This window comes from Streptomyces spinoverrucosus, from assembly GCF_006539505.1.
GTDB classification, from domain to species: Bacteria; Actinomycetota; Actinomycetes; order Streptomycetales; family Streptomycetaceae; genus Streptomyces; species Streptomyces spinoverrucosus.
In genome coordinates this window covers 1-47,759 of sequence record NZ_BJND01000069.1, presented here as the reverse complement: position 1 = coordinate 47,759, position 47,759 = coordinate 1, and the positions used below count along the sequence as shown (strand labels likewise).

43 protein-coding genes and 1 pseudogene are annotated in these 47,759 nt (G+C 70.3%); 18 read left to right on the top strand and 26 right to left on the bottom strand.

Going from position 1 to position 47,759, the window contains the following annotated elements; translation table 11 throughout:
* Positions 1-51 precede the first annotated feature (51 nt).
* The 7 genes from SSP24_RS34995 to SSP24_RS34960 form a co-directional block, all read right to left on the bottom strand.
* Positions 52-2,037: an ATP-dependent DNA helicase gene (locus SSP24_RS34995; protein WP_141314012.1), complete on the bottom strand. Its 1,986-nt coding sequence runs from the start codon at positions 2,035-2,037 to the stop codon at positions 52-54.
* Positions 2,038-2,436: 399 nt separating this feature from the next.
* Positions 2,437-3,234, bottom strand: a complete 798-nt coding sequence (locus SSP24_RS34990; protein WP_141314011.1) for a GNAT family N-acetyltransferase — start codon at positions 3,232-3,234, stop codon at positions 2,437-2,439.
* Between the two features lie 146 nt (positions 3,235-3,380).
* Complete coding sequence (locus tag SSP24_RS34985; RefSeq protein WP_141314010.1) at positions 3,381-5,309, bottom strand: IucA/IucC family protein; 1,929 nt, start codon at positions 5,307-5,309, stop codon at positions 3,381-3,383.
* The gene (locus tag SSP24_RS34980) at positions 5,306-6,658 is read right to left on the bottom strand and encodes an aminotransferase class III-fold pyridoxal phosphate-dependent enzyme (protein WP_373306772.1); all 1,353 of its coding nucleotides are present in this window, start codon (positions 6,656-6,658) and stop codon (positions 5,306-5,308) included. Before SSP24_RS34980 ends, SSP24_RS34985 begins: the two co-directional genes overlap by 4 nt.
* A gap of 1,203 nt (positions 6,659-7,861) precedes the next feature.
* Complete coding sequence (locus tag SSP24_RS34970) at positions 7,862-9,226, bottom strand: APC family permease (protein ID WP_141314008.1); 1,365 nt, start codon at positions 9,224-9,226, stop codon at positions 7,862-7,864.
* Positions 9,227-9,374: 148 nt separating this feature from the next.
* A complete protein-coding gene (locus tag SSP24_RS34965) occupies positions 9,375-10,112 on the bottom strand; it encodes an ABC transporter permease (RefSeq protein WP_229865905.1) in 738 nt (245 codons plus the stop codon).
* A 167-nt stretch (positions 10,113-10,279) separates the two neighbouring features.
* The gene (locus SSP24_RS34960) at positions 10,280-11,305 is read right to left on the bottom strand and encodes an ABC transporter substrate-binding protein (RefSeq protein ID WP_141314006.1); all 1,026 of its coding nucleotides are present in this window, start codon (positions 11,303-11,305) and stop codon (positions 10,280-10,282) included.
* A gap of 205 nt (positions 11,306-11,510) precedes the next feature.
* Here SSP24_RS34960 and SSP24_RS34955 point away from each other — a divergent pair, with 205 nt between their 5' ends.
* The 3 genes from SSP24_RS34955 to SSP24_RS34945 all read left to right on the top strand — a co-directional run bounded on the left by SSP24_RS34955 (position 11,511) and on the right by SSP24_RS34945 (position 14,641).
* The gene (locus SSP24_RS34955; protein ID WP_141314005.1) at positions 11,511-12,296 is read left to right on the top strand and encodes an ABC transporter ATP-binding protein; all 786 of its coding nucleotides are present in this window, start codon (positions 11,511-11,513) and stop codon (positions 12,294-12,296) included.
* The gene (locus SSP24_RS34950; RefSeq protein WP_218037129.1) at positions 12,293-13,273 is read left to right on the top strand and encodes an LLM class F420-dependent oxidoreductase; all 981 of its coding nucleotides are present in this window, start codon (positions 12,293-12,295) and stop codon (positions 13,271-13,273) included. The genes SSP24_RS34955 and SSP24_RS34950 overlap by 4 nt, the downstream gene beginning before the upstream one ends.
* A gap of 144 nt (positions 13,274-13,417) precedes the next feature.
* Positions 13,418-14,641 carry a hypothetical protein gene (locus SSP24_RS34945; protein WP_141314004.1) on the top strand — a complete coding sequence of 408 codons (1,224 nt, stop codon included), beginning with the start codon at positions 13,418-13,420 and terminating at the stop codon, positions 14,639-14,641.
* A 104-nt stretch (positions 14,642-14,745) separates the two neighbouring features.
* Here the strand turns inward: SSP24_RS34945 and hflX are convergent, their stop codons facing one another.
* The 6 genes from hflX to miaA form a co-directional block, all read right to left on the bottom strand.
* Positions 14,746-16,239, bottom strand: a complete 1,494-nt coding sequence (gene hflX / locus SSP24_RS34940) for a GTPase HflX (protein ID WP_141314003.1) — start codon at positions 16,237-16,239, stop codon at positions 14,746-14,748.
* A gap of 185 nt (positions 16,240-16,424) precedes the next feature.
* Positions 16,425-18,008: a M1 family metallopeptidase gene (locus tag SSP24_RS34935; protein WP_141314002.1), complete on the bottom strand. Its 1,584-nt coding sequence runs from the start codon at positions 18,006-18,008 to the stop codon at positions 16,425-16,427.
* Between the two features lie 166 nt (positions 18,009-18,174).
* On the bottom strand, positions 18,175-20,433 hold the full coding sequence (locus tag SSP24_RS34930; protein ID WP_141314001.1) for a RelA/SpoT family protein: 2,259 nt from the start codon (positions 20,431-20,433) through the stop codon (positions 18,175-18,177).
* 264 nt (positions 20,434-20,697) lie between these two features.
* Entirely contained in the window at positions 20,698-21,567 is an 870-nt protein-coding gene (dapF, locus tag SSP24_RS34925) for a diaminopimelate epimerase (protein WP_141314000.1), read from the bottom strand.
* Positions 21,568-21,636: 69 nt separating this feature from the next.
* Positions 21,637-22,191 (bottom strand): hypothetical protein, encoded by a 555-nt coding sequence (locus tag SSP24_RS34920; protein WP_141314014.1) that lies wholly within the window; start codon positions 22,189-22,191, stop codon positions 21,637-21,639.
* A gap of 108 nt (positions 22,192-22,299) precedes the next feature.
* Positions 22,300-23,238, bottom strand: coding sequence for a tRNA (adenosine(37)-N6)-dimethylallyltransferase MiaA (gene miaA, locus SSP24_RS34915; protein ID WP_141313999.1), 939 nt, complete (start codon positions 23,236-23,238; stop codon positions 22,300-22,302).
* A 218-nt stretch (positions 23,239-23,456) separates the two neighbouring features.
* Between miaA and SSP24_RS34910 the strand changes: the two genes are divergently transcribed.
* Together SSP24_RS34910 and SSP24_RS34905 are read left to right on the top strand one after the other, a co-directional pair.
* Positions 23,457-23,729 carry a hypothetical protein gene (locus SSP24_RS34910; RefSeq protein ID WP_141313998.1) on the top strand — a complete coding sequence of 91 codons (273 nt, stop codon included), beginning with the start codon at positions 23,457-23,459 and terminating at the stop codon, positions 23,727-23,729.
* A 24-nt stretch (positions 23,730-23,753) separates the two neighbouring features.
* Positions 23,754-24,023 carry an antitoxin gene (locus tag SSP24_RS34905; protein WP_141313997.1) on the top strand — a complete coding sequence of 90 codons (270 nt, stop codon included), beginning with the start codon at positions 23,754-23,756 and terminating at the stop codon, positions 24,021-24,023.
* Between the two features lie 165 nt (positions 24,024-24,188).
* On the opposite strand, the gene SSP24_RS34900 is transcribed toward SSP24_RS34905, so the two are convergent.
* Both SSP24_RS34900 and miaB read right to left on the bottom strand, forming a co-directional pair.
* Entirely contained in the window at positions 24,189-24,908 is a 720-nt protein-coding gene (locus SSP24_RS34900; protein WP_141313996.1) for a class III extradiol dioxygenase subunit B-like domain-containing protein, read from the bottom strand.
* A gap of 45 nt (positions 24,909-24,953) precedes the next feature.
* Positions 24,954-26,483 carry a tRNA (N6-isopentenyl adenosine(37)-C2)-methylthiotransferase MiaB gene (gene miaB / locus SSP24_RS34895; protein ID WP_141313995.1) on the bottom strand — a complete coding sequence of 510 codons (1,530 nt, stop codon included), beginning with the start codon at positions 26,481-26,483 and terminating at the stop codon, positions 24,954-24,956.
* Between the two features lie 104 nt (positions 26,484-26,587).
* Here miaB and SSP24_RS34890 point away from each other — a divergent pair, with 104 nt between their 5' ends.
* Positions 26,588-27,013, top strand: a complete 426-nt coding sequence (locus SSP24_RS34890; RefSeq protein ID WP_141313994.1) for an SRPBCC family protein — start codon at positions 26,588-26,590, stop codon at positions 27,011-27,013.
* Positions 27,010-27,663 carry a protein-L-isoaspartate O-methyltransferase family protein gene (locus SSP24_RS34885; RefSeq protein ID WP_141313993.1) on the top strand — a complete coding sequence of 218 codons (654 nt, stop codon included), beginning with the start codon at positions 27,010-27,012 and terminating at the stop codon, positions 27,661-27,663. Before SSP24_RS34890 ends, SSP24_RS34885 begins: the two co-directional genes overlap by 4 nt.
* A gap of 27 nt (positions 27,664-27,690) precedes the next feature.
* On the opposite strand, the gene SSP24_RS34880 is transcribed toward SSP24_RS34885, so the two are convergent.
* A complete protein-coding gene (locus SSP24_RS34880; RefSeq protein WP_141313992.1) occupies positions 27,691-28,437 on the bottom strand; it encodes a PP2C family protein-serine/threonine phosphatase in 747 nt (248 codons plus the stop codon).
* A gap of 290 nt (positions 28,438-28,727) precedes the next feature.
* Here SSP24_RS34880 and SSP24_RS34875 point away from each other — a divergent pair, with 290 nt between their 5' ends.
* Positions 28,728-30,098, top strand: a complete 1,371-nt coding sequence (locus SSP24_RS34875) for a hypothetical protein (RefSeq protein WP_141313991.1) — start codon at positions 28,728-28,730, stop codon at positions 30,096-30,098.
* Between the two features lie 83 nt (positions 30,099-30,181).
* Here the strand turns inward: SSP24_RS34875 and SSP24_RS34870 are convergent, their stop codons facing one another.
* Entirely contained in the window at positions 30,182-30,586 is a 405-nt protein-coding gene (locus SSP24_RS34870) for a pyrophosphohydrolase domain-containing protein (protein ID WP_141313990.1), read from the bottom strand.
* Positions 30,587-30,671: 85 nt separating this feature from the next.
* On the opposite strand from SSP24_RS34870, the gene SSP24_RS34865 reads away from it, so the two are divergent.
* Positions 30,672-31,667, top strand: a complete 996-nt coding sequence (locus SSP24_RS34865; RefSeq protein ID WP_141313989.1) for a TAXI family TRAP transporter solute-binding subunit — start codon at positions 30,672-30,674, stop codon at positions 31,665-31,667.
* Here the strand turns inward: SSP24_RS34865 and SSP24_RS34860 are convergent.
* Together SSP24_RS34860 and SSP24_RS34855 are read right to left on the bottom strand one after the other, a co-directional pair.
* Positions 31,646-33,061, bottom strand: a complete 1,416-nt coding sequence (locus tag SSP24_RS34860; RefSeq protein ID WP_141313988.1) for a sensor histidine kinase — start codon at positions 33,059-33,061, stop codon at positions 31,646-31,648. The two genes, SSP24_RS34865 and SSP24_RS34860, sit on opposite strands and share 22 nt — an antisense overlap.
* A 9-nt stretch (positions 33,062-33,070) precedes the next feature.
* Positions 33,071-33,757, bottom strand: a complete 687-nt coding sequence (locus tag SSP24_RS34855; RefSeq protein ID WP_141313987.1) for a response regulator transcription factor — start codon at positions 33,755-33,757, stop codon at positions 33,071-33,073.
* Positions 33,758-34,046: 289 nt separating this feature from the next.
* On the opposite strand from SSP24_RS34855, the gene SSP24_RS34850 reads away from it, so the two are divergent.
* The 7 genes and pseudogenes from SSP24_RS34850 to SSP24_RS34820 all read left to right on the top strand — a co-directional run bounded on the left by SSP24_RS34850 (position 34,047) and on the right by SSP24_RS34820 (position 39,984).
* Entirely contained in the window at positions 34,047-34,823 is a 777-nt protein-coding gene (locus tag SSP24_RS34850) for an amino acid ABC transporter ATP-binding protein (protein ID WP_141313986.1), read from the top strand.
* Positions 34,824-34,903: 80 nt separating this feature from the next.
* A complete protein-coding gene (locus SSP24_RS34845) occupies positions 34,904-35,743 on the top strand; it encodes a glutamate ABC transporter substrate-binding protein (RefSeq protein WP_141313985.1) in 840 nt (279 codons plus the stop codon).
* A 75-nt stretch (positions 35,744-35,818) separates the two neighbouring features.
* Complete coding sequence (locus SSP24_RS34840; protein WP_141313984.1) at positions 35,819-36,484, top strand: amino acid ABC transporter permease; 666 nt, start codon at positions 35,819-35,821, stop codon at positions 36,482-36,484.
* Positions 36,481-37,395: an amino acid ABC transporter permease gene (locus tag SSP24_RS34835; protein WP_141313983.1), complete on the top strand. Its 915-nt coding sequence runs from the start codon at positions 36,481-36,483 to the stop codon at positions 37,393-37,395. The genes SSP24_RS34840 and SSP24_RS34835 overlap by 4 nt, the downstream gene beginning before the upstream one ends.
* A 196-nt stretch (positions 37,396-37,591) precedes the next feature.
* Positions 37,592-39,295 (top strand): FAD-dependent monooxygenase, encoded by a 1,704-nt coding sequence (locus SSP24_RS34830; RefSeq protein WP_141313982.1) that lies wholly within the window; start codon positions 37,592-37,594, stop codon positions 39,293-39,295.
* 85 nt (positions 39,296-39,380) lie between these two features.
* Positions 39,381-39,515: pseudogene (locus SSP24_RS34825) on the top strand (cysteine dioxygenase); the annotation flags it as partial.
* 61 nt (positions 39,516-39,576) lie between these two features.
* Entirely contained in the window at positions 39,577-39,984 is a 408-nt protein-coding gene (locus SSP24_RS34820; RefSeq protein ID WP_141313981.1) for a rhodanese-like domain-containing protein, read from the top strand.
* 62 nt (positions 39,985-40,046) lie between these two features.
* Here the strand turns inward: SSP24_RS34820 and recX are convergent, their stop codons facing one another.
* Together recX and recA are read right to left on the bottom strand one after the other, a co-directional pair.
* Positions 40,047-40,892 (bottom strand): recombination regulator RecX, encoded by an 846-nt coding sequence (gene recX / locus SSP24_RS34815; RefSeq protein ID WP_141313980.1) that lies wholly within the window; start codon positions 40,890-40,892, stop codon positions 40,047-40,049.
* 3 nt (positions 40,893-40,895) lie between these two features.
* Entirely contained in the window at positions 40,896-42,020 is a 1,125-nt protein-coding gene (gene recA / locus SSP24_RS34810) for a recombinase RecA (RefSeq protein WP_141313979.1), read from the bottom strand.
* Positions 42,021-42,366: 346 nt separating this feature from the next.
* Between recA and SSP24_RS34805 the strand changes: the two genes are divergently transcribed.
* Complete coding sequence (locus SSP24_RS34805; RefSeq protein WP_174864774.1) at positions 42,367-43,164, top strand: hypothetical protein; 798 nt, start codon at positions 42,367-42,369, stop codon at positions 43,162-43,164.
* A gap of 24 nt (positions 43,165-43,188) precedes the next feature.
* Here the strand turns inward: SSP24_RS34805 and SSP24_RS34800 are convergent, their stop codons facing one another.
* Positions 43,189-44,463: an AI-2E family transporter gene (locus SSP24_RS34800; protein ID WP_229865912.1), complete on the bottom strand. Its 1,275-nt coding sequence runs from the start codon at positions 44,461-44,463 to the stop codon at positions 43,189-43,191.
* A 108-nt stretch (positions 44,464-44,571) separates the two neighbouring features.
* Positions 44,572-44,766: a DUF3046 domain-containing protein gene (locus SSP24_RS34795; RefSeq protein WP_141313978.1), complete on the bottom strand. Its 195-nt coding sequence runs from the start codon at positions 44,764-44,766 to the stop codon at positions 44,572-44,574.
* An 80-nt stretch (positions 44,767-44,846) separates the two neighbouring features.
* Here SSP24_RS34795 and SSP24_RS34790 point away from each other — a divergent pair, with 80 nt between their 5' ends.
* On the top strand, positions 44,847-45,791 hold the full coding sequence (locus tag SSP24_RS34790) for a prenyltransferase/squalene oxidase repeat-containing protein (RefSeq protein ID WP_141313977.1): 945 nt from the start codon (positions 44,847-44,849) through the stop codon (positions 45,789-45,791).
* A 9-nt stretch (positions 45,792-45,800) separates the two neighbouring features.
* On the opposite strand, the gene SSP24_RS34785 is transcribed toward SSP24_RS34790, so the two are convergent.
* The 3 genes from SSP24_RS34785 to SSP24_RS34775 are packed head-to-tail and all read right to left on the bottom strand — an operon-like array spanning position 45,801 to position 47,688.
* Complete coding sequence (locus SSP24_RS34785) at positions 45,801-46,109, bottom strand: AzlD domain-containing protein (RefSeq protein WP_141313976.1); 309 nt, start codon at positions 46,107-46,109, stop codon at positions 45,801-45,803.
* Complete coding sequence (locus SSP24_RS34780) at positions 46,106-46,828, bottom strand: AzlC family ABC transporter permease (RefSeq protein ID WP_141313975.1); 723 nt, start codon at positions 46,826-46,828, stop codon at positions 46,106-46,108. Before SSP24_RS34780 ends, SSP24_RS34785 begins: the two co-directional genes overlap by 4 nt.
* Positions 46,735-47,688: an AraC family transcriptional regulator gene (locus tag SSP24_RS34775; protein ID WP_141313974.1), complete on the bottom strand. Its 954-nt coding sequence runs from the start codon at positions 47,686-47,688 to the stop codon at positions 46,735-46,737. The genes SSP24_RS34780 and SSP24_RS34775 overlap by 94 nt, the downstream gene beginning before the upstream one ends.
* Between the last annotated feature and the right edge of the window lie 71 nt (positions 47,689-47,759).

Below are 47,759 nucleotides of genomic sequence, written 5' to 3'. Positions count from 1 at the left end.
TTGGCATGACACATCGCGTGTCATGCCAACCCGCCTCTCACTGCGCTCGGCCTATGTGACTGGCTGCGCTTCCTGCTGCTTGGCCGCCGCGTCGATCGCGGCCAGTGACTTCCGGACCTGGTTACGGTCCGTGGTGTACCAGAAGTCGGGCAGTGACGCCTTCAGATAGCTCCCGTAGCGAGCCGTGGCCAGCCGCTGGTCGAGTACGGCGACCACACCGCGGTCCCCCGAGGCCCGTACGAGGCGACCGGCGCCCTGTGCCATCAGCAGGGCCGCGTGGGTGGCGGCGACCGCCATGAAGCCATTGCCACCCGCATCCTCCACCGCCTTCTGGCGGGCACTCATCAGAGGGTCATCGGGCCGTGGGAACGGGATCTTGTCCATGACCACCAGCTGACAGCTCGGGCCGGGCACATCCACGCCCTGCCAAAGCGACAGCGTGCCGAAGAGACACGTCTTCGGGTCGGCCGCGAAGTTCTTGATCAGTTCGCCCAGGGTCTCCTCGCCCTGCAGGAGGATCGGAAACTCCGGGATACGGGTGCGCAGCTCCTCCGCGGCCAGTTGGGCGGCCCGCATGGAGGAGAACAGGCCGAGGGTGCGCCCGCCCGCCGCCTGGATCAGCTCCGTCAGCTCGTCGAGCATGTCCGCGCGATCGCCGTCCCGCGCGGGGCGGGACAGGTGCTTGGCGACGTAGAGAATGCCCTGCTTCGGGTAGTCGAAGGGCGAGCCGACGTCGACGCCCTTCCACGTGGGGAAGTCGTCGCCTTCGGTGCCCTCGGGGGCCAGCCCCAGGGAGGCGCCGACGCCGTTGAAGTCGCCGCCCAGCTTCAACGTCGCGGAGGTGAGGATCACGGAGCGGTCCGCGAAGAGCTTCTCGCGCAGCAGACCGGAGACCGACATGGGGGCGACGCGCAGAGAGGCGCCGAAGCGGTCGTGGCGCTCGTACCAGACGACGTCCCACTCCGAGCCGTGCGTGATGCGCTCCGCCACGTCGTGCACGGTCTCCACGGAGGCCAGCGCCTGCTTGCGAACCGCGTCCTCGTCCTGGACGGACTTGTCGCGGGTCGCGCCGATCGCGGAGATGACCGTGCGGCAGGCGTCGCGCAGGGCCGTCAGCGCATAGCCAAGATCCTCAGGGATCTCTTCGAGCCGGCCGGGCAGGGCCAGCTCCATCAGCCGCTCGAAGCCCTCGGCGGCGGTCTGGAGCTGGTCGGCGGCCTTCTCGTTGACGAGTTTGGCGGCGCGGCGTACGGCACGGTTGACCTGGCCCGGGGTCAGCTCGCCGGTGGCAACACCGGTGACCCGGGAGACCAGCTCGTGAGCCTCGTCCACGATCAGCACCTCGTGCTGCGGAAGGACCGGGGCGCCCTCGATGGCGTCGATGGCGAGCAGGGCGTGGTTGGTGACGACGACCTCGGCGAGCTTCGCACGCTCCCGGGCCATCTCGGCGAAGCACTCGGCGCCGTACGCACACTTCGAGGCGCCCAGGCACTCCCGCGACGAGACCGACACCTGAGACCACGCGCGGTCGGAGACACCTGGGGTGAGGTCGTCCCGGTCGCCGGTCTCGGTCTCGTCCGACCAGTCCCGCAGCCGCAGCAGGTCCTGGCCCAGCCTGCTGGTGGGTGCGGCCGCCTCGAACTGGTCGAAGAGGCCCTCCTCCTCGTCCTGCGGGACACCCTCGTGGAGGCGGTGCAGACACAGGTAGTTAGACCGGCCCTTCAGCATGGCGAACTCCGGGCGGCGGCGCAGCAGCGGGTGCAGCGCCTCTACCGTGCGCGGCAGGTCCCGCTCCACCAGCTGGCGCTGCAGCGCCAGGGTGGCGGTCGCTACGACGACACGCTCGCCGTGCGCGAGTGCAGGCACGAGGTAGCCCAGCGACTTGCCGGTGCCGGTGCCGGCCTGGACCAGCAGATGGGAGCCGTCGTCGATCGCCTCCGCGACGGCTTCGGCCATGGTCACCTGGCCGGGGCGCTCCGTACCGCCGACGGCTGTGACGGCGGCATGCAGGAGTTCGGGGAGTGAGGGCTTCGTCATAGCTCGACCACCCTACGGCCCGACACTGACAAACGGGTGACCACGCCGGGAGCCGGGGTGGGATCAAGAACAGGGTTTGTGGGGTCACGGGTGGCGGCGGAGTGTGCTTTTGCTCGGTTGGGTGCGGCATGGGATCGGTGGGGATCGGGCTTGGGCGGGACGGGACGGTTGTGGATCGGCTTGGGCGGGGCGGGAGGGTTGTGATCGGTTGGGCAGGGCGGGACGGGCGTGGATCAGCTTGTTCCGGGGTTGAACGGTTGTTGATCGACTTGTGCGGGGTCGGGCGGTCGAGATCGGTTGGCCGCATTGCCGCGTGCGCTGGAACGAACTCGATGAATCCGAGTGGGAACTGGATCGCCGTCGGCTGCGTTCCAAGAGTGATGACGCTGTGACACAGCGCTACATCAGATGACGTAGGGACCGGTCTCGCATCATGAGGGCGGCCCGTTTGGCAGGCAGGTCGACCTCGGCGGCGAACCGGAAACCGGCGTTGAGGAATGCGGCCACGGAGGGGGTGTTGCGAATGTCGGGTTCCGCTACGACGCGTGCGCAGGCGGGCCGTCTGTCGAGGACAAAGTTCGCGACGGATCTGAGCAGGGTGCTGCCGAGTCCCTGGCCGCGTTTGGCGATATCGCCGATGAGGATATGGATGCCGGTGTCGTGAGGCCGGGCGGGATAGTAGCGGGCCAGTGAGTCGAGGTCGGCCCGGTAGATCTCCCAGTAGCTCATCGGCGTGCCGTCCAGCACGCCGAGACAGGGGACGCTGCGTCCGTCGCCGGCCAGCTGCGCCTTGAGGTGCTGCTCGGTCACGTCCTGGGATCCGTCGAGCTGCCAGAACGCTGCCACGGCGGGGTCGTTCATCCAACGGCCGATGAGCGGCAGGTCCCGCTCGACGTGTACGGGGACGAGCTGGAAAACGCCCGCGGGTGTGTCGGTCGGGCCCCAGTCGCCGACGTGGTCGAGCAGGTCGTCGGGCACGGGCCTCACGGCTGTCAGCCGTGAGGCCGCGGCACGCGATGGGCTGTCCGCTTCGGGCTCCTCCCCGGCGAGGAACGCGATGAGCTCACTGGGCAGACGCAGGTCCAGGGTGTCCTCGGCGTCGGTGTCCTCGGGCGTGGCCTTGTTCTCGCCCGGGCCGGGACTTCTGTCCGTGACGGGTGCGGTACCGGCATCGGCGCTCGCGTCGGTCGGAGGCACTTGGGGCTCCTCTCAGAAGGCGGTGTCGGGGCGTCTTCCTAGTGAGTGAAGGGACTGATGGGTGAAGGGACTTGGCGGCTGGTAGGGACTGCGGGTGAAGGGACTGCGGTTTTGATGGGACTGCGGGTGATGGGACTTGGCGTTGATCAGGTGCGGAGGGGGTTGGCGATGGTGACGTAGACGGACTGGGTGTCCACCGGGCCGACGAGTTCGTCGAGGCCGTGCAGCCGGGTCAGCAGGTTGGCCTTGCAGCGCAGGACGGGTGAGTCGAGGAGGCAGGAGGGCAGCGACGTGCGCAGTCGAGCGGGGCCGGAGGCAGCGCTTTCGAGGAAGCGGCGGAAGGCGGCGAGCAGGAGCCGTTCGTCGGCCAGATGCTGCGACCCGAATGCACCGATGAGGCCGAGCACGTTGTTGATCGCCAAGTAGTAGGCGAAACGCTCGTCGGTGACCTCGTCGGAGACGAAGGTGTCGCTGCGCTCGCCGATGCCTGGCAGCCGGGCGGTGAGCTCTGCGCGGCGGGACTCGCGGAAGTAGTAGCCCTGGTTGTCGCGGTAACGGCCGCCGGTCGGCCAGCCATCGCGGTCCAACAGGACCAGCGTGTTCTGCTGGTGGGCCTCCAGGGCGATCCCGGCTTCGCCGTCCAGCCACAGCACGGGACGGACGACCTGTTCGAGGTAGCGCAGGAACCACTCGGCCGCGACGGCTCCGCGCGGACGGCCGGTCCGGCCGGCGAGCCGAGTGACGACGTCGGCCAACCGGGACCGTTGCGACGGCCGCTCGGGCTGCGGGCGGCCGGTGGAAGTGCCCGGCTGGGCGTGGGGGCGGGGTGCCGTTAGCCCGGCGACGCAGGACACATCGTCCGTGGGTGCGAACGGGTTGTGCCGGATCATCACGTCGAGCCCGGGTACGGGGCTGCCGTCCGGTCCGTCGACGGCGAGCCAGGCCGGGTCGCGAACGATGTCGAAGCCGGGGTGGGCGGCCCGCCACTGCTGGGCGAGCCCAGTGCGCAGCAGGCGGTGGACCTCGACACCACGGTGCAGTTCCTTGCGGAGGTTCTCACGGCGGGAGTTGGTGATGTGCAGGCCCAGCGACAGCTTGAGCATGGCTGGGGCGTGGGACTGGTAGACGGTTCGGACGGAGGAGGTGGGGTGCCAGGCGGGGCCGTGTGCCCCTAGGTCCCGGAGCAGTCCGGCGTCGAGCAGGGCGGCGACATCGCTGCGGTGCCGGAGTTCGCGCACATGCCAGGGGTGCAGGGGTAGCGCGGTGTAGCCATCGGGCAGGGGCAGGTCGGCTCCGGCCAGGTGTGCGGTGAGCCGGGCCGCGGGGACGGTGCGGCCACGCTCGGTCCAGGACGAGTCGGTGGCGAGGACAGAAGGAGCGACAGCCATCCAGTGCAGGGGGAAGGAGCCGCGCAGTTCGGGTGAGTAGAGGCGTGCTTCGGCTTCGGTGAGGCCGTCGCGGCTCTTCGGGGTGGGGTGCAGTGGATGTCCGAGCAGGAGTGCCTGCTCGGCTGCCAGGAAGAGGTCGGGTTCGTCCGCGGGGCGCTGTCTGCGGTCGCTGATGAAGGTGGCGACGCGGCGAAAGGAGTCGGCGACACGCGCGACGAGGTCGGCGCCTTCGCTCCGTCCGCGCATCGTCCCTCTCCCGAACGTCTCTCGGGCGAGCAGTGCGGCGAGGGTGACCGCGTCGAGGGGCTGGGACGGTTCCGGGGCGTCGGCCACATGCGGCAGGCCGAAGCGGTGGCAGCCCGTGCGGGACCAGTAGTGCACGGGGGCGAGCAGAGCTGTGCCGCTTGCGGGGAGCGGAATGCGGAGGGTGCCGTGGTCAGGGGCGGGGAGGCGGGTCTCGCGCACCCAGCAGCGCAGCAGGTTCTCCACGGCCGCCGCCTGGGCCGCCGTGTGGGCGTCGGGGTGGTCCAGGAGGTCGGTGGCGGTGCCGTACAGCCGCTCCGCCTGCTGCCGACCGCCCTGTTGTCCGGGGACGGTTGTGGTCGTCGCTGCCGGCGTGGTGTGGGACCCGCAGCGACGTTGTGCGGGGGTGCGGAAACGGCGGTCAGGTGTGGGGGTGGTGGTCAAGGCGCTTCCTCGTGGGGTCGATCTGGCTCTGGGGGACGAGCCCGGTGGTGCTCACGTGCGGGACGAGCCGGGTGGTGCTCTCGTGCGGGACAGGCTGGGGGTGCTTGCGAACAGGGCTGAGCGAGGCGCGGGGCGTGGTGGGGCTGGGTAAGTGGGGCGTTCTGACTGAGGGGTGATGGGAGTGGTTCAGCAGGTGGGGCGTCGGTTTGACAGGTGGCGCCGACCCAGTTGTGGCAGTGGCATGGGCGGTCGCCGTCATCGGGGTGGGCGCGGGCCGCCTCGGTGAGGGCGTCGGCCAGGCGGTCGACTGCTGCGGAGGCCTGCTCGTTGCTGATGGTGAGGGGTGGGAGCAGTCGTACGACACTCGGGTGCCGGCGGGCGTGTCCGATGAGCAGGCCCCGTTGGAGGCACTCCCGTTTAACGGCAGCGGCGAGTTCAAGAGCGGCGCGGAGTTGAGACAGCATGCGGGAGCCGATCGTCGCTACTCGTTCGGCCAGGCGGTGTTGGCGGACGTGGGCGAGGGTTGCCGTGTCTGCGGCGAGGGCGAGTTGGTTGCCGCGGAATGGGCCCGCCGGGGCGATGGGGTGGCCGAGTGCGAGGGCGTCGCGGTGGATCACCGCGGCCAGTGGGAGACTGCCGCCGATGGCCTCGGAGAGTGCCCAGAAGCCACTGGTCCTGCCGACCCCTGTCTGCCTCTCGTCGACGATGAGGGGGATGGAGCGGGCGGCTGTGATCTGCCTCGTCGCACGCGTCCATGCGTCGGGCGCGGGGTTCACCCCGCACTCGCCATGGATGGGTTCGAGGAGCATTCCGGCGGGGCTGGTGGCTTCGGACGAGGACGAGAGGGTGGCCTCGGTCCAGCGGGCGGCCAGATCGGCGGCGTCTGGGCCGGTGATGCCGAAGGGGCAGCGGTGGTCCTGTGGGGAGGGTGGACCGGCGTCCGGTGGCCGGCCGGTCTCGCCGGCAGTCCGCGACACGTCGGGCGGCATCCCGTGGTCGGCGCCGGTGAGGGCGACGATGTCGGCGCGGCCGGTCGCGGCGCGTACGCGGGAGGCGGCGGTCTCGAATGCTTCCGTTGCCGACGGGCCGCAGAACCGCACATGTGCGTCCTCGGCGAGTCCGGGTGGCAGGGTGCGCTTCAGTTCCGTGACGAAGTCGTCCTCGACGGGGGTGGCCAGGTCGGGGAGGTTGAGTGGGGCGCCCGAGAGGCAGCGGTAGCGGCGCCCATACGCGCCCTCGATGGTGAGATCGCGGGCGCGGACCGGCACGATCGGCAGGCTGCGCGGGTAGGTCCGCGGCGCCGACTCGGGCGCCGACTGGCGGCGCGGGATCCCCTCGGTCACTGCCACGGCTCCCAGTCCTCCCGCTCCGGGGCGGCCTCCCGCCGGTGTGAGGCGACGAGTTGGTCTCGCGCTCTTCGCATCCGGCCGTCGATCGCCCGCTTCCGCTTCCCGCGCCCTCACTCGCCGACTGGCCGAGTGGCCGAGTGGCAAGCGTCCGGCCGCCGTGCACCTGCCCGGCGCCCACGGCAGCGCGGCCCGGTGCGTCACGACTTGGCGGTCGGGTCACCGGTCCGCGACGGGCTCGCACACCCGCGAGCCCACTCAAGGGCCCGCGCCGCGTCGCGCCTCTGCACAGCCACTCCCGACAGCACACCTCCCGAGGCAACGCAGGCAGCACGGGCACACGCACCAGCCCCGCTCCCTACCACCACCGCTACCAACCGTGGTCCAGCCACCGGGTTACGGGTTGCTCCAAGATCCTTGCCATGACGGAACCGTTGCCGGTCCAACACATGCGTCAGCAGGCCATGAAGGTGTAGCTCTGTGTGGATACCGAGTGGCCGGGTTGGCTGCTGCGCCCCACCGCGATGACCCTCCGAGTGCGCGGTGACGTCGACGTCCTCGTCGCGTCGGGCAGGTGTTCAAATACGGGCTCACATCTCCTTCGAAGCGGTGTGGAGCGCCGACTCTCCGCTCGGCGCGGAACCGCTCCGCCTTGCCGACAGCCTGGCCTCGTGCTGCGGGCGGCGGGAGCCGCCCAGCACCATCCCTCGCTGGGCCCCCTTTGCACGCCACCCCCTGGCGAAGCTGCTCCCAAGCGGTTCCGACCGGCCGAACCCCTACAACTTCGTGGCCGGAGGCGACGTGCCCGACCCGATCCCGTGCGTTCAGCCGCCGCCCGTACGCACCATCCCCTGGTGGCGGCGCAGCCCGCTGCGCCGTCCGAGCGATCTGCCGCCCATGCCGCCGGAGGAGATCCGCAACCGCGCCGTCAGCTCCGGCGCTCTCGCCGCAATTACGGTGCTCGCCGCTGGCGCACTCGCCTACCGCCTCACCCCACGCGTCCTGGACCAGCGCCGCACGCGCACATGGGAGGCAGGCTGCACGCGCGGGTGCCCTGTTGCCAGACCGGTGCCCGATGCCCAAACGGCCTTGCTGTGGTGGCACGGGGCATGAGTCGCGGAGGCAGAGGTGCCGGGCACCGATGGACGCAAGCGCCTTGCCCATGGCGTCGTCACATCACCGCGCCCACCCGGAAGACGATGCCGCTCACGCCTCGCCGCGTACCTTCATCACCATCTTGTTGAGCGCCCACAGCCCGATTCCGATGGCCAGGAGTACGCCCGCCCGGATGTAGACGTCCGCGGGCCGGTCGGACAGCGGGCTGGCCAGGATCAGGGCGGTGATCGCGCCCAGCACCGGCAGGGCCGTCGGTGTACGGAAGTGCTGGTGTTCGACGCGGTCGCGGCGCAGGACGAGGACGGCGATGTTGACGACGGCGAAGACGCACAGGAGCAGGAAGGCCGTGGTGTCGCCGAGACCCGCGATCTCCCCGGTGGAGACCAGGCCGATGGCGAGGAGCGAGACGAAGACGATCCCGACGACCGGGGTGCGGCGCCGGGGGAGCACACGGCCCAGGGCGCGCGGCAGGATGCGTTCGTTCGCCATGCCGTAGCAGAGGCGGGACGCCATCATGATGTTGATCAGTGCCGAGTTGGTGACAGCGAACAGGGCGATCAGCGCGAACAGCTTGGGCGGGAAGTCGAGCCCGCCGGCCTTGACGACCTCCAGCAGCGGGCCGCTGGAGCCCTCCAGCACGCGGTAGTCGACGAGCAGCGAGGAGACCAGGGCGACCAGGACGTAGATGGTGCCGGTGACGGCGACGCCGGTGAAGATGGCGCGCGGGAACGTACGCGCCGGATCCTTGGTCTCCTCGGCCATGTTGACGGAGTCCTCGAAGCCCACGAAGGCGAAGAAGCCGAGGGCTGTCGCTCCCAGCACGCTGGTGATCAGCGCGTAACCGGTGCCCTCTGCCTGGAACTCGCCGAGTCGGGAGGGTTCACCCTCACCACTCAGGACAGCCCAGGCGCCGATCGTGAGGATGACGAGCAGGCCGGTCAGTTCGACCATGGTGAGGACCACGTTGGTCTTCACGGACTCCGACACGCCCCGCAGATTCAGGGCCGCCAGGGCGAGGATGAACAGGATCGCGATGAGGGTGGGCGGGAAGAAGTCCGTGAACTCGGCGAAGTAGTCGCCGCTGAAGGCGCGGGCCGCCGCGCTCGCCGAGGACAGGCCCGAGCACATCACCATGAAGGCAATGATGAAGGTGAGGAACGGGACCTGGAACGCCTTCTGGGTGTAGAGCGCGGCGCCGGCCGCCTTCGGATACTTGCCGACCAGCTCGACGTACGAGGCGGCTGTCAGGATGGCCACGACGAACCCGATGACGAACGGCAGCCACAGGGCCCCGCCCACCTTGCCGGCGACCTGACCGGTGGTGGCATAGATCCCGGTACCGAGGATGTCGCCGATCACGAACAGGACCAGCAGTCGGGGACCGATGGCCCGCCGCAACGGGGTCTCGTCCCCATCCCCCGCCGAAGCGGCGGCATCCGTTGCGGTTGTGGACACGAGGCTCCCCCTGAGAGGTTCCGCACTGAACAACGTCTTGCCTGCCCGGCAGGCCAGGGAGTGATGCATCGGCGTACTGCAATCGGAGACACGGACTCGCCCCAGGCCCCAGCTCCCCATACCCGCAGGCTCTTGCAGTCCACCGGAGTCACCCGCGCGAGGTGGTCTCCCTGACCCAGGGAAGCGCGAACCGCTCCAACAACGTCAAAGCGAAGTAGAGCAGAATGCTCATCATCCCGATCAGGATGATCGCCGCCCAGGCAGTGGCGGTGTCGCCGACCCCACCGGCCTGCACGATCAGATGGCCCAGCCCGGCCTCCCCGGCCTGGAACTCACCGATGACCGCGCCGATCGCGGCCAGCGGCATGGCCACCTTCAGGCCGACGAAGATCTGCGGCAGCGCGGCGGGCAGCCGGATCTTCCGGAACGCCTGCCAGCGCGAGGCGTCCAGCGAGCGCGCCAACTCGGCCAGGTCCGCCGGGGTCGACGTGAGGCCGGTCGCGGTGGACAGCACGATCGGGAAGAAACAGAGCAGGAAGACCATGATCAGGACCGGCTTCTGCCCCCAGCCGAAAGCACCCACCAGCAGCGGCCCAAGCGCAATCTTCGGAACCGCGTTGACGGCCACCAGCAGCGGCGTGAACATGCGCTCCAGTACCCGCGAGCCGGCCAGTGACAGTCCGATCAGAACTCCGCAGGTGCTGGAGAGAACGAAGCCCACAACCGTCTCCACCGTGGTGTCGGCGGTGTGTTCCAGGAACTGGGCCGGGGCTGCGGTGAATGCCGAGAGCACGGCACCGGGGGGAGGCAGCACCACCGGGTGGATCACCTCCAGCACCGACGTGAGAAGCCACCACACGCCGAGCGCGACCAGCAGCCCGGCCAAGGGAAGCAGTACGGCGCCCATGCTCGTCCTGCGCTGGAATCCGACTCGCGGCACGGGCATCGGCTCCGGGGCCGCCGCCGGGGCCTGCTGCGGCTGCGAGAGTTCGGTCATCCCATCCTCCTCGAGCCGCCCAGCTCGTCCCTTTGCTCGCCCCTTTGCCCGGCCACTCAGGCTTTCGGTACGAGGTCGAAGTCGATGATCTCTTCCGGGGTCATTCCTTGCGGCAGCGCATCCGCGCTCTGCAGGATCGCGATGCTCTTCGCGACCCGTCCGGAGTCCAGCGTCCCGATCGCCGTGCCGGAACCGCCTGGCCTGACGTACGCGGCCATCAACTCCAACTCGGCAGCCGCAGCCGCCGGATTCGTGGCGTCCACGTTCCGCTTCAGGATCTCGGCGGCCTCCTTCGAGTTGGCCAGGCTGTACTCCAAGCCCTTGAGCAGCGCGGTGCTGAACCGCTTCACCATCTCCGGCTCCTGCTCGGCGAGCTTCTTGGACGTGATCAGCACGTTTCCGTAGAGATCGGGGATCACGTCGCTGTACGGGAGCAGGACGGCCTTCTTCTTGGTCACCGCCTCGATGGTCGGCTTCCCCACCACGAACTGGCCGATGCCGTCCACCGAGCCGGTGGCGAGCGTGCCCATGAGGGTCTGTGCGTCGCCGTTGACCCAGGTCACCTTGCCCGCGTCCACTCCGGCCAGTCGGGCGTACGTCGGGAAGAGGTTGCGCACGACAGAGCCGGGCGTGTCGGCAAGTCGTTTGCCCTCGAGGTCCTTCGGTACGGCGATGCCGTTGCCCTCGGTGGTGGCGATCGCGGCCATGGTGCGCTGCTGGATGGCGGCCACCGCGACGAAGTCCTTGGCCTGGCCGCTGCCCATGTGCAGCAGACCGCCCGTCAGGTCGATCGGGCCGAACTGCGCCTGGCCACTCACGACGGCCGGAATCACGCCGCCGGTGCCCTGTCCCGGCTTGATCTCCACGTCGAAGCCTGCCTCTTCGAAGAACCCCTTGTCCTTCGCGACCCAGGCGTACGCATCCCGGCCGAAGTTGCCGAACGAGGTCAGGTAGGTCACCTTCTCCAGTGGCTCGGCGTCCGTACCGGCGCCGTCGTCGGAGTCCGACTCGCCGCACCCCGACACCAGTGCCAGCACCGTGGCCAGGGCCACCGCAGCGACCGTTCGGGCGAAGCTGTTCATGCGCACAGTGAGGTCCTTTCCGACCGTCGGAGGCATGACACTTCGTGCGGGCAACAGCGTACGAGAGACTGGCAGTTGTGAGACCGGGCGTGCGGAATTCGCCGACAGTGCGACAGGTACCGCCGAGCGGTCTGTCCCGGGTAGCCTGACCGCGCGTCATGGACCGGCCAGCATCGCGATCGCCAGTTGATGGGGAGACCGCCGGATGATCAGACTCACCGGCGTGTCCCGGAGCTTCACCAGCCGGTCCGGTTCGACGGTGGCGCTCCAGAGCGTTGGCCTTCACATCGCCGAGGGTGAGTTCGTGGCCGTGGTGGGCCGGTCCGGGTGCGGCAAGTCCACACTGCTGCGGCTGATCGCCGGGCTGCTGCCGGTCACCGAGGGCGAGATCAGCATCGGCGGCGAGCGAGTCACCGGAGCCCGTCGGGATGTCGCCATGCTGTTCCAGCGGCCGGCCCTGCTGCCCTGGCGGTCCGTCCTCGACAACGTCCTGCTGCCCGTGGAGATCTTCGGCTGGAACAAGACCGAGCACCGCGACCGGGCGTACCGGCTGCTGGAGACGGCCGGACTGAGCGGCTTCGAGAAGCACCGGCCGCACGAGCTCTCCGGCGGTATGCAGCAGCGTGTCTCACTGTGCCGGTCGCTGATGGGTGAGCCCCGGGTGCTGCTCATGGACGAGCCGTTCTCCGCACTCGACGCGCTGACCCGCGCGGAACTCGCGGTGGAGCTGCAACGCGTCCACATCGAGAACTCCGCCACCGTCGTCTTTGTCACCCACTCGATAGACGAGGCCGTGCTGCTCGCCGACCGGGTGGTGGTGCTCACCCCGCGCCCGGGCCGGATCCGCAAGATCGTCGACATCGGCATCCCCCGGCCGAGGACGCTGGGCCGTACCGCGTATCTCGACGAAGTGGCCCGGTGCAGCGCCGATCTGCACGAGCTGCTGATGGAGCAGGACATGTCCACGTCGGCCGAAACGGAGGGGCGATGACCCTGCGGATCTGCGTCTTCACCGAGCCGCACCGCGGTGCCGACTACGAAGATCAGCTGCGCTTCGTCCGACTCGTCGAGGCCGGCGGGTTCGAGGGCTTCTTCCGGGCCGACCACTACCAGGCCATGGGCGCCGATCCCGGGCTGCCCGGCCCCACCGACGCGTGGCTGACCCTGGGCGCGCTCGCCCGGGAGACCTCCCGGATCCGGCTGGGCACCCTGGTCACCTCGGCCACCTTCCGGCTGCCGGGACCGCTGGCCGTGATGGTGGCGCAGGTCGACCGGATGAGCGGCGGGCGGGTCGAACTCGGCCTCGGCGCGGGGTGGTACGAACGGGAGCACACCTCGTACGGCATCCCGTTCCCGGCCGCCCCGGAGCGCTTCGACCGGCTGGAGGAGCAGCTGGCCGTGATCACCGGACTGTGGCGGACACCGGTCGGCGAGAGCTTCAGCTACCGCGGCGACCACTACCAGCTGGTCGACGCGCCCGCACTGCCGAAGCCCGTGCAGGTGCCGGGCCCGCCGATCATCGTCGGGGGCCGCGGACCGAAGCGCACCCCGGAGCTGGCCGCCCGGTATGCCGACGAGTTCAACATGCCCTTCAAGTCGGTGGCCGAGACGGCCCAGGCGTACCGCCGGGTTGCCGAGGCCTGCGACCGGACCGGCCGGTCCGACGCCGGTCGCCCACCGCTGGTGCTCTCGGCGGGTGTGGTGGTCGCGATCGGCCGTACCGACGTGGAGGCGCAGCGGCGGGCCGCCCCGCTGCACGTCAAGAGCGCGCTGCCACCGGAGGATTCAGTGGTGGGATCCCCCGCCCAGCTCGTGGAGCGGCTCGGCGAGTTCTCCGCGATCGGCGCACGCCGGATCCATCTGCGACTGATCGACTTCACTGACCTCGACCACCTGGAACTCATCGCCAGTGAGGTGCTCCCGCAGCTGGACCATGTGCATCACAGTCCCCGACACGATCGGACGTGAGGCGACGTCAACTCGGGAAAGGGCTGGAGGGTTGCCAGGTCAGACAGCCCGTAGCGAAACCGTTGCCGTTCCATGGGAAGTCCCCCACAGCGACCGCATAGTGTGGCAGGCGCTGAGTCCGTTATCACCAGGGGGAGTAACACCATGCGATCCATACGGCCGTCGTTCACCGCTCGCCGGGAGAGGGGCGCGCGTCGCAGAACCTCCCCTGTGCTGGCCACCGTTGCGCTGGCTTCCGCGCTGGCTCTCACCGCCACCGCGTGTGAGTCGGGTGACCCCGCGGCGGACGCCCAGGCGTCGGCCTCGGCGGCCGCTGAGGGCGACGGAAAGATCCAGATCCCGGACGACATCAAGGACCGGCTGAAGGAACACGGGATCGACCTGGACCAGTGGCGGGACGGCGCCTGGAAGAACTGGGACAAGGACGACTGGCTGCGCGAGGCCGAGGACTTCATCAACCCGATCATCGAGGACCTGTGGGACCCGGACCGGATGCGGGAGGCACAGGAGCCGGAGCAGGCCGTCGACGAGGGCGACCTCTCCGGAGACCAGGGGGTGACCGACCCGACGCCGGAGCCGGTGGAGGCGGAAGCCGTGCCCGCGTCGTACCACACCAACGCGCCAGAGGCGGGGAAGCTGCTCTTCGACTCGCCCGAAGGCACGATGGTCTGCTCGGCGACGGTCGTGGAGGACCCGGCCAACCCGGGCAAGTCGAACCTGGTGTGGACGGCTGGGCACTGTGTGCACGCCGGCAAGAGCGGCGGCTGGTACCGCAACATCGCGTTCGTGCCGTCGTACAACGATGCCGCCATGTCGGCCGCGGAGCTACAGAGCGCCACCAAGGAGCAGATCGCTCCGTACGGTGTCTGGTGGGCCGACTGGGTGCAGACCTCCGACCAGTGGATCGAGCAGGGCGGTCCGACGGGCGGGGACGGAGCGGCGTACGACTTCGCCGTGCTCCATGTGACGCCGGAGGAAGGCAGCGGGGGCAAGTCCCTGGAGGAGACGGTGGGTTCGGCGCTGCCCGTGGACTTCGCGGCTCCGGCCGTGCCGGAGATGGAGGGCCTGACGGCGACGGGCTACCCGGCGGGGGCGCCGTACGACGGTCAGACGCTGTACCAGTGCGAGGACAAGCCGGGGCGCCTGTCGATCAACGCGTCGGACCCGACGATGTACCGGATCGGCTGCACGATGACCGGCGGTTCGTCCGGCGGTGGCTGGGTCGCGACGGGCTCGGACGGGCAGCCGGCGCTGGTGTCCAACACCTCGATCGGTCCGGTCACTTCGGGCTGGCTGGCGGGGCCGCGGCTGGGTGACGAGGCCAAGGGCGTGTTCCAGGCGGTGAGCGGCAAGTTCGCGGGCCAGTGACGGTGCCGTAGGAACGTCGGTCAGTGACGCGCCAATGATGAAGGCCCGCCCCTCACACCAGGGGCGGGCCTCTCTCTACGGCTTCACGGCAGGCTTACGACGGCTCAGGCCGCCGGCGTCGGAGTGTACGGCGCGAGTTCGGCCGCCAGCTCCTCGTGCACCCGCACCTTGAGCAGGGTGCCCTCCGGGGTGTGCTCCTCGGAGATCACCTCGCCCTCGTCATGGGCGCGGGCGACCAGCTTGCCGTGGGTGTACGGCAGGAGCACCTCGATCTCGACGGACGGGCGGGGCAGCTCGTTGTCGATGAGCGCGATCAGCTCGTCGATGCCCCGGCCGGTACGGGCCGAGACGGCGATGGAGCGCTTCTCGATCCGCAGCAGCCGCTGGAGCGTCAGCGGGTCGGCCGCGTCCGCCTTGTTGATCACGACGATCTCCGGTACGTCGGTGGCACCGACGTCCCTGATCACCTCGCGCACGGCGGCCAGCTGCTCCTCCGGGTTCGGGTGCGAACCGTCCACCACGTGCAGGATCAGGTCGGACTCGCCGACCTCCTCCATCGTGGAGCGGAATGCCTCGACCAGGTGGTGCGGCAGGTGCCGGACGAAGCCGACGGTGTCGGCCAGCGTGTACAGCCGGCCGCTCGGGGTCTCGGCCCGGCGGACGGTCGGGTCCAGGGTCGCGAACAGGGCGTTCTCGACCAGGACACCGGCGCCGGTCAGGCGGTTGAGCAGGGAGGACTTGCCCGCGTTGGTGTAGCCGGCGATGGCGACCGAGGGCACCTTGTGGCGCTTGCGCTCCTGGCGCTTGATGTCGCGGCCGGTCTTCATCTCCGCGATCTCCCGGCGCATCTTCGCCATCTTCTCGCGGATCCGGCGCCGGTCCGTCTCGATCTTGGTCTCACCGGGACCACGGGTGGCGAGGCCGCCGCCCTTGCCGCCGCCCATCTGACGGGACAGCGACTGACCCCAGCCTCGCAGCCGCGGCAGCATGTACTGCATCTGCGCGAGCGCGACCTGCGCCTTGCCCTCTCGGGACTTGGCGTGCTGGGCGAAGATGTCCAGGATCAGCGCCGTACGGTCGATGACCTTGACCTTGACGACGTCCTCGAGGTGGATCAGCTGGCCGGGGCTGAGCTCACCGTCGCAGATGACGGTGTCCGCGCCCGTTTCGAGCACGATGTCGCGCAGCTCCTCGGCCTTGCCGGAGCCGATGTAGGTCGCCGCGTCGGGCTTGTCGCGGCGCTGGATCACACCGTCGAGCACGAGCGCGCCCGCGGTCTCCGCGAGGGCGGCGAGCTCCGCGAGGGAGTTCTCCGCGTCCTGCACGGTCCCCGAGGTCCAGACGCCGACGAGGACGACCCGCTCCAGGCGGAGCTGGCGGTACTCGACCTCGGTGACGTCCTCGAGCTCGGTGGAGAGGCCCACGACGCGGCGCAGAGCCGCGCGCTCGGAGCGGTCGAACTGGTCGCCGTCCCGCTCTCCGTCGATCTCGTGGCTCCAGGCGACGTCCTCTTCCATCAGGGCATCGGCCCGAAGACCTTCGGGAAAGTCGTGCGCGAGGCGCTTGGTGTCCTGGGAAGGGGAAGAAGAGGAGGTCATTGGGTCCTTACGTCGTTGGGGATTCCGTATGTGCGGCGACCGGGGCGCACCGCAGGCAGAGTTTTCGGACCACTTGCGGAGCTGGTCCGTCACCCTGCACAACGCACGAGTGTCCCGGGAGATTCCCGTCACCCGTGCCGCCGACCTGAAGATGGTCGCACGGCACGCCCCGTCTCGTCACCGTGTTATTCCGCCGCCGTTTTCCTGTGCTCCATGGCCTTGGGCCCGGCCGTGGGCTCCGCCGCCGTCGGCTTCCAGTCCGGGTGGCCCGGCATCGGCGGGGTCTTCTCCCCGTACAGCCACTCCTGGAAGAAGCCGCTCAGATCGCGTCCGGCCATCCGGGAGGCCAGGGACACGAAGTCGGCGGTGGTCGCCGAGCCGTCCTTGTGGCGCTTCACAAAGGCCCGTTCCAGGTCTTCGAACGCCGGGCGTCCGATCTCCTGGCGGAGGGCGTAGAGGACCAGGGCGGCGCCGTCGTAGACGTTCGGCCGGAAGATCCCCAGGCGGCTGTCGGACTCGGGCACCTTGGGTGCGGCGGGCGGGCCGCCGGCGGCGCGCCAGCGGTCGGAGGCGCCGTACGCCGCGCGCATCCGTGCCTCCAGTGTCCGGTCCGACTTCTCCTCCGCGTACAGCGCCTCGTACCAGGTCGCGTGCCCCTCGTTGAGCCACAGGTCGGACCAGGTGCGGGGGCTGACACTGTTGCCGAACCACTGGTGGGCCAGTTCGTGGACCATGATCGCGTCGACGTACCACTCGGGGAAGGCCGGGTCGTTGAAGAGCTCTCTCTCGAAGAGAGAGAGCGTCTGCGTCTCCAGCTCGAAGCCCGTGGAGGCGTCCGCGATGAGCAGGCCGTACGTCTCGAAGGGGTACCGCCCGATCTTGCTCTCCATCCACGTGATCTGGTCGGGAGTCTTGGCGAGCCACTTTTCGAGCGCCGTCCTGTGCCGGGTCGGGACGACGTCCCTCAGGGGGAGCCCGTGCGGGCCTGTGCGGCGTACCACTGTGGAGCGGCCGATCGAGACCTGGGCGAGTTCGGTGGCCATGGGGTGCTGGGTGCGGTACGTCCATGTGGTCGTGGTGCCGGCCGGCCGCACGTCGGTGGGCAGGCCGTTGGCGACGGCCGTGTAGCCGTTGGGGGCGGTGATCCGGAAGGTGAAGCGGGCCTTGTCGGACGGGTGGTCGTTGCTCGGGAAGACCAGGTGGGCGGCGTCGGCCTGGTTGGCCATGGCGAGGCCGTCGGCGGTGCGGATCCAGCCTCCCTCCCGTCCGCCGGACGTCATGGGGTCACTGGTGTGCCGCACGGTGATGCGCACCCGCTCCCCCTCGGGCAACTGTTCGTCCGGCGTGACCACCAGGTCCTCACCGGCCGCGGCGAAGGACGCCGCCTCACCGTCGATCTCGACCGAGGTGACCTTGCCGCGGGCGAAGTCGAGGTTGACGCGCGACAGGGGCGCGGTCGTTACGGCGTCGATCGTGGTGACGGCCTGGAGCGGCTTGTCGTTGGTGCCGGGATAGGTGAAGGACAGGTCGTACGCCGTCACGTCGTACCCCGGGTTGCCGAGGTACGGGAAGAGGCGGTCGCCGACGCCCAGCGGGGTGGGCGAGGCACTCGCGGCGACGAGACAGACGGAGGCGGCGGAGGCGACCAGGGCCGCTTTCAGCCGACGGGGTGCCTTCAGGGCACCGATGCGGGCCTTGAGGGCGCTGGTGCGGGTTCCGGGGGCGTCGGCGGCGGGCCGGAGAGCCCTGTCGTGGGAGGTGAGCAGCATGGGTTACGGCTATCAGCGCGCGCCTACGACACGACGACGACGCGCGCCGGGCGCACCCGAACGGGGTGCGGTCGGGGTCTGACAGGCGGCCGCCAGACGCGGCCTGAGGGCGCCGCACGCGCGCGTGGGTGCGTCTCACGACGGCGACGGTCAGGCCACGCCCCGCTCACCACGCCGACACGTGATGCTGCGCCCGGCTCACGTCGTACACCCCCGCCACATTCCGCATCGCGCGCATAAGGGCGGGCAGGTGGGCGGCGTCCGCCAGTTGGAGGGTGTAGGTGTGGCGTACGCGCTGCTGGGTCGGGGGTTCGACGGTGGCCGAGACGATCTCGGCGCCTTCCAGGGCGATGGCCTCGGTCAGGTCGGCGAGGAGGTGGGGGCGGCCGAACGATTCAGCGACCAGCGTGACCCGGCATTCCGTCGTCTCCCCCCAGCGCACGCCCACCTCCGCGCGCCCCGCGCTCTTCATTCGCGCCACGGCGGCGCACTCCACGCGGTGGACGGTCACCACTCCCCCGCGCACGACGAAGCCGGTGACCTCGTCGGGCGGTACAGGCGTACAGCAGCGGGCCAGCCGAACGCTCGCGCCGGGGCGGTCGACGACCACGGCGTCGGTGGGAGCCGAGGCTCTCGAGGCCGGAGTGGCAGAAGTGGCCGAAGTGGCCAATGTGGTCCGCGAGGCGGGGCTCCCGGCGACACCTCCAGGGCTCGGCTCCAGCTCCACCCCGCCCCTGGGGCCCTGCTCCCCTGCATCCCTCAAGCTCGTCTCCGGCGCACCCGTCTCCGCAGCCGTCGGATGCGCCGCCAGCCACCGCTGGATGGCGATCCGAGCGGCCGGTGTGTGGGCGTGTTCGAGCCACTCCCTGGAGGGTTCGGAGGCGGGGTCCTGGCCCATGAGGAGCTGGACGGTGTCGCCGTCCTTCAGGACGGTGCTCAGCGTTGCGAGACGCCCGTTGACGCGGGCGCCGATGCACGCGTGCGCGTCCTCGCCGTACTGCGCGTACGCGGCGTCCACGCAGCTCGCGCCCTCGGGCAGGCCGAGGGTGCCGCCGTCGGGGCGGAAGACGGTGATCTCACGGTCCTGGGCGAGGTCCTCGCGCAGGGTGGACCAGAAGGTGTCGGGATCGGGCGCGGCCCGCTGCCATTCGAGGAGGCGGGAGAGCCAGCCGGGGCGGGTGGGGTCGGCGCGCTCGCCGTCGGCCGGGTCGTCGGAGGCGGGCGGCGCATAGGGGTTGCCGAGCGCGATGACGCCGGCCTCCGCCACCTTGTGCATCTGGTGGGTGCGGATGAGGACCTCGGCGACCTGGCCGTCCGCGCGGGCGAGGGCGGTGTGCAGCGACTGGTACAGGTTGAACTTCGGTACGGCGATGAAGTCCTTGAACTCCGAGACGACGGGTGTCATACAGGTGTGGAGTTCGCCCAGGACGCCGTAACAGTCCGCGTCCTCGTTCACCAGCACCAGCAGCCGGCCGAAGTCGCAGCCGCGCAACCGGCCGCGCTTGCGGGAGACGCGGTGCAGGGAGACGAAGTGCCGGGGGCGGATGAGGACTTCGGAGGGGATGTCGGCCTCGTTCAGTACGGCGCGCATCTCGTCGGCGATCTCGGCGAGCGGGTCGTCGGGGCGGGACGCGTTCTCGGCGATCATCGCGCGGGTGTGCTCGTACTCCTCGGGGTGGAGGATCGCGAAGACCAGGTCTTCCAGTTCGGTCTTGAGGGCCTGGACGCCGAGCCGTTCGGCGAGTGGGATGAGGACGTCCCGGGTGACCTTGGCGATGCGGGCCTGTTTCTCGGGGCGCATCACGCCGAGGGTGCGCATGTTGTGCAGGCGGTCGGCGAGTTTGATCGACATCACCCGGACGTCGTTGCCGGTGGCGACGAGCATCTTGCGGAAGGTCTCGGGCTCGGCGGCGGCGCCGTAGTCGACCTTCTCCAGTTTGGTGACGCCGTCGACGAGGTAGCGGACCTCCTCGCCGAACTGCTCGCGCACCTGAGCGAGGGTCACGTCGGTGTCCTCGACGGTGTCGTGGAGGAGAGAAGCCGTCAAGGTCGTGGTCTCGGCGCCGAGTTCGGCGAGGATGAGGGTGACGGCGAGCGGGTGCGTGATGTACGGCTCGCCGCTCTTGCGCATCTGGCCGCGGTGCGAGGACTCGGCCAGGACGTAGGCGCGGCGCAGGGGTTCGAGGTCGGCGTCGGGGTGGTGGGCGCGGTGAGCGTCGACGACGTGGCCGATGGCGTCGGGCAGCCGGTCGCGGGTGGCGGAGCCGAGCAGTGCGGCGCGGCCCAGGCGGCGCAGGTCGATCCTGGGGAGCGACCGTCTGCGGGGCGCCGACGCGGGCGTGGGGCCTGTCATTGGACCTGATGGGCCTGTCATCGGGCCCGATACAGCGCCTGGGGTCGCAGGGTTCGTGGCCTCCGCACTCATGGGCACCTCCGGCTGCGTGGACCGGCGAACGGGGTGCCCCATGGCGGACACGGCTCAGGGGTTGGCGACATCTCCCCCGTCCGGGCCGGTGCTTGATGCTATCGACCCGACCACGCGCTCCTGACCGCCTCTGGCCCAGCGTGAAACGGATCACCCATTCGAGCGACGGTTTGGATGTTTATGCCTGGGCACGGCATGAACTGGAGCGGCCGGGCACCGACATCAGGCATCTCAGCGGAGCGCGCCCGAACATCACATCCCCCGTCAGCCGACCACGCCCGCAAGCCACTCCGCGTCGATCTCGCCCTCGGCGACGATCACCGCCGGGCCGGTCATCTCGATCTCGCCGTCGGGGCGTTCGGTGATCACCAGGCGTCCGCCGGGGACGTCCACGGTGTACGTCGCCGGAGTGCCGGTGACGGCCGGTTCGGCGCCGTCGCGGCGGGCCGTGGCCACGGCGACGGCGCACGCGCCCGTGCCGCAGGAGCGGGTCTCGCCGGAGCCCCGTTCGTGCACGCGCATCGCCACGTGCCGGGGGCCGCGGTCGATGACGAACTCGACGTTCACACCGTCCGGGTAGGCCGTGGCCGGGCTGAACGGCGGCGGCGAGAGCAGGTCGCCGGCGTCCGCGAGGTCGTCCACGAACGCCACGGCGTGCGGGTTGCCCATGTTCACGTTCCGCGCGGGCCAGCTGCGCTCGCCGACACTCACCGTGACGTCTCCCTCGGGGAGCCGCGCCCTGCCCATGCCGACGGTGACGTCACCGTCCTTGGCGAGGTGCACGGTCTTCACGCCCCCGCGCGTGGCGACGGCGATGTCCCCTTCGGCCACATGACCGGCACGCTGGAGGTAGCGCGCGAACACCCGTACGCCGTTGCCGCACATCTCCGCGATCGAGCCGTCGCTGTTGCGGTAGTCCATGAACCACTCCGCCTCGGCCGCCAGCTCCTTGGCCTCGGGGTGCGCGGCGGACCGCACGACATGCAGCAGGCCGTCACCGCCAATGCCCGCGCGGCGGTCGCACAGCGCGGCGACGGCGGCCGGGGGCAGGTCGATGGCGTTCTCGGGGTCCGGGACGATCACGAAGTCGTTCTCGGTGCCGTGACCCTTGAGGAAGGCGATCCGCGTGCTCATTCCTCGATCGTACGGGGTGGCTACGACACCTGGTCGCCGACGGACACCGGCCCCGCGGCAACCCCGGCCTCAGCGCAGCCGAGCCACCCGCCACACCGCCAGTACGACGACCGCGGCGACCACGACCACGTACGCGAGCACGACCCGCCAGTCCGGCCGGCGCCCCGATCCCCGCTGCGGCAGTCCTGGCCAGGTGTAGCCGACCTTGCGGGCGGCCATCATCCCCCAGCCCGCCGCGCAGGAGCAGATCAGCAGCCCCAGCATGGCGATCACGGCCCCGCTGTCACCGAAGTCGAAGGCCAGCGGGAACGCGAACATCAGGGAGCCCAACGCGGCCAGGCCCACGATCGGAGCCAGCTGCCACAGGCGCAGTCGGCGCTGCGGGCGCAGCTCGACCTCGACCTCGGGGCCGCTCACGAACATCTCGTCCGGCTCGGGACCGTCGTCGGTCACACCCTCGGGCGCCTCGTCGGGCCCATCGGGGCTCAGACGACCGTCCCCCTCCGGACCCTGACGGCCCTGCCCGTCGGTGCTCGAACGAACCTCGTCGTCCCGCTCCGTTTCGCCACTCCCGGTGGTGGCGTACTCAGCGCCTTGTGCAGTGTCGCGAGGGCCGGCCTCCATCGCCACGCGCCCTCCCAACTAGGACTCCACTTGGTCGATCGAAGCTCGATGATGGCACGGCGCCGCAGGCCCGGATGACGGCCGGAGCGTCCCGATGCCATCACGTGATCAGGCTGTAACCGGTCGTTCGACCAATGCCAGGGCCTGCCGCGGAAGTTCCGTGAGGTCCGCCGCGGCCCCACTGAGCCAATGCACCCGTGGATCGCGCCTGAACCATGAATCCTGACGGCGCGCGAAGCGTTTGGTGGCCCGGACGGTCTCGGCCCGGGCCTCCTCCATCGTGCACTCACCGGCGAGCGCCGCGAGCACCTGCTGGTAGCCGAGCGCGCGCGACGCCGTACGCCCCTCGCGCAACCCCTGCGCCTGAAGTGCGCGCACTTCCTCGACGAGCCCGGCCTCCCACATCCGGTCGACCCGGCGCGCGATGCGCTCGTCGAGTTCGGGACGCGCCACGTCGACGCCGATCTGCACGGTGTCGTAGACCGAGTCGTGGCCCGGGAGGTTCGCGGTGAAGGGCATGCCGGTGATCTCGATCACCTCCAGCGCCCGGACGATTCGGCGGCCGTTGCTGGGCAGGATCGCCCGCGCGGCCTCGGGATCGGCGGCGGCGAGGCGGGCGTGCAGCGCGCCGGAGCCGCGCAGCGTGAGCTCCTCCTCCAGCCGGGCCCTGACCTCGGGGTCGGTGCCGGGGAACTCCAGGTTGTCGACCGCCCCACGGACGTACAGTCCGGAGCCGCCGACGAGGATCGGCCAGCGTCCCTCCGCGAGCAGGGCGTCGATCCGCTCCCGGGCGAGCCGCTGGTACTCGGCGACGGAGGCCGTGACCGTTACGTCCCAGATGTCCAGCAGATGGTGCGGGATGCCGGCGCGCTCCTCGGGCGTCAGCTTGGCGGTGCCGATGTCCATCCCCCGGTAGAGCTGCATGGAGTCCGCGTTGACGACCTCCCCGCCGAGCTGCTGGGCCAGGTAGACACCCAGATCGGACTTTCCGGCCGCGGTCGGTCCGACGACGGCGATGACTCGGGGGGCGGGAAGTGCGCTGCTCACCGCACCAGTCTCGCAAACCTCGCACCCCGCCCACGAACGAGTTACGTGACGGCGGCGACCTGGAGTCGTTGCCCGTTGCGTGGTTCACGCCGCCGGTTCTCGGAAGCGGCGACCCGGGTGATGCAAACGGACGCTCCCCCGAGCTCCTCGACTTCGCCCGGGAAGGGGACCCATAGCGACGCGGGATTTCGCCCGCACGAGTAACGTATGGAGTTGATATGGGCGTTTTTGCGCGACTTCTCCGCAGGTCGAAGGCCAAGGAGGAGGCGTCGACCGCCGAGGCTCAGGCCGACCAGCCGTCGGCCGCGTCCGAGGCGGACGGGACTGCGGAAGCGAAGGGATCCGGCGAGACCGACGCCGGGGCCGGGACGGAGCCGGCCGCGGTGAAGGAGGGCGACGAGGGCGACGCCCCGGAGGCCGTCGAGATCCCCCAGCAGCAGTCCCCCGGCAAGGCCGCCGACAGTGAGGCGGATGAAAGCGCCCGGACGTAGCAGTCCCGCGAGGGAAGGTGAACCATGGGTCTTTTCAACAATCTGAAGGCCAAGCTCGCCCCGGCCAAGGGCAAGGTCTCCGACCTCGCGCAGCGGCACGAGGACAAGATCCAGCACGGCATCGACAGGGCCGCGAAGGTGGTCGACGAGCGGACCAAGGGCAAGTACAGCGACAAGATCCATACGGGCACCGACAAGGCCAAGGGCGCCGTGGACCGGCTCGCGCACAAGGACGAAAAGGACACGGGAGGCGGGACCACCACGCCGCCGAGCGGCCCGCCGCCGGCCTCCTGAACAGCCGGGAGCAGAGAGCCGTCAGCAGAGAGAGCTGACGGCCGAGCCGACACGGAGCCGACGGCAAGCGCAGACCAGGGCATACGGTACGGCGGACGGCCGCGGAGCACAGCGCTCCCGGCCGTCCGCCGTTTTTTCCGGCGGCCTCGCACCCTGGTTCCGCCCCTACGACCAGGACGCCACCACGTACCCCACTCCATACGGCGCGTCCTCATACAACAGCGCACCGCCGAGCCCGGCGCCCGCGGCCGCCCCCGCGAGCACCTGCCAGGGCGCGCGCCCCGACACCATCAGCCGGCGCGCGAGCTCCACATCGAGCGCCTCCAGAGCCGCGAGGTCCGCCGACCCCAGCGCCCGCCCGACCGCCGCGTCAAAGGGCTCCGCCCGCTCGTCGAGATAGCCCGGCGCCTTCAGTGAGCGGCACGCGCTGGCGTCGCCCATCACCAGCAGCGCCACCCGCCCGGCCTCGGCGGCGAGGTCCCTGCCGAGGCGCATACACCGCTCGGGCGCGAGAAGTTCCCCCACGGCGAGTCCCTCGATCGGGGCATCCGACCACCCCGTGCGGTCCAGCAGCCACGCGGCGACGGCGAGCGACGGCGGAAGGACCCGCCGTACGTCCGCGTCGGCCGCCTTCTCCCGGCCCAGTCGTACGTCGACGTCGACGCCGAAGCCGCGGAACGAGCCGTGCGTGCCCTCCGGGTAGGTCTCGACCTCGCCCTGCCGCATGGGCCCGACGACGATCAGCCGGTCGGGCCGGGCGGCGGCAAGCACCCCCAGCGCGTCCGTGCACGCGGCGCGGGCGGCGTCCAGCTCGGGCGCGGCACCCGCGGCGACCGCGGGCACGAGCAGCGGCGGACAGGGGCAGACTGCGGCGGCGACAAGCATGATCGGCAGCGTAACCCCGCAGGCCCTTCGGTCAGCGACCCGACCTCAGTCGCAGCCGCATCCGCTGCCCGAAGCCACCGACAGCGGCTCCGGGACGCCCACCTTGGGCAGGCCGAGCAGCACACCCGCCGGCTTGGCCGCCTCGGCGGCGTTGCGCTTCTCCCAGGCGTCACCCGCGCGCGTGCGGCGCACGTCCAGGACGGGGCCCTCGGCGAGGAGGTGGTGCGGGGCGGCGTACGTCACCTCGACCGTGACCACGTCGCCGGGGCGAACCTCCTGCTCCGGCTTGGTGAAGTGGACCAGGCGGTTGTCGGGGGCGCGGCCGGAGAGGCGGTGGGTGGCGCCGTCCTTGCGGCCCTCGCCCTCGGCGACCATCAGCTCCAGGGTGCGGCCGACCTGCTTCTTGTTCTCGTCCCAGGAGATCTCCTCCTGGAGGGCGACGAGACGCTCGTAGCGCGCCTGGACGACCTCCTTGGGGATCTGGTTGTCCATCTCGGCGGCCGGGGTGCCGGGCCGCTTGGAGTACTGGAACGTGAACGCCTGCGCGAACCGCGCCTCGCGCACCACGTGCAGGGTCTGCTCGAAGTCCTCCTCGGTTTCGCCGGGGAAGCCCACGATGATGTCGGTGGTGATCGCCGCGTGCGGGATGGCGGAGCGGACCTTCTCGATGATCCCCAGGTAGCGCTCCTGGCGGTACGAGCGGCGCATCGCCTTCAGGACGGTGTCCGAGCCGGACTGGAGCGGCATGTGCAGCTGCGGCATCACGTTCGGCGTCTCGGCCATGGCGGCGATGACGTCGTCGGTGAAGTCGCGCGGGTGCGGCGAGGTGAAGCGGACGCGCTCCAGGCCCTCGATCTTGCCGCAGGCGCGCAGCAGCTTGCTGAAGGCCTCGCGGTCGCCGATGTCGGAGCCGTAGGCGTTGACGTTCTGACCGAGCAGCGTGATCTCGGAGACGCCCTCGGCGACCAAGGCCTCGACCTCGGCGAGGATGTCGCCGGGGCGGCGGTCCTTCTCCTTGCCGCGCAGCGCGGGGACGATGCAGAAGGTGCAGGTGTTGTTGCAGCCGACGGAGATCGACACCCACGCCGCGTACGCGCTCTCGCGCCGCGTCGGCAGCGTCGACGGGAACGCCTCCAGCGACTCGGCGATCTCGACCTGCGCCTCCTCCTGCACGCGCGCGCGTTCCAGCAGGACGGGCAGCTTGCCGATGTTGTGCGTGCCGAAGACGACGTCCACCCAGGGCGCACGCTTCACGATGGTGTCGCGGTCCTTCTGCGCGAGGCAGCCGCCGACCGCGATCTGCATGCCGGGCCGCCTGGCCTTCTTCGGGGCGAGGTGGCCGAGGTTGCCGTACAGCCGGTTGTCGGCGTTCTCCCGTACCGCGCAGGTGTTGAAGACGACGACGTCCGCCTCGCCGTCGGAGCCCTCGGGGGCGCGTACGTACCCCGCGTCCTCCAGCAGCCCGGCCAATCGCTCGGAGTCGTGGACGTTCATCTGGCACCCGTAGGTGCGGATTTCGTAGCTCTTGGGGGCGGGCACGTCCACTGCGGGGCTCCGGTCGCTGCTGCTGGTCATGCGTCAAGGGTAGGCGGAGTATCCGGCGGAGTGGTTCCGGCTCCTGCCGAGCGCACACTGGAAGCAGAGAACCATGCGTCACGAGCTGCACGTGGAGGTGGGCCGTGAGCACACTCGAACTGCACGTCGACGTCGGAGTTCCGATCGATACGGCCTGGGAGGCGCTGCACCGAGTGGAGCACTATCCACGCTTCGTGGAAGGAGTGCGGGACGCACATACGGAAGCGGGGGGCCGAGCGCATCTGAACATAGAGGCAGGTGGCCGGGCCCGGGAGGTGGAGGCCGAGGTTTCCGACCGCGGCGAACACGTGATGGAGTGGCTCACCACGGGCGCCCCCGAGCTGGCGGGTTCCTTCGCGTTTCAGCCGGTCGACGAGAACACCACCCGCATCCAGGCACGGCTGGAGTACGACCCCGAGACGGTCCGGGAGAATTTCGGCGGGCCGAAGGGGTTCGCCCAGACGAACGCCATCGAACGACTCGTCCGCAGCGATCTGGAGCACTTCAAGGAGTACCTGGAACGAGCGTGAACGGGGAACCGGACGATCTCGTACGGGCCCTCAGAGCCGCCGGGATCATGGACGAGCGGCTGCTGGAGGCCGTGCGCACGACACCCCGGGCAGGATTCGTCCCGGCCGGTCAGGTGGCTGCCGCCTACCGGGACGTGCCCGTCGCCATCGGGCAGGGACAGGTCACCACACAGCCCTCGCTGTCCGCCATGATGATCGAGGGCCTTGGTCTCGGTGGCGACGAGCACGTCCTGGAGATCGGTACGGGCCTGGGATTTCAGACCGCTCTGCTCGCTCGACTGGCCGCGGACGTGGTCAGTATCGAGATGCGGCCGGGGATAGCCCGGCAGGCTCGCGTGAACCTCGCACGGCACGGCGTGCGGAACGTGGAGCTGCGCGTCGGCGACGGCAGCGGCGGCGTGCCGGACCGGGCTCCCTATGACGCTGTCCTCGTGTCTGCTGCTCTCCCACAGGTGCCCGCACCGCTGGTCGCACAGGTACGGCCGCACGGCCGCCTGGTGCAGCCGATCGGGCCGGGCGGGCACGAGCAGGTGGTGTGCTTCGAGCGCACCGCATCGGGGTTGGACCAGCTGCGGGTGCTGACCCTGGCCTGCTTCGTCCGGTTGCAGGGGCGATACGGATACCCGCTGGACGAGGCGGAGTTGCTGTAGGAAGTTCCTCGACCGGGACCTCCCTCCCTATGCCTCCGCGGCGCGCACGATCGCCAGCGTGATGTTGTCAGGACCGCCTGCCGCGATGGCGGCCTTCCACAGCTCGACGGCCGCTCGGCTGTCGTCGTGCTCCCGCATCACCTCGTCGAGTACGTCCGCCGGCAGAGGATCGGTCAGGCCGTCGGTGCAGATGAGATAGCGGTCGCCGGGAGACAGGGACCCGGTCGTCACGTGGGGGTGGATGGCGCGATAAGCCAGGCTGCCGCCGAGGCACTGGGTGACGAGGGAGCTGGTGCGCCGCCCGGGTTCGGGTGGGAGTCTGTCGTCGACGCTCACCTGCCGCAGCCCGTCGCGGGAAGCCGCGAAGACCCGGCTGTCGCCCACGTTGAACGTCAGCAGCGAGTCGGGCTGCACGACGATGCCGGCGACCGTCGTCCCCATGGTGGCGAACTCGCTTCCCTCGTCGCCGACGGCCTCGTACACGGCGCGGTTGCAGACGTTCAAGGCGTCGCGGACGGCGTCCTCGCTGCTCATGGCTGGGCCGATGGACGCGATCCGGCGAACGACCAGCGCGCTGGCCACGTCGCCGCCAGGATGCCCGCCGAGCCCGTCGGCAACGGCGACGACCAGCGGCGTCCCGAGCGGGAAGTACAGGGTCTGCGGACTCTCCGTCACCGTGGCGCACAGGGTCCACGGCCCGATCACCAGGCTGTCCTCGTTCTGTTCGCGGAGCAGCCCGGGATGACTGAGCGCGCTCACAGCCACGTACCGCATGGTGCGGATCTCCTAGCTGCGAGTGACGCCCGCCGTCTGGCTTCGGTCGATGCTGCTCATGCCACAAGGGTAGGCGGTCCCGGGCGTACGCCATTCCGGCGTCTGCGTTCGAGCCGCGGCGGTGGGCGCGTTCCTGCCTCCGGGTCAGTGGCCCACGTCACTCGTAGATGTAGCCGGAATGTGGAGCTCCGGTGCGCCGGGCGTGGCATGCTCATGCTCGGTTACCGGCGAGTAGGAAATCTCTCCGCCGGATCCTCTCATGTCACCCCCCACCACCCCCAGGACTCACCTTGCGCAGACGCAAGCGGCACACGCGTGCTCTCCTGCCCGTCTTATCCGCAGCCGCCCTCCTGCTCGCCGCAGGCTGCTCCTCGCCGCCGCAAGGCGACAGCCGCGCGGGCGTCGAACAGACCCGCCAGTCCCGTGCCGACCAGGCCGAGCCCGCCGGGGACAGCGAGCCGCTCGCCGTTGCAGCCGCCCCCGCCGACGCCCCGACCGCCACCGCCAGCCCGGACGCGCCCGGCGAGCAGGCGGAGGCCCGTAAGACAGACCTCACCGTCGACTCGTACGACAGCCGGACCCGACGCGCCCTCATCTCCAGCCCGAGGAAGGCGAGTTCCGAGCCGTCCCCGTCCCCCGACCCCGCCGTCGGTGACGTGATTGCCAGCGCCCCCGCGCCCGGCGCCCCGGACGGACTTCTCGCCAAGGTCACCAAGGTCATCGGCGAGACCGACGAGGGCACCGAGGTGCAGACCGAGCCCGCCACGCTCAACACCCTGCTCGGCGACGACACCGCCCGCGGTTCCGTCCCGGTCGATCCCGCCGCCTTCGACATCGACAAGCTCCTCCCCGACGTCGACGTCTCCTGGTCCAAGGCCGGTGACGTCCACGCCGGTCCCGAGGGCGCCACGGTCCCGCTCGGCAGCCTCCGCCTCGACGTACGGGCCGAACTGCCCGCCGTCGAGGGCTCACCGGCGTCGGCCGCGGCGTCCGTCTCCGGTCACGTGCAGGTCGCCCCGCAGGTCGACTTCCGGTACGGCGGCCAGGGCACCGGCGCCACCCCGGCCTCGGCGTACCTCGGCGTGTCCGGCGACTGGACCTCGGGCTGGGCCCTGCACGGCCGCGCGGCCCTCTCCGACACACCGCTGCGCATCCCGTTCGCCAAGCTGCACGCCGACCCGGTGTTGCAGGTCGGCCCCGTCCCCGTCGTGGTGAACCTCGACCTGACCTGCTACCTCCAGCTCAGCGGCGACGGCCGGATCACCGTCGACGTCGAGCAGAGCCTGAAGGGCGACTTCAAGGCGGGCGGCACCTTCGGCCTCGCTCAGGGGTGGACGCCGGTCAGCGAGTCCGAGATGACCGGCACGCCGGTCCGCACGTCCCTGACCACCGCCGGGAACGTGAAGGCGACGCTCGGCGCCGAGGCGTCCATCGGTCTCTACGGCACCGTGGGCGTCGCCGCCGATCTGGCGCCGTACCTCCGCGGCGAGGCCACGGCCACGGCCGGCACGCCCGCCGTCTGGAGCCTGTACGGCGGCGTCGACCTCACCGGCACCCTGCGCATCCAGCTGTCGATCTTCGGCACACCGGTGGCCCAGCACAGCATCCCGCTGGGCGCCCTGCACCGGGAGTGGAAGCTCGCGGGCAGCGACATGGCGTAGCGGCGGCAGGTCCGGCGGTCCGGCGCACGCGGGAGGACGCGAGCCGAACCGCCGGACCGCGCCCTGCCCGTCGTACGACCGCCTCACTCCCCATCCGGCCGCCACCCCTGCCTGCGCAGCACCGCCGACACATCCGGTGCCTCGTAGTGCTCGCCCTTGAGGACCTTGCCGTCGGCGCGGCGCACGACCTGGCCGTCGGGGCCCAGCTTGGTCATGTTGGAGCGGTGGATCTCGGCTATGACCGCGTCCAGGTCGATGCCATGCACAAGAGCCGTGCCGTACGCCACGTAGACGACGTCGGCCAGCTCGTGCGCCAGCTTGTCGAGGGGGCCGGTCACCGACACCTCGGCGACCTCCGCGGCCTCCTCGGCCAGCAGCTCACCGCGGTGCGCGGCCAGCTCCGACGACACCTGAGTCGGAGTGCTGCGGGCGTCGAGGCCGAAGGCGAGGTGGAATTCACGGACCAGGTCGGCGGGCGAGGAACTCATGCGCCGAACACTAACGGCCCCCACTGACAGTCCCCTGTGATTCCCGCCCTGGTCACCAGCCGTACGGGCTGGCAGGATCGCGCGCATGTCCAGAACGTTCCCCCGGATCGGCACCCGCCGGGCCCTGCAGGGCGCGGCCGCCGGCGTCGTCGCCCTCGGTCTGCTGCTGTGGTGGCTGCTGCCGCTGGGCGAGGAGCCGCCGAGCGGGACGATCACGTTCAGCACCGGCACGCCGCGTGGTGTCTACCAGGAGTACGGCACCCTGCTGCGCCACGAACTGGCCAAGGACATGCCGAATCTCAAGGTGCGGTTGCTCACCAGTGACGGCTCGCAGGAGAACGTCGCGCGCGTGGCGACCGGCGAGGCCGACTTCACCATCGCCGCGGCGGACGCGGTGGAGACGTACGAGCAGAACGAGGGCCCCGGCGCGGACCGGCTGCGCGGGGTCGCACGGCTGTACGACGACTATGTGCACCTCGTGGTCCCAAGCGACTCGGACATCGACTCGGTCGCGGACCTGCGCGGCAGGCGGGTCGCCATAGGGCTGCCGCACTCGGGCGTGCGGCTGATCGCCACCCGGGTGCTGAAGACGGCCGGGATCGACGCGCAGCAGGACATCACGCCGCTGTCCGACGGCATCGACACCGGGCCGGCCCGGCTGAGGCGGGGCGAGATCGAGGCCTTCTTCTGGTCCGGCGGGCTGCCCACGGACGGCCTGCTGCAGCTGGCCCGGAAGTTCGAGTTCAAGTTCGTGCCGATCGACGACGACTTCGTCGCCGAGCTGCACCGCCAGGGTCCGGGCACCCACTACTACCGCGCGACCAACATGCCCGAGTCGGCGTACGGGTCCCGGGGCGGCGCCACGGTGCCCACGATGGCGGTGTCCAACGTACTGATCACCCGCAAGGACATGGATCCCGAGCTCACCGAGTGGGTGACCCGCACGGTGCTCAAGAGCCGCGACGGCATCGGCGCGCACGTCCACTCCGCCCAGCTGGTCGATCTGCGCACGGCGATCTACACCGACCCGCTGCCCCTGCACGAGGGCGCCCGGCGCTACTACCGCTCGGTCAAGCCGTAGGGCCGTTCCGGGGCGCCGTTCCGGGGCATGGTCAGCGTCACCTTCAGCCCGTGCGGTTCATGATGCTCGTAGGTGATCGAGCCACCGGCCGCCGCGAGCAACGCGCGAGTGATGGATAGCCCGAGCCCGGAGCCCTTGACGTTCTGGTGCCGTCCGCTGCGCCAGAAGCGGTCGCCCACGCGCGTGAGCTCCTCGTCGGTCAGGCCGGGCCCGCGGTCGGCGACCACGATGGTCGAGGTGCCGCCGTTGGAGGCGACGGTGACCTCGACGCACTCGCCCTCGGGCGTGAACTTCAGCGCGTTGTCGATCACCGCGTCCAGCGCGCTGGACAGGGTCACCGGGTCGACCCAGGCGGTCGTCGCCGGGCAGTTCCCCACCAGCCGTACGCCCTTGGCCTCGGCGGTCGGGGCCCAGGCGGCGACCCGCTCGGCGGTCAGCGCGCCGATGTCGGCGAGTTGGAGGTCGGCCTCGGCGTGCTCGGCGAGCGCCAGGTCGAGCAGGTCGTCCAGGACCCGCGCCAGGCGCTTGCCCTCGGTCTGGACGGAGGCGATCTCCTTGTTGCCCTCGGGCAGTTCGAGGGCGAGCAGCTCGATGCGCAGCAGCAGCGCGGCGAGCGGGTTGCGCAACTGGTGCGAGGCGTCGGCGACGAAGGCGCGCTGCTGTTCCAGGACGTCCTCGACGTTGTCCACCATTTCGTTGAACGATCGGGCGAGCCGACGCAGTTCCGGCGGCCCGCTCGCCACCGCGACCCGGGACTTCAGACGTCCGGTGGCGATCTCGTGCGTGGTGGCGTCCAGGACGCGTACGGGTCTGAGCACCCAGCCGGTCAGCCGCAGGGCGGCGCCGACGGCCAGCAGCATGGCGGCCGTCTCGCCGGCGGCGATGACCAGCCAGCCGTACAGGGTCCGCGAACGCATCTGCCCGGTAGGCGAGTCGGTCACCACGGCTGCGACGACGTCGCCGTCCCGGATGACCGGCGAGGCCACGACGAGCCGACCGTCCTGCCAGGGCCACACCTGCTCGGGGTCGTCGCTGCGACGGCTGAGCAGCGCCTCGTCGAAGGCGTCGCGCACCTCGCCCTCGCGGGGGAGGCTCCACTCCGCCGGCGCATGAGCCATGGAGGTGCCATCGGCGTAGAAGACGCCGATGCGGATGCCGTAGACGTCGTAGTAGCTGTCGAGTTCGCGGCTCAGCGTCTCCAGGCGCCTTCCCGGGGGTGCCGGCGGGGCGTTGACGAACTGGGCGAGGGCCGCGAAGAAGGCGGTGTCGTCGATCCGGTCGACGACCACCTTCTGCTGCTGGGCCGCGGCCACGCTGACGGCGAGCGGGATGCCGAGCGCCAGCAGTACGGCCGCCATCAGGACGATCAGCAGCGGCAGGAGACGTGTACGCACCCTGCCCCGCTACGCGGCCGGGGCGACGAGCCGGTAGCCGACGCCGCGCACGGTCTCTATCAGGGCGGGCATGCGCAGCTTGGCGCGCAGGGACGCGACATGCACCTCCAGGGTGCGTCCGGTCCCCTCCCAGCTGGTGCGCCACACCTCACTGATGATCTGCTCCCGCCGGAACACCACCCCGGGACGCTGCGCGAGCAGGGCCAGCAGGTCGAACTCCTTGCGGGTCAGTTGGACAACCAAACCGTCCACGGTGACCTGACGGGTGGGCAGTTCGATGCGTACGGGGCCCAGGAGCAGCGCGGTCTCGCCACCGGAGGCGGGATCCTCGTGGACGGTGCGCCGGCTGACGGCGTGGATTCGGGCCAGCAGCTCCCCGGTGTCGTACGGCTTCACGACATAGTCGTCGGCGCCAAGGTTGAGGCCGTGGATGCGGGAACGGACGTCGGAGCGCGCGGTGACCATGATCACCGGCGTGCTGGTGCGCTTGCGGATCTTGCTGCACACCTCGTAGCCGTCCTGGTCGGGCAGGCCGAGGTCGAGCAGGACGACACCGAAACCGGCGCCCTCCGGGACGAGCGCCTGGAGGGCCTCCTCGCCGCTGCGCGCGTGCGTGACGTCGAAACCGTGCCGTGCCAGGACCGCGGACAGAGCGGCGGCGACGTGGTTGTCGTCCTCGACGAGCAGCAGTCTCATCCCGGCTCCCTTCGGTTCATCGGCAGTACGGACTCGGCGGGTACAAAAACGCATGCACGCGCGCGCGTGCACCAAGGCAGTCACGCTGATGGATGACGACGGCGTCAAGAGGGTTCCGGTTGCGCGGCTCTTCCGTTATCCGGCCGATACGCGGGCCGGTGATCCGTGCTACCACCCGTGGCCGGGTGCTATCGGATCGTGATACTCAAATTCGCCTCAGATGTAATGACGCAGGTCGCGTAGGGTAGCTACTGTCCTCCGAAACCGAGGAGGACGGAGCCTGAGAGCGATGACCGAAGTATCGGTGGCCAAGGAAGATGTGGCCGCAACCGGCGAACTGGTCGTCCTGAAGAGCGTCAACAAGCATTTCGGCGCGTTGCACGTTCTCCAGGACATCGATCTGACGATCGCCCGCGGCGAGGTCGTCGTGGTCATCGGGCCCTCCGGGTCCGGAAAGTCCACCTTGTGCCGCACCATCAACCGGCTGGAGACGATCGACTCCGGCTCGATCACCATCGACGGCAAGCCGCTGCCCGCGGAGGGCAAGGCGCTGGCCCGGCTGCGCGCCGATGTCGGCATGGTGTTCCAGTCGTTCAACCTGTTCGCGCACAAGACCGTGCTCGAGAACGTGATGCTGGGCCAGGTCAAGGTCCGCAGGGCGGAGAAGAAGCAGGCCGAGGCTAAGGCCCGGGCGCTGCTCGACCGGGTCGGCGTGGCCTCGCAGGCGGACAAGTACCCCGCACAGCTCTCCGGCGGCCAGCAGCAGCGCGTCGCGATCGCACGCGCCCTGGCCATGGACCCGAAGGTCATGCTCTTCGACGAGCCGACCTCGGCCCTCGACCCGGAGATGATCAACGAGGTGCTGGAGGTCATGCAGCAGCTCGCCCGCGACGGCATGACCATGATCGTCGTCACGCACGAGATGGGCTTCGCCCGATCCGCTGCGAACCGTGTGGTGTTCATGGCAGACGGCCGCATCGTCGAAGAGGCCGTGCCGGACCAGTTCTTCAGCAACCCGCGCAGCGACCGCGCCAAGGACTTCCTGTCGAAGATCCTCCACCACTGACCGTCGCTCGTCGCCCTTCGCGACGAGCAGCGCTTCCCGCACGGACGGCCCTCCACTTCACCAGGCAAAGGATGTTCACCATGAAGCTCCGCAAGGTCACCGCCGCGGCGACCACCGCACTTGTCCTGTCCCTGACCGCGACTGCTTGTGGTGGGGGGGACGGCGACTCGGACTCGGGCTCCGGTGGCGGCGACAAGATCAAGATCGGTATCAAGTACGACCAGCCGGGCATCGGCCAGCAGACCGCGGACGGCGACTTCGCGGGCTTCGACGTCGATGTCGCGACGTACGTCGCCAAGGAACTCGGCTACACCGAGGACCAGATCGAGTGGAAGGAGGCGAAGAGCGCCGACCGCGAGACGATGCTGGAGCGCGGCGACGTCGACTTCATCGCCGCCTCGTACTCGATCACCGACGAGCGGGACAAGAAGGTCGACTTCGCCGGTCCCTACCTCCTCGCCCACCAGGACGTGCTGATCCGGGCCGACGACAACTCGATCACGAAGCCCGAGGACCTGAACAACAAGAACCTCTGCTCGGTGGCCGGTTCGACCTCGGCGCAGAACGTCAAGGACACCATCGCCCCGAAGGCCAACCTGCAGACGTACGGCGGCTACTCGGAGTGCCTGACCGGTCTGGAGAACGAGGCCGTCGACGCGCTGACGACCGACGACTCCATCCTCGCCGGCTACGCCGCGCAGCAGCAGTTCCAGGGCAAGTTCAAGCTCGCCGGCCTGAAGCTGAGCAACGAGAACTACGGCATCGGCGTCCAGGAGGGCAGCGACCTCAAGGACAAGATCAACACCGCCCTGGAGAAGATGGTCTCCGACGGTTCGTGGGACAAGGCCGTGGAGGCCAACTTCGGCCCCGCGAACTACAAGAACGAGCCCGCGCCGAAGATCGGCAACATCGTCAAGTGAAGCAAGGGCGCACAGGCACGCCGTCCGTGAGGGCGGCGTGCCGCGTCCTCCCCCAACGCGGAAGCGCGGGAGACAGTGTTCGACTTTCTTGAAGACTACGACGTGCTGGGGGCCTTCTGGGTGACGGTGCAGCTCACCGTCTACTCGGCCATCGGCTCACTGATCTGGGGAACCCTGCTGGCCGCCATGCGTGTCAGCCCCGTACCCCTCATGCGCGGCTTCGGCACCGCCTATGTGAACGTGGTGCGGAACATTCCGTTGACGATCATCATCCTCTTCACGTCACTGGGCCTCTTCCAGACCCTGGGCATCAAGCTCGGCTCCGAGGACTTCACGGTCATCAACTTCCGGCTCGCCGTGCTCGGCCTGATCGCCTACACCTCCGCCTTCGTGTGTGAGGCGCTGCGCTCCGGCATCAACACGGTGCCCGTCGGGCAGGCCGAGGCCGCCCGCGCCATCGGGCTGAACTTCCGGCAGGTCCTCACGCTGGTCGTGCTCCCGCAGGCGTTCCGCTCGGTGGTCGGACCGCTGGCCAACGTACTGATCGCGCTGACCAAGAACACCACGGTCGCCGCCGCCATCGGCGTGGCCGAGGCCGCGTTCCTCATGAAGGAGATGATCGAGAACGAGGCCCAGGTCATCCTCATCGCTGCCATCTTCGCGTTCGGGTTCGTCTGCCTCACCCTCCCGACCGGTCTGATCCTCGGCTGGGTGGGCAAGAAGGTGGCGGTGAAGCGATGACTTCGGTCCTCTACGACGCCCCCGGTCCCAGGGCCAAGCGGCGCAATGTCATCCTCTCGGTCGCGTTCATCGCCGTCCTCGCCGCCGCGCTGTGGTGGGTGTACCTGAAGCTCGACGAGAAGAACCAGCTCGACTGGGTCAAGTGGGAGCCCTTCTTCACGGATTCCCGGGTGTGGACCACGTACATCCTGCCCGGCCTGGAAAACACCCTGATCGCGGCCGCCCTCGCCATGGTCATCGCGCTGCCGCTGGGCGCGTTCTTCGGCATCGCACGGCTCTCCGACCACTGGGGAGTCCGGTGGCCCTCGGGTGCCGTGGTGGAGTTCTTCCGGGCGATCCCGGTGCTGATCCTGATGCTCTTCGCCAACGCGGTCTACGCCGAGTTCACGGACATCAGCTCGGAGGACCGCCCGCTCTACGCGGTCATCACCGGCCTCGTCCTCTACAACGCATCGGTGCTGGCGGAGATCGTGCGGGCCGGCATCCTGGCCCTGCCGAAGGGGCAGTCGGAGGCCGCGATGGCCATCGGGCTGCGCAAGGGCCAGACGATGCGGTACGTGCTGCTGCCTCAGTCGGTCACCGCGATGCTTCCCGCGATCGTCAGCCAGCTGGTGGTCATCGTGAAGGACACCGCGCTCGGCGGCGCGCTGCTCAACTTCTCCGACCTGATGGCGGCGGTCCGCCCGATGAGCGCCTTCTACGGCGCGAACACCATCGCCAGCTTCACGGTCGTGGCCCTCATCTTCATCCTGGTCAACTTCGCGCTCACCTCGTTCGCGAGCTGGCTGGAGGGCAGGCTCAGGCGTAGCAAGAAGAGCACCGGCGCGGTCCTCGGAGCCGAGAAGGTGGACGACATCAACGCCGCGGAGGTCGGTGGCAGCTACGGCACCGGCGCCGGAGGCGCCCTCTGAGGGTGAGTCAGCAGCCTTCAGCGACACTTCGGTGACACTTCAGTGACACGAGGGGCAGTGGCATGATCGCCACTGCCCCTCGTCACTTGACGCAAGCACCGGCAATGGGTTGCATACGTTCTGTGATCGTGCACCCTGCTCCAACCTCCTGTTCACTCACGTCTCCAAAAGCACCGCTGCGGACAGGGAGCGCCGCGTGGATCCGGTGATCATCGTCGGAGCGGGGCCCGTCGGGCTCACGCTCGCCCTGGCGCTCGCGCGTCAGGAAGTGCCGTCCGTCGTCCTCGACGAGGGCCCGGGCGGGGACGAACCGCGGCTCGCCCGCACCGTCGTCCTGCGCGAGGACACCGCCGCGCTGTTGGAACGGCTGACCGGGGTGCCGCTCGCCGAGGCCGGGACCCGCTGGGCCGGATGGCGGTCGATGCGGCGCAGGCAGGTGGTGCGGGAGATCACGTTCGGGGACTTCGACGACGCCTCCGTTGGCTTCGGGAACTCCGGCACCCTCGGTGACGTTGAGCAGATGAGCGAAGCGCGCTCGGAGTACGCCGTGACCACCGGCGCCGCCCCCGAGGAGCCGCCCCTGCACCTCGCCCAGCACGTCCTCACCAACGCCCTGCGCGCCGCCATCGACCGCGAACCCCTCGTCGAGATCGCGGTGGACAGCCGGCTCGACACCATCGAGCAGGAGACCTCCGGCGTCACCGCGCGCACCCGAGGCCCCAAGGGCACTTGGTGGCGCGGCAGTTACCTGGTCGGCTGCGACGGTCCCCGCTCGACCGTGCGCAAGCTCCAGGACATCCGCTTCCCCGGCCGTACGGCGGTGGAACGGTACGCCGTCGCCGCGCTGCGTGCGGAACTTCCGTGGCCCGGCCGGGCGTTGCTCCACCGAATGCCGCCGTGGCGGACGTCAAGCCCCTCGGCCGGGGAGATCACCGCACGCCCGCTCCCCGACGGCGTCTGGCGGCTGGACTGGCTGCTGCCGCCCGGCAAGGACCTGGTCACGCCCGAGCTTCTGGTGACCCGCATCCGGGAGACCCTGGCGGGCTGGACCGGCGGCTCCACACCGCCGTACGAACTCCTCGACACCGGCGTTCACACCGTCCACCACCGCCTGGCTCGCCGCTGGCGCGTCGGCCGCGTTTTCCTCGCCGGGGACGCGGCCCATCTGCTCGGCGCGCTCGGCACCCAGGGGCTGGAGGAGGGGCTCAAGGACGCCGACAACCTCGCCTGGAAGCTGGCGCTGGCCTGGCATCACGGGCCGCGCGAGACGCTCCTCAACAGCTACCAGGCGGAGCGCCGCGCCGTCGTCGCCGCCCGGCTGCGCGCCGCCGACCAGGTGCTGCCACTGCTGCGCGGCGGCGGGGCCCTGCGCTCCTACGTGCCCGGCGCGGGCCGCGGCCATGACGCGCTGCTCACCGACGGCCACCTGGGGCGCGGCCCGCTGGGCTCGCCGGGCACATACGCCGACTCACCCCTCGCTCCCCAGGGCATCGAGGCAGAGGTCCCGGTCGACACGCTCCCGGGTGCGCCGGTGGCGGATGTGCGGGTCACTGCGGAGGACGGTTCCTTCGTACGACTGCGCGACCGGCTCGGTCGCGACGCGCTGCTCGTCGTACTGATCGCTCCGGGCACCGGCGTGTGGGAGCGCAAGCACTGGGTGACCGCCGGGATCATGCCCCGGCTCGCGGCCGCGGTCACCGCGCTGCCCCACCCGGCCGAACTGCTCGTCGCCGAGCGCTACCCGGGCGCGTCCGCCCACACCGTGCTCCTCATCCGGCCCGACGGCCACCTGGTCACGGCCCTCAACGGCGTCCGCCCGGCCGACCTGTACACGGCGGCGGAGGCGGCACTGGGCGGCCCCGCGAAGGCCACGGCCGAGGCCACGGCGGGCTCGCGCTGAGCTCTCGTTGCGGTGGTGCGCCTGATGGCTCGCCGTCACTCTGTGTCTTCGTCCGCAGGGTGACGGTGAGTTGACCGGTCCGGATGTAACCGAGTCCCCCAACCGACACGCCATCTCCGTACACGCCTACTACCCGCCGCTGCCGCGGATTCGGCGATACAGCCGCGCGGGGAGTGTGCTGCGGTTGGAGCAGGTGGAGCGGCCGGAGGACTGGCAGTGAGGCATGGTGTGGGGGGGTGCGGGTGAGCGAGTAGGCGGTAGAGGGGCCTTGAGGAGCGGCGATGAGTGGTGAGCGTGGAATGCCGGTGGGTATCGACGAGTTGCTCGAACGGGTGCGCGAGGGATATGTGCGGATCGAACCCCAGGAGGCCTACGAGGCCGCCCGGGCCGGCGAGGCACTCCTCGTGGACACCCGATACGAGGCCCTGCGCGAGCGGGACGGCTTGATCCCCTGCGCCCTGATCGTGGAGCGCAACGAACTGGAGTGGCGCCTCGACCCCCACGGCAGTCACCGCCTTCCCGAGGCCACGAGCCACGACCTGCGCGTTGTGGTGATCTGCAACGAGGGGTACGCCTCCAGCCTCGCGGTGGAGTCCCTCCATCGGCTGGGGCTGCACCGGGCTACGGACCTGGAGGGTGGTTTCCAGGCTTGGCGGGGTGCGGGACTTCCGGTGGCCGCGAGCGCGTGAGGCGTAGGCGGCGGGGCGTGGGTGACGCCGAGCCTGAGAACTTCACCCCTGCCAGGCCCCCCTCAGAACCCCTCCTCTCCCAAAAACTCCGTATCCTCCCCCTCTTCCTCCAACGCACGCCGGACCACCCGCAAGGCCATCCCCTCGGGATACCCCTTCCGCGCCAGCATCCCCGCCAGCCGCCGGAGCCGCTTGTCGCGGTCGAGGCCGCGTGTGGAGTGCAGCTTGCGGGCGACGAGTTCGCGCGCGGTCGCCTCCTCCTGCTCGGTGTCGAGCTGGGCGACGGCCGCGTCGATCAGCGTGGAGTCGACCCCCTTGGTCCGCAGCTCCTGCGCCAGCGCCCGCCGGGCCAGCCCCCGGCCGTGATGCCGGGACTCCACCCAGGCGTCCGCGAAGGCACTGTCGTTGATCAGCCCGACCTCCTCGAACCGCGACAGCACCTCCTCGGCCACGTCGTCCGGGATCTCCCGCTTGCGCAGGGCGTCCGCGAGCTGCTTCCGCGTCCGCGGGGTCCCGGTGAGCAGGCGCAGGCAGATCGCCCGTGCCCGCTCAGCCGGGTCCCCTGGGGACTCCTCCTGCTCGGCCCTCGACAAGGAGGAGGGGTCCCCGTCCTCGGCGGACGGCTCTGCGAAGCCACGCCGGCGCCGCCCACGCCCCCGTCGTGAGCCGGCCTCGCCGCGCCCCCCGCGGTCGCCGCGAGACCGGCCGCCTTCGTTCGCACCCGCATGGGCGTGCGAGCCGCCGTCCGGCCAGTCATCACCGTGCCCGGCCTCGGCGCGCGAGCCACCGTCCAGCCGGACCTCACCGTGCCCGGCCTCGGCAAAGCCCCCCTCGTCCGCGCTCCCCGAATCCGGCTCCCGCGGGATGCCGGGGTATGCGTACTCGGCCCAGTCGGTTCGCCGTGTCACGGGTCAGCTCTTGGCAGCCGCGGCCTTGGTCTTGGCCGTCTTGGCCGCCGGGGCCGGCGCCGCCTTGGCCGGGTCGTCCGCAGGGGCGGAGACCGCGGCGTCCGCGCCCGGCTCGGCCGCCGGCTCCTCAGGCCGCACGCCCACGCCCAGCTTCTCCTTGATCTTCTTCTCGATCTCGTTGGCCAGGTCGGGGTTGTCCTTCAGGAAGTTGCGCGCGTTCTCCTTGCCCTGGCCGAGCTGGTCGCCCTCGTACGTGTACCAGGCGCCGGCCTTGCGGACGAAGCCGTGCTCCACACCCATGTCGATCAGGCCGCCCTCGCGGCTGATGCCCTGGCCGTAGAGGATGTCGAACTCGGCCTGCTTGAAGGGCGGCGCGACCTTGTTCTTGACGACCTTGCAGCGGGTGCGGTTGCCCACCGCCTCCGTGCCGTCCTTCAGGGTCTCGATGCGGCGGATGTCGATGCGCACCGAGGCGTAGAACTTCAGCGCCCGGCCACCGGTCGTGGTCTCCGGCGAGCCGAACATCACGCCGATCTTCTCGCGGAGCTGGTTGATGAAGATCGCCGTGGTCTTGGACTGGTTGAGCGCGCTGGTGATCTTCCGTAGGGCCTGGCTCATCAGACGGGCCTGCAGACCCACGTGGCTGTCGCCCATCTCGCCCTCGATCTCCGCGCGCGGGACGAGCGCGGCGACGGAGTCGATGACGATCAGGTCGAGCGCGCCGGAGCGGACCAGCATGTCCACGATCTCCAGCGCCTGTTCGCCGTTGTCCGGCTGGGACAGGATCAGGTTGTCGATGTCGACGCCGAGCTTCTTCGCGTACTCGGGGTCGAGGGCGTGCTCCGCGTCCACGAAGGCGACCTGTCCGCCGGCCTTCTGAGCGTTCGCCACCGCGTGCAGGGTCAGGGTCGTCTTACCGGAGGACTCCGGGCCGTAGATCTCGACGACACGGCCGCGCGGCAGCCCGCCTACGCCGAGGGCCACGTCGAGCGCGGTCGACCCGGTCGGGATGACCTCGATGGGCTCCTTCGCCCGCTCGCCCATGCGCATGACCGCGCCCTTGCCGAATTGCCGTTCAATCTGCGCGAGGGCGGCGTCGAGTGCCTTCTCGCGGTCGGTACCTGCCATGGGTTCCACCCGGTTTGCTTGAGTCGATCGCTTCACGTCAAAGACGCTAACGCCTGCCACTGACAATGCGCCCCGACGCCGGTCCGGCCTGTGGATAACTCGGGCACTTCGCCATCAAATCCCTGTGGAAATCCCCGTCGAGAGCCTCACCGGAGCCTCCATAAGAATGGATGTTCGATTTTCGTGTCAAGCTCACCACGGGGCACTTCCGAGACTACGACCGCGCACCGACACCGGCCCCCGATTCCGCCTCACCGCCCCGACCCGGCCCTGCTTCCCCCGGCGTACGACAGGTGTCTCCGGCGGTACGACGACGGCACCGGACCCCCTTCGCCAGGCTCTGGGCATGAAGTCCCCCGCGCCGCTCACGCAGGTCACCACCCACGCAGTCGGTCCCGCCCCGTCTCCCGGAACCGCCGTCCCTCGCCTCTGCCACGCGACCGCCCTCCTCCTGATCGTCTCCGGCCTGGCGCACCTGGTGGTGTTCGCGGTCGACGGCGGCCCGTGGAACGGGCCCGTCTCCTGGCGCAAGCCGGTGACCTTCGGGCTCTCCTTCGGGGTGACGCTGATGGCGGTCACCTGGGTCACGTCGTATCTGCGGATCGCGCCGAGGCTGCGTACCGTGCTGCTCGTCTTGTTCGCCGCCGACTGTGTGGTGGAGGTCGCAGGCATCACCCTCCAGGCGTGGCGCCGGGTGCCCTCGCACCTCGACATGGAGACGCCCTTCGACACTGCGGTGTCGATGACGCTCGCGGTGGGTGGTGGCGTCCTGGTGGTACTGCTCACCGTCTTCGCGGTCACGTCGTTCCGGTACCGGCCCTCGGGTCCGGTGGGCATGGCCCTCGCGGTGCGGTCCGGGTTCGCGATCCTGCTCGTCGCGCTGGTCTCGGGCGCGGCGATGATCGCGCGCGGGGTGGTGCTCGTCCGGACCGGCGACCAGGCGGCGGCGTACCATTCCACGGCCCCGCTGAAGCCGCTGCACGGGGTCAGTCTGCACGCCGTACTGGTCCTGCCCGCGCTGGCCTGGCTGCTCTCCCGCGCCCCCTGGAGCGAGCCGGACCGCAGGCGGATCGTGGCTGCGGCGGTCGGCTGTTACGCGGCGGCGGTCGCCGGAGCCGTGGTCTGGGCCGTTCTCACGTACTGAGCTGACGCCTGCGAGCGAGCCCCCTTACGAACGCTCCTCTGCCAAGCCTTGCCCCGACTCCCCCGCCGAGTCTCGCTCCGCCTCCCCCGGCTGCCCCACCGAGCCTCCCCCCGACGCCCCCGATTCCGCTGTCCGCAGCCGCCCCCACACCCCCCGCGCGCGCGTGACGAGCCCCGTGCCCGGTGCTCGTCTCCGGTGCCCGTGCACCCGGGGGTCGTCCGTGACGTCGTACCGCTTCACATACGCCCCGAGGAACGCCTGGAGCGTGGCGACCGCCGGGATGGCGATCAACGCGCCGACCGCACCGAGCAGCGCGGTGCCCGCGATGACGGACCCGAAGGCGACCGCGGGGTGGATGTCGACCGTCTTGGCGGTCAGCTTGGGCTGCAGCACGTAGTTCTCGAACTGCTGGTAGATCACGACGAAGATCAGCACCCACAGCGCGTACCAAGGATCGACCGTGAAGGCGATCAGCATGGGCAGGGCACCGGCGAGATAGGTGCCAATGGTGGGGATGAACTGCGACACGAGCCCCACCCAGACCGCCAGCACGGGCGCGTACGGCACGCCCAGGAACTCCAGCAATATGTAGTGCGCCACGCCCGAGACGAGCGCCATCAGACCGCGCGAGTACAGATAGCCGCCCGTCTTGTTGACGGCGATCTCCCACGCGCGCAGCACCTCGGCCTGCCGGGCGGGCGGCAGCACGGAGCAGAGCGCGCGGCGCAGCCTCGGGCCGTCGGCGGCGAAGTAGAACGCGAACAAGGTGATCGTCAGCAGCTGGAACAGGCCCCCGAGGACCTGCGCGGACACGTCCAGGACGCCGGTGGCGCTGTTCTGCACGTAGTTGCGCAGCCAGTCGGAGCGCAGCAGGCCCTCCTGGACGTCCACGCGCCTCAGTTCGGTGTTGAAGTGCGCGTTGATCCAGTTGATGACGGAGTCGAGGTAGTCCGGGAAGCCCTCGACCATCGTGATGATCTGCCCCGCGAGCATCGAGCCGAGCAGCGTGACGAAGCCCGCGGAGGCGATCATCACGGTGAGGAAGACCAGGCCGGTGCCCAGTCCCCGGCGCATTCCGCGCGAGGCCATCCAGCTCACCGCCGGCTCGATGGCGAGGGCCAGGAAGAACGCGATCAGGATGTTGATCAGCAGGCCGGTGAGCTGGTGGAAGGCCCAACTGCCCAGCTGGAACACGGCGACCAGGGCCAGCGCCAGCACCATCGCACGCGGCAGCCAGCGCGGCATGCGCCCGCCGGGCGCGACGGCACCGCCGACGGGAGGCCGGGCGGGCGGCGTCATGCCGGAGGGGGATGCGTGCGGGGCTGCCTGCCCGGTCTCGTCTGCCACGGTGCAAGTCTCACCCACGGCACCGACATTCGGGTGACGTCCTGCGATCTTCGTGGCCGGTCAGCGCTTTTCCTGTGGCACGTTCATGACCGTGCAGATCACGCGCCACACGTCCTTGGCCTCCCAGCCGGCGTCGAGCGCCTGGTACACGGTGCGTTCCCCGAGCTCCGACATCACGTGATCGCGCGCGAAGGTGTCGGCGTATCCCGAACCGAAGTGCTCCGCCATCCGCTCCCAGAAGACCGTCAACCTCATGACACCAGTATCCCGCCCCTGAGAGTGGGCCCGAGCCGGGAGCGCATGCCGAGACCGCTTTCCGTCCTACGGTCTGAGCCATGGCCGAAACAGGAGCTTCCCCACTCCCCCCGACGCCCCCGGCGCGCTCCCCGCTGTTCCGCGCCGAGCAGTTCGTCTGGCTCACCGCGCGCGTGCTGGAGCAGCGCCTCTTCGCGTACCACTTCCTCCACGGCAACGCCGACCCGGTGGAGACGGCACTGGACGCCTACCGCAACCAGGACGGCGGGTACGGCCACGCCCTGGAGCCCGATCTGCGCGGTCCGGTCAGCCAGCCACTGCACACCGCGCACGCCCTGCGCGTCCTGGACTCCATCGGGCGCTGTGGCGGCCAGCGCGTGGAGCGCGTGTGCCGCTATCTGACGTCCGTCTCCACGCCGGACGGCGCGCTGCCGGCGATCCATCCCAGCCAACGCGGCTATCCGACCGCGCCTTTCGTACCGGTCGTCGACGACCCGCCCAGCGAACTCCTCGCCACGGGACCGGTTGTGGGCGTCCTGCACCGCAACGAGGTCTGGCACGCCTGGTTGTTCCGGGCCACGGACTTCTGCTGGCAGGCGGTCGAATCCCTGGAAAAATCCCACCCCTACGAGGTTCAGGCGGCCGTGGCGTTCCTGGACTCCGCACCCGACCGCCCGCGCGCGGAGGCGGCCGCCGACCGCCTGGGCCGCCTGGTCCGCGAACACCGCCTCGCCGCCCTCGACCCCGACCGCCTGGACGCGTACCCCGTGGCCTCCGGTTACGCCCCCGGCGAGCACCACTTCCCGCACGACTACGCCAGAACGCCGCAGTCCCTCGCGCGCGCATGGTTCACCGACGACGAGATGACACGCTCCCTGGACTTCCTGGCGAGCGAGCAACAGGAGGACGGCGGCTGGCCGATCCGCTGGCGCCAGTGGGCCCCCGCCCCCGCCCTTGAGGCACGCCCCCTGGTGACGATCGAGGCGCTGCGCACCCTCAGGTCCTACGGCCGCCCGATCGGCTGACCCCGCACCTCACCCGCACATCGCCCGCACCCCCGCCGTCACCACCACGGCCGCCGCGACGACCAGCAGAAAGGGAGCCCGCAGAAACAGCGCCACGGCGGCCGCGGCCACCCCGGCGGCCCGCGCGTCCAGCACCAGTGCCTGCCCGTCGGCGAACGTCTGCTGGGCCGTGAGGGCGGCGAGCAGGGCTACGGGCAGCAGCGCGGCCAGCCGCTTGACGAGGGGCCGCTCCAGCACCCCGGCGGGCACCAGCAACCCGGCGAGCTTGACGGCGTAGCACCCGACAGCGGTGACACCGACCGCGATCCAAACGTTCAACGATCCCGCCCCTCTCGCTCGCGGCGCCCCCGCGCCCACAGCACAACCGGCGCCGCGAGGGCGGCCACCAGCACCGGCAGACCGGCAGGCAGGATCGGCAACAACCCCAGCCCCAGAATCACCGCGAGCCCGGCGACAGCCCGCTCGGTCCCACTCCGCAGCATCGGTGCCAGCAACGCCAGAAAGACCGCCGGCCCGGCCGCATCAAGCCCCCAAGCAGCCGTATCGCCGATGGCCTCCGCCCCCAGCGCCCCGAGCAGCGTGGTCAGATTCCACAGCACGTACAGACTGAGCCCGGTCACCACGAACCCGATCCGGGCACTGCGCCGCGTGGGCTGCGCCAGCGCGACCGCCGCCGTCTCGTCGATCACCCACTGTGCGGCGAACGGACGCACCGCGCGCGGGAGGGCGAGCAACTGCGACAGCCGCAGCCCGTAGAAGGCGTTGCGCACGCCGAGGAACAGTGCACCCGCGGCCGCCGTGAAGGGATTCCCGCCCGCGGCGAGCGCACCCACCAGCGCGAACTGGGACGCCCCGGTGAACACCAACAAACTGAGCGCACATGTCTGCCACAAGCTGAGCCCACTGCCCGCCGAGGTCACCCCGAAGGCGAACCCCGACAGTCCTACGGCGACTCCGACGCCGAGGGCATCCCGTACGACGGCGGCATCCGGCCTTCCATCGGCCCGTATGTCTGCGAGAGCTGTCTGTTCTGCCACACGTCGGACGGTAGGCGCAGCCGCCGAGCCACGTCTTGTACGTTCTTGCGCTCCCGCTGGTACGCCCCCGGCGGCACCCCCACGATCCGACTGAAATGCCGGTTCAGATGCGGCTGGTCGGTGAACCCCACCAGCGTGGCGGCCTCCGCAGGCGCCGTCCCCGCATCCAGCAGCCGCCGCGCCCGCCGCACCCGGGCATCGGTCAGCCAGGCATGCGGCGGCATCCCGTACGACTCCCGGAACGCGCGCAGCAACGCAAAGGGGCTGGTCCCCAGCTCTCCCGCGAGCCTCTCCAGACTCGGCGGCTCGACCATCCGCCCCTCCAGCACCTCACGCGCCCGTGCGGCAACCCGAGCCCCCGCAGTCCGCACCTCACGCCGCGGCAGCGCCCCACCGTTCAACCGCAGCAACCGCGTCACCACAACACGCAACAGCGTGTCCGCGGCCAGGGCGTTCCCCTCATCCGCAGCACGCAGCACGCGATGCACCAATCCAACGGCGTACGGATCTTCGAAAACGGGCTGCACAAACCCCGGCGTCCCACGAATCACCGTCGTCTCGGCAGCGATCTCAGCCACCACATCCGGCGAGGGATAAACGGCCCCATACCGCCACCCCTCCGGCACCCCCGCCCGCCCGGTATGCGGAGTATCGGGATTGACCAGCGCCAAGGTCCCGGCCCCCGCATACTGATCACCCCCGCCGTGATGGAAAACCTCCACGCCATCCGCGATAGCAGCGATCACGAAGTTCTCGTGCGTATGCCGCACAAACGTCTTCCGCACATACCGGGCCCGCAGCAGATCCACACCGGGCAGCTCCGAGTACTGCCAGTGCCGCGCGCGCTCGCCAGACGCCATGACCCCATTCTCCGCGACCGCCGCAGATGTGGGCCGGACGGCCCCACGCACCCGCAGCCGCCCGCGGCGGG

Bases quoted from the DNA above. Each gene is read 5' to 3' on its own strand.
- hflX (WP_141314003.1), bottom strand. From the start codon at position 16,239: ATGACCTCCTCTTCTTCCCCTTCCCAGGACACCAAGCGCCTCGCGCAC.
- SSP24_RS34960 (WP_141314006.1), bottom strand. From the start codon at position 11,305: ATGAACAGCTTCGCCCGAACGGTCGCTGCGGTGGCCCTGGCCACGGTG.
- SSP24_RS34920 (WP_141314014.1), bottom strand. From the start codon at position 22,191: ATGGAGGCCGGCCCTCGCGACACTGCACAAGGCGCTGAGTACGCCACC.
- SSP24_RS34855 (WP_141313987.1), bottom strand. From the start codon at position 33,757: ATGAGACTGCTGCTCGTCGAGGACGACAACCACGTCGCCGCCGCTCTG.
- SSP24_RS34950 (WP_218037129.1), top strand. From the start codon at position 12,293: ATGACCCTGCGGATCTGCGTCTTCACCGAGCCGCACCGCGGTGCCGAC.
- dapF (WP_141314000.1), bottom strand. From the start codon at position 21,567: ATGAGCACGCGGATCGCCTTCCTCAAGGGTCACGGCACCGAGAACGAC.
- SSP24_RS34900 (WP_141313996.1), bottom strand. From the start codon at position 24,908: ATGCTTGTCGCCGCCGCAGTCTGCCCCTGTCCGCCGCTGCTCGTGCCC.
- SSP24_RS34905 (WP_141313997.1), top strand. From the start codon at position 23,754: ATGGGTCTTTTCAACAATCTGAAGGCCAAGCTCGCCCCGGCCAAGGGC.
- SSP24_RS34865 (WP_141313989.1), top strand. From the start codon at position 30,672: ATGTCCAGAACGTTCCCCCGGATCGGCACCCGCCGGGCCCTGCAGGGC.
- SSP24_RS34945 (WP_141314004.1), top strand. From the start codon at position 13,418: ATGCGATCCATACGGCCGTCGTTCACCGCTCGCCGGGAGAGGGGCGCG.
- SSP24_RS34850 (WP_141313986.1), top strand. From the start codon at position 34,047: ATGACCGAAGTATCGGTGGCCAAGGAAGATGTGGCCGCAACCGGCGAA.
- SSP24_RS34935 (WP_141314002.1), bottom strand. From the start codon at position 18,008: ATGCTGCTCACCTCCCACGACAGGGCTCTCCGGCCCGCCGCCGACGCC.
- SSP24_RS34910 (WP_141313998.1), top strand. From the start codon at position 23,457: ATGGGCGTTTTTGCGCGACTTCTCCGCAGGTCGAAGGCCAAGGAGGAG.
- SSP24_RS34880 (WP_141313992.1), bottom strand. From the start codon at position 28,437: ATGCGGTACGTGGCTGTGAGCGCGCTCAGTCATCCCGGGCTGCTCCGC.
- recA (WP_141313979.1), bottom strand. From the start codon at position 42,020: ATGGCAGGTACCGACCGCGAGAAGGCACTCGACGCCGCCCTCGCGCAG.
- SSP24_RS34800 (WP_229865912.1), bottom strand. From the start codon at position 44,463: ATGACGCCGCCCGCCCGGCCTCCCGTCGGCGGTGCCGTCGCGCCCGGC.
- miaB (WP_141313995.1), bottom strand. From the start codon at position 26,483: ATGACCAGCAGCAGCGACCGGAGCCCCGCAGTGGACGTGCCCGCCCCC.
- SSP24_RS34845 (WP_141313985.1), top strand. From the start codon at position 34,904: ATGAAGCTCCGCAAGGTCACCGCCGCGGCGACCACCGCACTTGTCCTG.
- SSP24_RS34870 (WP_141313990.1), bottom strand. From the start codon at position 30,586: ATGAGTTCCTCGCCCGCCGACCTGGTCCGTGAATTCCACCTCGCCTTC.
- SSP24_RS34955 (WP_141314005.1), top strand. From the start codon at position 11,511: ATGATCAGACTCACCGGCGTGTCCCGGAGCTTCACCAGCCGGTCCGGT.
- SSP24_RS34835 (WP_141313983.1), top strand. From the start codon at position 36,481: ATGACTTCGGTCCTCTACGACGCCCCCGGTCCCAGGGCCAAGCGGCGC.
- SSP24_RS34795 (WP_141313978.1), bottom strand. From the start codon at position 44,766: ATGAGGTTGACGGTCTTCTGGGAGCGGATGGCGGAGCACTTCGGTTCG.
- SSP24_RS34775 (WP_141313974.1), bottom strand. From the start codon at position 47,688: ATGGCGTCTGGCGAGCGCGCGCGGCACTGGCAGTACTCGGAGCTGCCC.
- SSP24_RS34930 (WP_141314001.1), bottom strand. From the start codon at position 20,433: ATGAGTGCGGAGGCCACGAACCCTGCGACCCCAGGCGCTGTATCGGGC.
- SSP24_RS34805 (WP_174864774.1), top strand. From the start codon at position 42,367: ATGAAGTCCCCCGCGCCGCTCACGCAGGTCACCACCCACGCAGTCGGT.
- SSP24_RS34820 (WP_141313981.1), top strand. From the start codon at position 39,577: ATGAGTGGTGAGCGTGGAATGCCGGTGGGTATCGACGAGTTGCTCGAA.
- SSP24_RS34995 (WP_141314012.1), bottom strand. From the start codon at position 2,037: ATGACGAAGCCCTCACTCCCCGAACTCCTGCATGCCGCCGTCACAGCC.
- SSP24_RS34790 (WP_141313977.1), top strand. From the start codon at position 44,847: ATGGCCGAAACAGGAGCTTCCCCACTCCCCCCGACGCCCCCGGCGCGC.